This is a genomic window from Sphingomonas sp. (assembly GCF_035555815.1).
Classification (GTDB): Bacteria; Pseudomonadota; Alphaproteobacteria; order Sphingomonadales; family Sphingomonadaceae; genus Sphingomonas.
The window spans coordinates 1-54,204 of record NZ_DATMGG010000141.1 but is presented as its reverse complement, the minus strand read 5'-3'; the positions used below and the strand labels follow the sequence as shown (position 1 = coordinate 54,204).

Sequence of the window (54,204 nt, the reverse complement as noted above, 5' to 3'; positions counted from 1 at the left end):
AGCCAAGCTGCGGCCGGAATTCGCGCCCTATACCGAATATGACCAGCTGATGCGGCGGGACGAGTGGTATGGCCGCGACTAGGGGGCTTCCCCCGCTGAAGGGCAATCAGCGCGCGGCGAGCGATCCCGGTGCGCATGTGTGGCTGTCGGCATCGGCCGGCACCGGCAAGACGCAGGTGCTGGCGGCGCGGGTCTATCGGCTGCTGCTGCGCGACGTCGATCCGGGGGCGATCCTGTGCCTGACCTTTACCAAGGCGGGCGCGGCGGAGATGGCCGGGCGGATCGGCGCGCGTCTGGCCGCGTGGGTGCGGATGCCGTCGACCGAGCTGGCCGCCGACCTGGAAGCGCTGGGCGAGGCCGGGACGCCGGCGATGCAGGAACGCGCGCGCAAGCTGTTCGCGCGGGTGCTCGACGCGCCGGGCGGCGGCATCCGCATCCAGACGATCCACAGTTTCTGCCAGTCGCTGCTCGCCGGCTTTCCGGTCGAGGCCGGGCTGTCGGCCGGGTTCCGCCCGCTGGAGGCGCGCGAGGAGGCGGTGCTGGCGCGCGAGGCGCTGGCCGAGATGCTGGCGGACGAGGCGCGGGAGGGCCGCACGCGACTGGTCGACGCGGTCGGCGCGCTCAGCCTGCGGCTGGGCGAGGGCGACGCCGAGCGGTTCCTGATCGCCTGCGCCCGCGCGCCCGATGCGATGGCGGCGCTGCCGATGGGGGACGGCGTGGCGCCGTTCGTCCGCCGCGCGCTTGATCTGCCGACGGGCGATATCGCCGAGGCGGTGGCGGCGGGGTGCGCCGATCTGGACCTGTCCGCGCTGCGCCGCATCGCCGACGCCAACATCGCCTGGGGCACCGCCACCGGGCAGGGACACGCCGCGGTCGTCGAGCAATGGCTGGCGGCGCCGGTCGAGGCACGCGGCGCCGGGCTGCGCGATCTGGCCGGCGTGTTCCTGACCGCCGCCGGGGAGCCGCGCAAATATTCGGCCAAGCTGATCGCCGCCGACCCCGATTATGCCGAGATGGCGATCGAGCTGGGCGGCGATTGCCTGCGCCTGATCGGGCTGGGCGATCGCGCCGCCTATGCCGATCTGCTCGCCGCCGGTCTCGATGCCGGGCGTGCCTATGCCGAGGTCTATCGCGCGGCGAAGCGGCGGCTGGGCGCGGTCGATTTCGACGATCTGATCCGCGCCACGGTCGCGCTGCTGCGGCGGCCGGGGATGGGCGACTGGGTGCGCTACAAGCTCGACCAGGCGACCGACCATGTGCTGATCGACGAGGCGCAGGACACCAATCCCGAGCAATGGGCGATCGTCCGCGCGCTGGCCGACGAGTTCTTCGCCGGGGAGGGCGCGCGCGCGGGCGTGCGGCGGACGCTGTTCACCGTCGGCGACTACAAGCAGGCGATCTTTGGCTTTCAGGGGACCAGCCCGGCCTATTTCGCCGCCGCGCACGCGCATTTCACCCGCCAGTCGCACGCGGAGCCCGAGTTCGCCACCGACGCGCGCGCGCTCGACACACTGTCGCTGACCCACAGTTTCCGCTCGACCCGCCCGATCCTCGAGTTTGTCGACGCCGCGATCGGCGCGCTGCCCGGCACCGGCATGGGTGACCTGACCGATATCGAGGCCCACGCCAGCGAGGTGAAGGGGCCGGGCCGAGTCACGTTGTGGACGCCGACCGAGGCGGGCGGCGAGGACGACGACGAGGAAGGCTGGATCGACGACGCGATCCGCAAGCACGCCGGCCGGATCGCGCGCGCGGTGAAGCGATGGGTCGGCACGTTGCGGCTGGACAGCAAGGGGCGGGTGCTGCGGCCCGAGGACGTGATGATCCTGGTCAAGAGCCGGGGGCAACTCGCATCGCTGATCGTCGCGCGGCTGTATGCCGAGGGGGTGCCGGTGGCGGGGGTCGACCGGCTGCGGCTGACCGCGCCGCTGGCGGTGCAGGATCTATTGGCGGCGGTGCGCTTCGCGCTCCAGCCCGACGACGACCTGAGCCTCGCCAGCCTGCTGGTGTCGCCGCTGATCGGCTGGTCGCAGGATGACCTGATGGCGGCGGCGGTGCGCGAGCGCGGCAGCCTGTGGCGACATCTGCGCGCGACGCAGGACGAGGCGCGGCTGGCGCCGCTGGCGGCGATCCTTGCCCGCGCCGACTTCACCACGCCGTTCCGGTTCCTGGAGGAGTTGCTGTCCGGGCCGATGGACGCGCGGCGCAAGCTGCTGCGGCGGCTGGGCGAGGAGGCGCGCGATCCGATCGAGGAACTGCTGAACGCCGCGCTGGCGTTCGAGAGCACCGCGACGCCGTCGTTGCAGCGGTTCCTCGACTGGTTCGATCGCGGCGATGTCGAGATCGTCCGCGATCCATCCGCGCCGCACGACGCGGTGCGCGTGATGACCGCGCACGGGGCGAAGGGATTGCAGGCGCCGCTGGTGATCCTGGCCGACGCCACCGCCGATCCGGGCGACGCGCCGCGATCGCTGGTCAAATGGACGCCGGCCGACCTGGACGAGGCGCTGCCGGTGTTCCGGCCGCGCAAGGAGGAGCGCGCCGGCGGGCCGCTCGCCGAGGTGCTCGACGCCGCCGACGCGCGCGATCTGGAGGAGCATTGGCGGCTGTTCTATGTCGCGGCGACGCGCGCCGAGGAGCAGCTGGTGGTGGCGGGCGCGCTCAGCCCGCGCAAGCAGGGCAAGGCGCCGGCCAATAGCTGGTACGGCGCGGCGGCGCGGGCGCTCGATGCGCTGGCGGTCGCGGGCGAGGGCGAACGGACGTTCGCCGGCACGCTGCCGCAGTCGCCCGTCAAGGATGCCGAGCGGCAGCCGGTAGCGGCGCGGGCGGCGGTCACGTTGCCCGATTGGGCGCGGCGGCCGGCGCCGGAGGAAGCGCGCCCGCCGCGTCCGCTCGCGCCGTCGGCGATCGGCGACGACGCGGTGGCCGATCCGCCGCCCACCCCGGCGATGCGCGCCGCCGCCGAGCGCGGGCGGCTGCTCCATGCGCTGTTCGAGCGATTGCCGGCGGTGGCGCCCGAACGCCGCGCGGAGGCGGCCGCGCGGTGGCTGGAACGATCGGGCGGGGTCGAGGCGCCGGCGGCGCGCGCGGAGATCGCGGGCGCGGCGCTGGCGGTGATCGACAATCCGCGCTTTGCCGCGCTGTTCGGTCCTGATTCACTCGCCGAAGCGCCGATCGCCGCCACCGTCGGCGGTCTGGTGGTGGCGGGCACGGTCGATCGGCTGGTGATCACCGACGACGCGGTGCGGGTGATCGATTTCAAGACCGGGCGGCGGGTGCCGACCGGGGATGCCGAGCTGCCCGAGCATCATCTGCGGCAGATGGCGGCCTATGCCGCGGCGCTGGCGGTGATCTTTCCCGGCCGTACAGTGGAGGCGGCGCTGCTCTACACCGCCGGGCCGCGTCTGGTCGCGCTGACGGCGGCCCAGATCGCGGCGCACAAGCCACGATTGCCCGCCACGGAGCAAAGCTTGCGTTCGGACGCTTGAGCATCGCGCCGAGCGTGCATAAATTACCGGCCAATCAAGGAGACATGAGACAATGGCGACCAAGGCGATCACCGACGACAGCTTCCAGAGCGACGTGCTTGGCGCGGAGGGCGCGGTGCTGGTCGATTTCTGGGCGGAATGGTGCGGCCCGTGCAAGATGATCGGCCCGAGCCTGGAGGAGCTGTCCGACGAGCTGGGCGAGCAGGTTACGATCACCAAGCTCAACATCGACGAGAACCCGGAGACGCCGGGCAGCTATGGCGTGCGCGGCATTCCGACGATGATCCTGTTCCGCAACGGCCAGCCGGTCGCGACCAAGGTCGGCGCCGAGCCGAAGGGGCGGATCAAGGCGTGGCTGGAGGGTGAGCTGGCGTGACCCTGTCGCTGGTTCTTGCGCTGGTAGCCATTGCGGCGCCGGCGCAGGGTCAGCCGTGCGCGGATGAGGTGGTCTCGCCCCAACGCGTCTATGCAGGGGTGTTCCTCGACGAGTTCGAGAACCAGCGGTTCTTCGAGGGCGCGCAAACGGCGGCGGACGTCGATCGGCGCGCCCCGGACAGCGTGTGGATGACGATGAACGTGGTCGAATGGGGCAAGCCGTTCGGCATCGAGAGCCGCCCGCAATTCGGCGCCTATCGCATGCGTTTCTCCGGTATCAAGCGCACGCGCGGCAGCGGCATCGTGCCGTGCGGATATGGGCATTTCAACAGCTTCGTATCCGACATGCGCGTCGTCAGCGTGCTGTCGATCGAACCGATCTCGATCGACTAGTGGCGAGCCGAGGGCGCCTCTCCTCCTCGCTCCTCCGTCGCCCTGAGCTTGTCGAAGGGCTGCCCTTTGCTTCGGAACAGTGCAGGGTTTCGACAAGCTCAGCCAGAACGGGGATGGGGTGGTTTTCTCACGGGCCTAGCCTTTGCCCGCTCTCAGCTCCGGTAATCCGCGTTGATGCTGATGTAGCCGTGCGTCAGGTCGCAGGTCCACACCGTGGCCTTGCCTTCGCCCAGCCCGAGGTCGACGCCGATCGTGATCTCCTGGCCCTTCAGGTGCGCCGCCACCGGCGCCTCGTCATAGCCCTCCACCGCCAGCCCGTCCTTCGCCACCTGGGTCGCGCCGAAGCGGATCGCCAGCCTGTCGCGCTCGGCGGGTTCGCCGGCCTTGCCGACCGCCATCACCACGCGGCCCCAGTTGGCGTCCTCGCCGGCGATCGCCGTCTTGACCAGCGGCGAATTGGCGATGCTCATCGCGATGACATGGGCGGAACGGTCGCTTTCGGCGCCATCGACGGTGATCTCGATCAGCTTCGACGCGCCTTCACCGTCGCGCACCACCTGTTGCGCCAGCGCCATGCACAGTTCGGACAGCGCGGCGACGAAGCTGTCGGCGCCGTCGTCGTCGGTACTGGCCAGCGGCGGATTGCCGGCCGCGCCGGTGGCGAAGGCGAGCACGGTGTCGCTGGTCGACGTGTCGCTGTCGACGGTGATGCACGAGAAGGTGCGCCGGTTGGCCGCCGCCAGCGCCGATTGCAGGAACGCCGCATCGACCGCCGCGTCGGTGAAGATGAAGCCGAGCATCGTCGCCATGTCCGGCGCGATCATCCCCGAACCCTTGATGATGCCGACCAGCCGCACCGCGCGCCCGCCGATGGCCGCGTGCGCCTCCGCCACCTTGGCGAAGGTATCGGTGGTCATGATCGTTTCGGCAGCCTCCACCCACGAACAGGGCTGGGCGGCATAGGCGGCGTCGAGCCCGGCCTCCGCCTTGTCGATCGGCAGCGGCACACCGATCACTCCGGTCGAGGCGACGAACACGTCCGACGGCGCGCAGCCGAGGTGCTGGGCGGTGCGCGCGGCGATCGCCTCAACCGCGGCGCGGCCGCGATTGCCGGTGAAGGCGTTGGAATTGCCGGCATTGACCACCAGCGCGCGCGCGCGGCCGAGCACCAGCGCGCTGCGGCACCATTCGACCTCGGGCGAGGGGCAGCGGCTCTGCGTAGTGACCCCGGCCACCGCCGTCCCCTCATCCAATGTGACGAAGGTCAGGTCGCAGCGATCCCACGCCTTGTAGCGCGCCCGCGCGATCCGCGCGGTGACCCCGGCGATCGCCGCCGGTTCGAGGATTGTTGCGGGGGCGAGCGGGGAGCGGGTGGATGACACGCGGCGATTCCATGATAGGCTTGAGGCGGGGTCGAAGCGGGTGTTAGCGTGCTGGTGGGCGATGGCAACTCGGTCAAAACGATCACCATCGTGCTTCTGTGCGTGCTGCTCCTTGTCGAAGGCGTGATCTTCTATCGAATCGCCCGCGACAATTTCGATAGCGGTCTGGCCCGCGAGGTGGCGCCGCGCGCGGCAAGGGCAAAAGGTGAAACCGTGCCAATGGCGCGGCGGATCGATCGCCCGTTGCCGCGACCGTCCGCGTTGCCCGCTGGCGGAAGCCAGGCGACGCCCGCGGAAAGCCCGGGCCTGTGGTTCTCCAACGACGACTATCCCGCGGAGGCACGCCGCCACGGCGAAGAGGGGCGCGTGGTGATCGCGCTCGACATCGGCGTGGACGGGCGCGTGCGGGCGTGTCGGGTCACCGGATCGAGCGGGTCGGCGTCGCTTGACGCGACGACCTGCGCCCTCGCGTCGCGGCGCGGGCGTTACAATCCGGCACGCTCGGCAACCGGTACGCCGATTGCCAGCACGGTCGTACTGCCCGGCGTGCGGTGGCGGCTGGAGGAATAGGGGGAGGCCATGATATCCACCGCACTCATTCTCCTGCTCGTGCAGGCTCAGGCGGCGCATCCACCCGTGCCGGAGGGCAGTCCCGGCGCGTGGTTCAATAACTTCGATTATCCGCCGGAAGCGCGGCGCGCCGGCGTATCGGGCCGCGTCGGGATCGAACTGGATGTCGCTGCGGACGGGAGCGTTAGCGGTTGTCGGATCACGCAGAGCAGCGGTTCGGTCGATCTCGATGAGACGACGTGTCGCGTCGCATCGAAGCGCGCGCGGTTCAAGCCGGCGCGTGACGCGAATGGCGAGCCGGTCGCGGCCAGATTTCCGGTGCCCGGCATCCGCTGGAACATTGCCGAGGGGCAGGAGCCGACCGGGCCGATCGAGATATCTCAATCGACCCTCCTCCCGACTAGCCTGGAGACCGAGGTCGTCGTCGACGGTGCCGGGATCGTCAAAAGCTGCCGGGTAATAGAGGCCAAGCCGTTGGCGGTCGGCGATCCGTGCGCCGGATTCGCGACCGGGACCAAGGTTTCTCGCGGGCAGGTGCGCAAGGGACGGCCGGTCGACGTGGTGATCCGCCGCAAGACCACGGTCATCACGACGGTGCGATGACCGCGAAAACTATGGACCTTGCCCCGCCGTCTACCTATGTCGGCGCACTGATACCGCCATGGAACTGTTCCTTCTCCTCAGCGCGCTGATCTGCAGCATCACCGGCACCGTCCGGACGGCGGTGGTGCGCGCGCCGGAGGCGGTGGTCGCCGCGCAGGTCGCGGGGATCACGTTTGTCGGCAATCGCAGCGCGGCGGTGAAGGCACTGGCGCTGGTCCGCGCCGCGCCGGTCGCGCCGCGCCCTGACGGCTATGTCGCCCCGGCGCCGCTGGCGCTGACCGCGCGCCCGTTGATCCCCGCCGCCCGCATCACGCCGGAGCGTCGGCGCGAATAGCGCGCGCGGGCGTCCATTCGCGCCCCGTTTTTCCCCACCCGATATCCGCGCGCGCCCTTTGCCGGGCGCCGCTCCATGATTTTCAAAGGTTCACGCTCATGCTCGGCGGTATTGCCAAGACCCTGTTCGGGTCGTCCAACGATCGTTACGTCAAGTCGCTGCGCGGCACGGTCGACAAGATCAACGGCTTCGAAGCCGCGATGCAGGCGCTGTCGGACGAGGAACTGGCCGGGCAGACGGCGAAGTTCCGTGAGCGGCTGGCGGCCGGCGAAAAGCTCGACAGCCTGTTGCCCGAAGCCTTCGCCACCGTGCGTGAGGCGGGTGTCCGCGTGCTGGGGATGCGCCATTTCGACGTCCAGATGATCGGCGGCATGGTGCTCCACCGCGGCGAGATCGCCGAGATGCGCACCGGCGAGGGCAAGACGCTGGTCGCGACGCTGGCGACCTACCTCAACGCGCTGCCGGGCGACGGCGTCCACGTCGTCACCGTCAACGACTATCTGGCGCGGCGCGACGCCGAGTGGATGGGGCAGATCTATCGCTTCCTGGGGCTGACGGTCGGCGTGATCGTGCCGAACCTGAGCGAGAGCGAGCGGCGCGAGGCCTATCACTCCGACATCACCTATGGCACCAACAACGAGTTCGGCTTCGACTATCTGCGCGACAACATGAAGTACGACCGCGAGGCGATGGTGCAGCGCGCGTTCAACTTCGGCATCGTCGACGAGGTCGATTCGATCCTGATCGACGAGGCGCGCACCCCGCTGATCATTTCCGGCCCGACCGACGACAAGTCCGACCTGTATCGCAGCGTCGACATCGTCGTGAAGCAGCTCACGCCCGAGGATTACGAGAAGGACGAGAAGCAGAAGTCGATCATCCTGACCGAGGACGGCACCGAAAAGGCCGAGCGGATGCTGGAGGCGGCCGGGCTGCTCCAGGGCGCCAACCTGTATGATTTCGAGAACACGCAGGTGGTGCACCACCTCAACCAGTCGCTGCGCGCCAACATGATGTTCAAGCGCGACACCGACTACATCGTCAAGGACGAGAAGGTCGTCATCATCGACGAGTTCACCGGCCGGATGATGGACGGGCGCCGCTGGTCGGACGGGCTGCACCAGGCGGTGGAGGCCAAGGAAGGGGTCAACATCGAGCCGGAGAACCAGACGCTGGCGTCGATCACCTTCCAGAATTATTTCCGCATGTACCCGAAGCTGTCGGGCATGACCGGCACCGCCGCGACCGAGGCGGCGGAATTCTTCGACATCTACAAGATGAACGTGGTGACCATCCCCACCAACGTCGGCGTCCAGCGCATCGACGAGGAGGACGAGTTCTACAAGGATACGCCCGACAAGTTCCGGGCGATCGCCAAGAAGATCCGCGAGCACGCCGAAAAGGGCCAGCCCGTGCTGGTCGGCACCGTGTCGATCGAGAAATCCGAGCTGCTGTCGGAATTCCTTCAGCAGGAGAAGGTCGAGCACAAGGTGTTGAACGCGCGCTTCCACGAGCTGGAGGCGGGCATCGTCGCGCAGGCGGGGCGGCTGGGCGCCGTCACCATCGCCACCAACATGGCCGGACGCGGCACCGACATCCAGCTGGGCGGCAACGTCGAGTTCCGGATCGAGGCCGAACTGGCGGAACTGCCCGAAGGCCCCGAGCGCGACGCCGCGATCGCCCGGATCAAGGCCGAGGTGGCGGCGGAGAAGGAGCAGGTGCTCGCCGCCGGCGGGCTGTTCGTGCTGGGCACCGAACGCCATGAAAGCCGCCGCATCGACAATCAGCTGCGCGGCCGTTCGGGCCGCCAGGGCGATCCGGGGCTGAGCCGGTTCTACCTGAGCCTCGACGACGACCTGCTGCGCATTTTCGGCCCCGACACGCTGTTTGCGCGGATGATGCGGTCGAACATGGACGACGGCGAGGCGATCGGCTCCAAATGGCTGACCAAGGCGATCGAGACCGCGCAGAAGAAGGTCGAGGCGCGCAACTACGACATCCGCAAGCAGGTGGTCGAATACGACGACGTGATGAACGACCAGCGCAAGGTGATCTATGAACAGCGCGCCGACATCATGGACGCCGACACGATCGACGACGTCGTCACCGACATGCGCGCCGAATCGGTCAACGCGATCGTCGGCGAGGCGTGCCCGCCGACCAGCTATCCCGAGCAATGGGACGTCGCCGGGCTGAAGGAACAGATCTCCGCGACGCTGGGCATCGATGTGCCGATCGACGAGTGGCTGAAGGAGGACGCGGTCGATCCCGAGATCATCGAGGAGCGCGTCCGGCAGGCCGCCGACGCCCATGTCGCCGCCAAGGCGGCCGAGCTGGACGACGAGACGTGGACCGGAGTGGAGAAGTCGATCCTGCTCCAGCATCTCGACCATCACTGGAAGGAGCATCTGGCGATGCTCGACGCGCTGCGCCAGGTGGTCCACCTGCGCGCCTATGCGCAGAAGACGCCGATCAACGAGTACAAGCAGGAAGCGTTCGCGATGTTCGAGCGGATGCTGGGCGCGATCCGCGAGGACGTGACCCGGACGATGGCGTTCGCCCAGTTCCGGCTGCAACCGGCGCCGGATCTGCCCGAGCTGCCCGATTTCATCACCAGCCATATCGATCCGTTCACCGGCGAGGACGACACCAACGACTGGGACGCCAGATCGCTGGGGCTGGTGTCGACCCGGCTGCCGCCGCTGTCGATCCCGCGGCCGCAGGGCGAGGAGATCGGCGAGGACCCGGAAAGCTGGAAGGGCGTGGTCAGCCGCAACGCGCCGTGCCCGTGCGGATCGGGGAACAAGTATAAATATTGCCACGGGGCGCTGTAAGGGCGCCAACCCATTCCCGTTCGTGCTGAGCTTGTCGAAGCACCGTCCTTCTTGGCTCGAAGAAAAAGGACGGCCCTTCGACAAGCTCAGGGCGAACGGGGCGGGAGTTTTCCCAAAAAACAAAGGACCGGAGCGCTTTCGCGCCCCGGCCCCCTTTTTTGGCTTCCTTCCTGGTCCCCTGAGGAAGGCGGCGGTTACTTCTGGTCGGGCAGCCTGACCGTCGGCCCCAGCCGTTCGGTCACCGCGCGCGCGTCAAAGGCGCGGACGTTGTTGGTCGGCTTCGGCCCCTTGCCGACGACGATCTCGGCGGTCGCCTCATAGCGTTCGACGGTGTTGATATCGACCGAACGATCCCAGAACGGGTCGCCCCAGAACGGATCCCACGAACGCCAGCCGAAGCCGCGGCCGCGATAGCGCCACGCCGGGCCCCAATAGCCGAAGCCCGAATAGCCGCCAAAGCTGGGGGTGGCATAGGTGCGGGTCTGCTTGTCGGTGTCGCGGTCGGCCATGATGAAATAGTCGTTGCCGCTTTGCAGCGTCAGCTCCGCCGCGCGGAACAGCAGGTAACGCTCCACCGTCTCACGCGAGGTGTAGCTGTTGCCCGAGAAGGTCACGCGAAAACGGTCCTGCTCGATCTGCTGGTCGCTGAAGCCGGTGCGCGCATAGCCGCTGCCGGTCGCCGGATGATAGGTGGTCGCCGTCGAACAGGCCGACAGCAATGCCGCGCCGGCGAGCGCGAACATCATGCCCTTGCGGGGACGCAGGTGAGGGAAACGGGACATTTTTATCTCCACACGATCGGCCGCCCCGAATCGCGAGGGGGCCGAAATTCCGAACGATTCGAACGCCTTTAAGGTTCAGCGGGCGAAGGCTCTGATATCGTGTAACAAATACCGGCTGACCGTGCGCTGAATATCGTTCCGGTTCATGCGATCCGTTCGGGCACCGCGCCCGCGTCGTCGATCAGCGCCTGGTCCGGCGCCATCGCCTCCCACGGGAACACGAACCAGTCCTTGTCGCGGGTGCGGTCGATCGTGCGGAAACGATAGTCGATCCGCTCGATCGACACCGCATTGTCGATCAGCACGGCGAAGCGGCTGTTGGCCACGACCGCGCCCGCCGCCGCCATCTGCGCCCGGATCGCGGCGATGGTGCGGCCGGAATCGTTGATATCCTCGATGAACACCAGCCGTTCGCCGTCGCGGGTGCGCTGCGCCAGCGCGGCGATCAGCGCGGTGTTGAATTCGGGGATGGGGGTGGAGAAATCGATCGACACCATCGGCAGGCCGGTGGCGTGGCTGAGGAACACCGCCGGCGCCAGTCCGCCGCGCCCGACCCCGACCAGCAGCTGCGGCGCCCAGCCGTCACTCGCGATGTCCGCCGCCAGCGCGCGGACCGCGGCGACGAATTCATCGTGGGGGAATGGAGTGAAGGTGGGCATCAGGCGGTGGCGCAATACGCGTCGAGGCGCTCCAGATGCCGCGCGATGGCATCGTCGGGCAGGAACGATCCCAGGAAACTGTTGCGCGCCAGCGTCGCCAGCTGCGCGCGATCGAGGTTGCGTCCGCGCGCCGCCGCCCGATAGTTTTCCGCGATATAGCCGCCGAAATAGGCCGGATCGTCGGAATTGATCGTCGCGCGCAGCCCCTTGGCCAGCATCGTGTCGATCGGATGATCCTCGATCGCCGCGACGTTGCACAGCTTGACGTTGGACAGCGGGCACACGGTGAGCGTCATCGCCTCCCGTGCCAGCCGGGCGGTCAGGACGTTGTCCTCCAGGCTGCGGTTGCCGTGGTCGAGCCGGTCGATGTGGAGCAGGTCAAGCGCCTCGCGGACATAGTCGGGCGGTCCTTCCTCCCCGGCATGGGCCACCCGCTTCAATCCCTTAGCGGCGGCGGCGGCGAACACGCGCTCGAACTTGGATGGGGGATGGCCGACCTCCGACGAATCGAGCCCGACGCCGGCGAGGCGGTCGAGCCACGGCTCAGCCTCCGCCAGCGTGGCGAAGGCGTCCTCCTCCGGCAGGTGGCGCAGGAAGCACAGGATCAGCTGGGACGTCAGCCCATGCCGCGCCTCCGCTTCCGCCATGCCATCGAACAGCCCCTCGATCACCGTGGCGAACGGGATGCCGCGCGCGGTGTGGGTCTGCGGATCGAAGAAGATCTCGGCATGAACCACCCCGTCGGCGGCGGCGCGATCGAAATAGGCGACGGCCAGGTCGCGGAAATCCTCCTGCGTACGCAGCACGTCGGCGCCGGCGTAATAGATGTCGAGGAAATCCTGAAGGTTGGAGAATTGATAGGCGGCGCGGACCGCATCGACCGAGTCGTAGGGAATGGCGATGCCGTTGCGCCGCGCCAGCGCGAACATCAGCTCCGGCTCCAGGCTGCCCTCGATATGGAGGTGAAGCTCCGCCTTGGGCAGGCCGGTGATGAAGGCGTCGAGATCGGGCATCGGCGAGACATCGCAGCCCGGCCCTGCGGATGCAAGCCGGTGGGGAGCGTTGGCCCGGCCGGCGCGTTCCCCTTCCATGCCGTCAAGCGTGATCCGCCATTTCGCCTATGACGCCGCCGCGCACCGGCTGGACGTCGAGTTCGTCAGCGGACGTCGCTACAGCTATCACGACGTGCCCGCGCCGCTGGTCGAGGCGATGCGGCGGTCGACGTCGAAGGGCGGGTTCTTCAACCGCCGCATCCGCGACCGCTTTCGCTTCACGCGGTAGAAAGGGCGGGGCAAAGCGGGGGATGGCGCCAGTGACGATGATGGAATCCGGCATGATCTTGCGCCCGCGCCCCGCTTCGCCCATATGCCCGCCCGGGAGTCGGGCGGACGTTGCCGTCGCCAACCCGGTCAGATCCGGAAGGAAGCAGCCGTAACGATTTCGCCGCGGGTCGTTCCGGCTCCCACCGCGCCATGCCCGCCGCCTCCGCGACGGTGAAAAAATCCATCTCCCACCGATAAAATTTCACTGTCGTGTCACACCGGCGCGGCCTGTCTCGTCTTGCTTGGGTCAACCAAAGGAGACGTGACATGACCCCGCGCCTGAACCCCTGGGAAATCGCCCCGCAGATGATGCAGTCCTTTGCGGACTTCTCCGCACGACTGGCCGCCGAAGGGCTGGAGCCGTCGTTGCAGGAACTGGTCAAGATCCGCGCCTCGCAGATCAACGGCTGCGCCTATTGCCTGCACATGCACAGCCGGGAGGCGCTCAAGATGGGCGAAAGCGAAGTGCGCCTGACGATGCTGGCCGCGTGGCACGAATCGCCGCTGTTCACCGCGCGTGAGCGCGCCGCGCTGGCGTGGACCGAATCGCTCACCCGGCTTGCGGAAACGCACGCGCCGGATGAGGATTACACCGAGCTCGGTTTCGAATTTTCCCCGGAAGAGCAGGTGAAGCTGACGATGCTGATCGGCATCATCAACGCGTGGAATCGTTTTGGCGCGGGTTTCCGTGCGGTCCATGCCGGGCATGCGCCGAGCGTGGCGAAGGCGGCGTGATGTCGCCCGGATCGGCCGCGGACGCCGCAGCCAGCTTTGATCCGCTGCGTCCGCGGCTGATCCGGGTCGCCTATCGCATGTTGGGATCGGTCGCCGATGCCGAGGATGTGGTGCAGGACGCCTTCCTGCGCTGGCACGGCACCGATCGCGATGCCGTGCGGGAGCCGGAGGCGTTCCTGCGGCGGGTGGTGACCCGGCTGTGCCTCGATCACCTCAAGTCGGCGCGGCACCGGCGGGAGGATTATGTCGGACCGTGGCTGCCCGACCCGGTGGTCGAGCCGGAACCGGTCGAGGACGTGACGCTGCCGCTGCTGCTGGCGCTCGAACGCCTGTCCCCGCTCGAACGCGCCGCGTTCCTGCTGCACGACGTGTTTGGCGCCGCATTCGACGAGGTCGCCGAGGCGATCGGCCGCGATCCGGCCGCCTGCCGCCAGCTCGCCGCACGTGCGCGGGAGCATGTGCGCGCCGAACGCCCGCGCTTTCCCATCGAACGCGAGCGCGGGCTGGAACTGGCCGCCGCGTTCTTCGCCGCATCGCGTGAGGGCGACATGACGCGGCTGAGCGGCCTGCTCGCCAGCGACGTCGCCATCTATTCGGACGGCGGCGGCAAGCGCAGGGCCGGCCTGCGCCCGGTGCGCGGGATCGACGACGCGATGAAGCTGTGGGGCAGCCTCGCACGCTTCTTCACCCGCGACGGGTCCGACCTCGTCCGCTATGGTTTCGTCAACGGGTTGCCGGGTTTCGTCAGCCGCGAGAGCGACGGGATGATCCAGACCACCGCGCTGCTGATAGAGGACGGGCGGATCAAGGCGATCTACGTCACCCGCAACCCCGACAAGCTCGGCCACCTCGACCCGACGCTCCACTGACCGGAACGAAGCGGGAACGCAGCATCGACATCGCCGGTTTTGGACCCTAGATAGACGGCAATGTCCGATTCCTTCGATCTTGGCGAGCCGCCCCAGCCCAAGCGCGACGACGTCTATCGCGTGCTGGCGCGCAAGTACCGGCCGCAGACGTTCAGCGCGCTGATCGGCCAGGATGCGATGGTCACCACGCTGGGTAATGCGATCCGGCGCGACCGGCTCGCGCATGCGTTCCTGCTCACCGGCGTGCGCGGGGTCGGCAAGACATCGACCGCGCGGCTGATCGCCAAGGCGCTCAACTGCATCGGCCCGGATGGGCAGGGCGGACCGACGATCGACCCGTGCGGCGAATGCGATCCGTGCCGCGCGATCGCGGAGGGGCGCCACATCGACGTGATCGAGATGGACGCCGCCAGCCACACCGGCATCGACGACATCCGCGAGATCATCGAGGCGTCGCGCTACGCGGCGGTGTCGGCACGCTACAAGATCTACATCATCGACGAGGTCCACATGCTGTCGAAGGCGGCCTTCAACGGGCTGCTCAAGACGCTGGAGGAACCGCCCGCGCACGTGAAGTTCCTGTTCGCCACCACCGAGGTCAACAAGGTGCCGGTGACGGTGCTGTCGCGTTGCCAGCGGTTTGATCTGAAGCGGATCCCGGCCGAATTGCTCGCGGCGCATTTCGCGCATGTGGTGGAGGCGGAGGGCGTCGAAGCCGAGCCTGACGCGCTGGCGCTGATCGCGCGCGCGGCGGAGGGATCGGCGCGCGACGGGCTGTCGATCCTCGACCAGGCGATCGCCCATGCCGGGCAGGAGGGCGGGGCGGTCGGCGCCGATGCGGTGCGCGACATGCTGGGCCTGTCCGACCGCGGCGCGATCCGCGCATTGTTCGACCACCTGCTGGCGGGCGACGCCGCGGCGGCGCTGGCCGGGCTGCGCCAGCAATATGATCTGGGGGTCGATCCGGCGGCGGTGCTCAAGACGCTGCTGGAGACGGTCCACGGTGTGACACTGGCCAAGCTGGGCGCCGATATGTCCGCGTCGCAGCCGGCCGAGGAGAGCGAAGCGTTCGCCGGCTGGGCGGCGGAGCTGGGTTTTCCGGCGTTGCACCGGCTGTGGCAGCTGCTGCTGAAGGGGCATGACGAGGTCGCCCGCGCCGCGCTGCCGATCGAGACGGCCGAAATGGCGCTGCTGCGGCTGATCCATGCCGCCAGCCTGCCCGATCCTGGCGAGCTGGCCCGGCGGCTGGCGAGCGGGGAGGGGATGCCGGCACCGGCCGCGCCGCCCGCCGCGCCCGCGACGGCGGCGGCGTTGCCAGCGACGGTGGCCGAGCTTGCCGCGCTGCTCGAGGCCAATCAGGAACAGATGCTGGGACGCCGCGTCCGCAACTCGCTACGCCCGGTGGCCTATGACCCGCCCGAGATCGTCGCCAGCTCGACCACGCCGATGCCGGCCGATTTCCCGCGCGAGCTGAGCGACGCGTTGCGGCGGATCACCGGGCGCAAATGGCGGATCACGACGGAGGCGACGCCGGGCGCGGCGACGTTGCAGGAAGAAACACAGGCGGCCAGCGAGGCGGAGCGCCAGACGGTGCTTGCATCGCCGATCGTCGCGGCGGCATTGGCGGCCTTCCCCGACGCACAACTCAAATGGCCAAGAGAGAGCTGAACATGAAGAGCCTCGAAGACATCATGGCGATGGCGCAGAACGTCCAGGACGAGCTGACCAAGGCGCAGGCGAACCTCGATTCGATCGAGGTCGAGGGTGCGTCGGGCGGCGGGCTGGTCAAGGTCCGCGCGTCCGCCAAGGGGCGGATCATCGCGATCGACATCGACGAATCGCTGCTCCAGCCGAGCGAGAAGGCGATGGCGGAGGATCTGGTGGTCGCCGCGTTCAACGACGCGCGGGCCAAGGCGGACGCGGCGTCGCAGTCCGAAATGGGCAAGCTGACCAGCGGCCTGCCGCTGCCGCCGGGCTTCAAGCTGCCGTTCTGAGGGAACGGCGAGACGATCCGGCTCGTTTCAATCCGTCGCCAAAGGAGGAGGACGGATGATGAGTGACGACCCGATCGACAATGGGCGCATCGAGACGCGGACCGCGCAGCCGGCGCCGGCGCCGGTCCAGCCGAGCGTGACGGTGATCGAGCGGCGCGGCGGCGGCGGAGCGATGGTGTTCGCGCTGGTGCTGCTGGTCGGAATCGTCGTCGCCGCGCTGTTCCTGTTCAACCGCGGGCACAATGACCGCGTCCAGACCGAGGCGGTCAGCCAGGCGGCGCGCGACGTCGGCGCGGCGGCCGACAAGGTCGGCGACGCCGCGCAGGATGCGGTCAACAAGATTCGGTAGTTCGCGTTCGCGGCCGTCGTCGCGGGACCGGTTGGGCAGCGGCAGCTAACGGATGCAGCTGTCCAGACCGTCGTTGCGGACCACGTCGATTCGGCGATCGATCGCGTTGCCATAGCGGCGGGTGAATCCCCTGGGCGCGATTCCGGCGCGCTTCTTCGGCAGCGGCAGCACCGCCGCGATCTGCGCTGCCTCACGCGGGGAGAGTTGCGCGGCGTCGTGCTTGAAATAGCGCAGCGCGCCGGCGTTGACGCCATAGGTGCCGATGCCGGTCTCCGCGACGTTCAGATAGATCTCCATGATGCGGTGCTTGCCCCAGATCGTCTCGATGAGGACGGTGAAATAGGCCTCCAGCGCCTTGCGCGCATAGCCGCCGTTCTGGAACAGGAACACGTTCTTCGCGGTCTGCTGGCTGATCGTCGACCCGCCGCGAATGCGCCCGCCCTTGGCGTTGCGCACCGCCGCGCCGGCGATCGCCTTGAAATCGAAGCCATGGTGCTCACAGAAACGCGAATCCTCGGCGGCGATCGCCGCGCGCGCCATGTCGGGGTCGATCCGGCTGAGCGGCATCCATTTCCGGGTGACGCCGTGCCCGGCGAACACGTCGCCGATCATTGTCCAGGTGATCGGCGGGGCGACGAAGCGGTACAATATGGTCATCGCCACCGACAGCAGCACGAAGGCGAGGATCAGCCTAAGCAGCCAGCCGAGGATACGGCGCACGAAAGAGCGCGGCCGTTTCGCGCGGCCGGGCGCGGCGGTGGTTCTGGTGATGGCGTCCCCCATGCGAGCGACGTTAGAACAGATCGGGCGACAGGGGGGACGGGTTTTTTTCGATCGCCGTGCGCCCGCGCAGGCAGGAGTCCGGGGTCACAACGTGGCCTTGATCCCTCGGCTCCCGCCGGCGCGGGAGCAGGGGGATGCCGGACTACGCCGTCGCCAGCAGCCGCCGGTCGCCGGCGAGGCGCATCATCGCCTTTTGCAGCTTTTCGAACGCGCGCACCTCGATCTGGCGGACCCGCTCGCGGCTGACGCCATAGACCTGCGACAGTTCCTCCAACGTCTTGGGATCGTCGGTCAGGCGGCGTTCGGTCAGGATGTGCTTTTCGCGATCGTTGAGGTCATCCATCGCCTCGACCAGCATGTCGTGGCGCACCTCCGCCTCCTGCGTTTCGGCGGCGACGGTATCCTGGAGCGGCGAATCGTCGGCCAGCCAATCCTGCCACTGACCCTCACCGTCCTCACGCATCGGCACGTTGAGCGAGGTATCCCCGCCCATCGCCATGCGGCGGTTCATCGAGGTGACTTCATCCTCCGTCACGCCCAGATCCTTGGCGATCTTGGCGAGATGCTCGGGCGACAGGTCGCCTTCCTCGAACGCGTCGAGCTTCGACTTCATCCGGCGCAGGTTGAAGAACAGCTTCTTCTGCGCGGCGGTGGTGCCCATCTTGACCAGGCTCCACGACCGCAGGATGAATTCCTGGATCGAGGCGCGGATCCACCACATCGCATAGGTGGCGAGGCGAAAGCCCCGGTCGGGCTCGAATTTCTTGACGCCCTGCATCAGGCCGATGTTGCCCTCGGAGATCAGCTCCGACACTGGCAGGCCATAGCCGCGATAGCCCATCGCGATCTTGGCGACGAGCCGCAGGTGCGAGGTGACCAGCTGTGCCGCAGCTTCGGGATCGCCATGTTCCTGAAAACGCTTGGCGAGCATATATTCCTGCTCGGGCGCCAGGATCGGGAACTTCTTGATCTCGGACAGATAGCGGTTGAGGCTCGCCTCTCCGCCGAGCGCGGGGATCGTCGCGGGGACGTTTGTGCCACTTGCCATGTCGAAGTCTCCCTTCTGCGGGCGCGCCCACGGGCGTCGCGCCGCTTTCCAAACTTTATACGATAAGCTGGCTGAACAGTTCCTGCATGTCGGCAGGGATTTCGCTATCCAGCACGATAGACTTGCTATTGATCGGGTGGATGAACCCGAGCCGGGCGGCGTGCAACGCCTGCCGCCGGAAATTCAGCGTTTCCAGTAACGCACGATGCGCCGCTTTGGTGCGTCCATAGACCGGATCACCGACCAGCGGGTGCCCCAGAGAGGCCATGTGGACGCGCACCTGGTGGGTGCGGCCGGTTTCCAGCCGGCATTCCACCAGCGCGGCGTCGCGCAGCAGTTGCAGCCGGGTGTAGTGGGTGACCGCGCGCCGGCCGCCGGCGACGATCGCGATCTTCTTGCGATTCTGCGGACTGCGCGCCAGCGGGGCGTCGACGGTGCCCGCCAGCAGTTTCGGTTGGCCCGACACGATCGCCCGGTAGCGCCGGTCGATGCTGTGCGCCTTGAACTGGAGGGCCAGCCCTTCGTGCGCGCGATCCGATTTGGCAGCGACGATCAGCCCGCTGGTATCCTTGTCGATGCGGTGGACGATCCCCGGCCGCGCCACCCCGCCGATCCCCGACAACTGCCCGGCGCAATGGTGGAGCAGGGCATTGACCAGCGTGCCGTCTGGGTTGCCCGCCGCCGGGTGGACGACCAGCCCCGCCGGCTTGTCGACCACGATCAGGTGCTCGTCCTCATAGGCGACGACGAGGTCGATCGCCTGCGCTTCATTATGCGCCGGTTCGGGCTCCGGCACCGCGATGCGGAAGGCGGTGTTGGCGGGCGCCTTGCGCGCCGGGTCGCGGACCAGCCCGTCGGGGCCGGTCACCTGCCCGGACGAGATCAGCGCCTTCAGCCGTTCCCGCGACAGGGCGGGCACCGCATCGGCCAGCGCACGATCGAGACGCCAGCCGTCGGCCGTGTCCGCAATCCGCGCTTCGATGATGGAAACCCCCCGGCTCATTCAGCTAGGAAGATGGTGATGAGGGTCGAAATTTCAAGATCGGTGATCGATGCGATTTGCGCCGCCGCCGCCGCCGACCGCGCGGAGATCTGCGGGTTGTTGTTCGGCACCGACGCCGCGATCACCGGGTGGCGACAGGCCGCCAACGTCCACCCCGACCCGGCGCGCCATTTCGAGATCGCCCCGGCCGCGCTGATCGCTGCGCTGCGTGCGGAGCGGGCGGGAGGCGAGCGGCTGATCGGATACGTCCATTCGCACCCCGGCGGCCGCGCCGATCCCTCGCCGACCGATGCTGCCAACGCCGCGCCGGACGGGCGGCTCTGGCTGATCGTGGGTGGTGGTGGGCAGGCACGGTTGTGGCGCGCGACGACCCGTGGTTTCGTGCCGGTGGAACTCGCGACATCCCCGGTTGCAGCGACGTGACGCTTCCGTCAAAAGGCCGGCTTGTCGAGCGGAGCCAGTCATTTGAACCTTTCCCCCACCGATTTCGCGAGTCTGCTCTGCTCGCGGCTGTGCCATGATCTGCTGTCGCCGGTCGGCGCGCTCAACAACGGGCTGGAGCTGCTCGCCGACGAAACCGATCCGGCGATGCGCGAACGGTGCCTGGAGCTGCTGTCCGAAAGCGCCAAGGCGTCGGCCAACAAGCTGAAGTTCTTTCGCCTGGCGTTCGGCGCGGCGGGCGGTTTCGGCGAGAGCATCGATTCGCGCGAAGCGCAGGCGGCGATCGCCGGGCTGTTCGGCGACAACCACCGCGTCGCGATCGGCTGGCTGGTCGACGAGGAGTCGCTGCCCAAGGGGGCGGTGAAGGTGTTGCTCAACCTGGCGCTGATCGCCGGCGACGCGCTGGTGCGTGGCGGCAACCTGGATATCGGCGCGGAGACCGTCGACGGCCATGTCGAGATCGTGGTGCGCGCGCAGGGGCCGCGCATCATCCTCGACGACGAACTGCGCGTCGCGCTGTCGGGCGACGGTGGTGTGCCGGTCACCCCGCGTTCGGCCGCCGCACATCTCGCCCGTGCCCTGGTCGCGGAAAACGGCGGATCGTTGCAGGTGTCGGAGCCAGACGCGCCCGCGCTGATGTTTGGCGCCGCGTTCGCCGCGCCGGCCGCCGCCGCCTAAGCATCCCCCCTGGTTGTGGCGGGCTTCCAGCGTTGGAGCCGCTGGCCAGGACCGGCCCTCATCACTGTTCGGGCTCGGCCTGGACGCTCGCCCGCCGCGCCCCCGCGATCGCGGAAGCGCGGTGGGGCATCGATCAGCAGCGGGTATAGTTGACGGGGGCAAATCCCGCGCGCGTCAGCGTCATGTTGCGGCGGCCGTTCGACTGCACGTCGAAATCGACAGTCCCGCCATTGGTCAGCGTCAGCCGCAGCGTTTGCCCGAACAGCGCCCAGGTGCCGCCGCCGCCGTTGCCGGACCGCATTTGCCCGCCGGTCAGGAAGACATCGGGTGCGGTGCAATTGCCGTTCTCACCCCAGCTCCCGACGAAATAGGCGTTGGTGAGCCCCTGGCCCGAATTGTTCGGCGGCGGCGGAGCAAAGTTCGTCGAACAGCGATACATGACCGCCGCCTGATTCTGCAGCGTGACGACGATCTGGTTCTGATTGACATATTGAACGCCGATCAGCGAGGTCCCGCCGGGACCGTGCAGCGTGATCTGCTGGGGGCCGGTCACCGCGTAATTGGCCGGTATCGAACCGGCCGACGACATCGTCTGGTTCACGAAGAATATCATCGATTCGCGGCTCTGGCATTGTTGGTCTTCTTTCCACGTTCCCGTCAGATACTGCGTGGAAATAGACCTGCTCTGGGCGAAGGCCGTGGTCGAAGGGGTTGAAATCGCTACCATAGCCACGGCGATAGTGGCTGCCCCGAATTTATTCCGCATGATTGATAATACCCCCCAAAGTATAAGCGTTCTTCGCGCCTCGCATCTTTGTGTGAGAAGGGCAAGAAGCGTTGCCCTCGTCCATCGAAATTTGCCAGACGGCGAGGCGGAACCGGTTTGGAAACGCGCGCCGATCAGGCAAGTCCTGGCCCTTCGGCATCGCCATAGGCGGGCAGGACGAATGCGGCGATGCGCCTGCCGACCATTGCCGCCGTCCTCGTGGCGCCGCCCTCGTGTGCCGCCGCCCGTGTGCTAACGTCGCCTTAACCCTGTCGGGGGCAGGGTCGCCGCGCGATTGCGTGGGGCCCGATGGACGATCTTCTCCAGGAATTCATTGCCGAGACGCGCGAGACGCTGGAGGCGCTCTCGGGCGAGATCGTCGCATGGGAGGCGAATCCGTCCGACGGTGCCCGGCTCGATGCGATCTTTCGTTTCGTCCATACGGTGAAGGGGAGCTGCGGCTTCCTCGACCTGCCGCGCCTGGCCCGGCTGAGCCACGCCGCCGAGGATGTGCTGGCGGCGGTGCGCGCGGGGGACCGCGTGCCCGATCGCGCGCTGGTCAACGCGGTGCTGGCGATCGTCGACCGCATCGGCGAACTGGTCGAGGCGATCGATGCCGGCAGCGCCATCGCGGACACTGGTGAAGAACTGCTGATCGCCGCGCTGGCCGAGGGATCGGCGGAGGTCGCGCAGACCGCGCAACCCGCGCAGCGCGCGCCGTCGCGCAGCGTCCGGCTCAACGTCGAACTGCTCGACCGGATGATGAGCGGCATGTCGGACATGGTGCTGGCGCGCAACGAACTCGCTCGCCGCCTGCGCGAGGACAATGCCGACCCGGCCATCGAGGCGGCGCTCGAACGCCTGTCCGCCACCGTTTCCGACATGCGCGACACCGTCACCCGCACGCGGATGCAAAAGATCGACCAGCTGTTCTCTCCGCTGCCGCGCCTGGTGCGCGATACGGCGGCGGCGCTGGGCAAGTCGGTGTCGCTCAACATCGAGGGCGCCGACGTCGAGTTGGACCGCGAGATGATCGAGGTGCTGCGCGATCCGCTGGTCCACATCATCCGCAACGCGATCGACCACGGGATCGAAACGCCGGCGCTCCGCCGCGCGGCGGGCAAGCGCGAGAACGGGCGGCTGACCGTGTCGGCGCGCCAGTCCGGCAACCAGATCATCGTCGAGATCGCCGACGACGGCGCCGGCATCGACATCGACCGCGTCATCGCCAAGCTGGTTGCCGGGGGCCGCGACGAACGCGAATTGCGCGCGCTGTCGGACAAGGCGCGGCTGGACCTGGTGTTCGCCCCCGGCCTGACCACCAAGGACGAGGTCAGCGACGTGTCCGGCCGCGGCGTCGGCATGGACGTGGTCCGCACCGGCATCGAGCAGATCGGCGGCCGGGTGGAGCTGGACAGCGTCGCGGGGCGCGGGCTGCGCATCGCGGTGCATGTGCCGCTGACGCTGTCGATCATCCCGACCATCGTCGTCGGGGTCGGCGAACAGCTTTTCGCCATCCCGCGCCAGGCGATCGAGGAAATCGTCACCGAATATGGCGAGGCGATCCGCGTCGACCAGGTCGGCAACAGCTGCGTCGTGACGGTGCGCGAGCGGCGGCTGCCGCTGATCGATCTGGGCGAGCGGCTGGGGCTGGCCGGGGGTAAACCGCTGCCGAGCGGTCGGATGCTGGCGATCGTCGGGCTGGGCGTCGGCAGTTTCGCGCTGGCGGTCGATTCGGTGCTCGACGCCGAGGAACTGGTGATCAAGCCGGCGGCGCCGGCGGTGATGGCGTCGGGGCTCTACGCCGGGCAGACATTGCCCGACAGCGGCCGGCCGATGCTGATGATCGATTGCGCCGGCATCGCGGCCGACGCCGGGCTGCGCTTCGACCGCGCGATCGGCGCCGACGAGGACGCTGGCGACGCGGTGGCGGAGACGCCGGGTATTCCCGCGCTGCTGTTCCGCGATCTGGACGACATGGTGCGGGCGGTACCGCTGGCGGTGGTCGACCGGGTCGAGCAGGTCGATGCCGACGCGGCATCGTTCACCGCCGGTACGCTGCGCTTGACCATCGACGGCCAGGTGCTGCCGCTGGCGGCGCTGGGCGACATCGGCGGCCGCGAACGGCTGGGCGTGCTGCGCCTGCGCGACGACAGCAGCGAGATCGGCTATGCCATCGCCGATGCGCTCGATATCGTCGCGTTGCCGGAACGCATATCCCCGCCGCGCGCGCCGGGGCCGATCGCCGGGGTGGTGCTGGTCGATGACGAGCCGGTCGAGCTGCTCGACGCGCACTGGCTGTTCGCGACCCATGCCGAACGCCGCGATGCCGCGCCGGGGGCGGTGCGGATCGTCGACAGCGGCGACGGCTGGATGAGCATCTTCCTGCGCCCGATCCTCGAACAGGCCGGATACCGGGTGGTGACCACGCTCGATCACGAAGAGGGTACGCTGGCGACGCTGGCGTTCGACGATGCCGAGATCGCGCCGGGCGACGCCGCGCCGGTGCTGCGCCTGCGCCGCCAGCGCATCGCCGCCGCCGGCGCGGACGGCAGCATCTATCGCTATGACCGGCCGGGGATCCTCGCCGCGGTCCAGCGCCAGCATGCGGGAGGCGGCCGATGAGCGGACTCTATCTGGTCGCCCAACTTGCCGGGCGCACCGTCGCGATCGATTCGGGGCAGGTCGAATCGGTGGTCGATATCGGGGAGGTGACGGCGGTGCCGCGAACCAGCGCGGTGGTGCGTGGGCTGGCGGCGCTGCGGAGCCGGGTAGTCACCGTCATTGACACCCGCGTCGCATTGGGGGTGCCCGCGCAGGACGCCGCACACCGCGCGGTGATCGTCCATGTCGACGGTCACCACTATGCCCTGCTGGTCGACGCGCTGGAGGATGTCGCGCCGTTCGCGTTGCAGCCGCTGGCCAACGGCATCGCGCTCGATCCCGCCTGGGCCTCGATCGCGCGTGGGCTGGTAGAGCGCGACGGCGAGCCGATGCTTGCGATCGACCTGGCCGCGCTGGTCCCGGCGGCGGCGGCGGCGGCCGCGGTGGCTGCGTGAGATGCATCCGATCCGGTACGCAAATGTTGCCGGGTCGCGGGTCGATTAACGTGACGCTTACGCTTGTCGGGCAAGAAGCGTGGGGAATGGCGCAGCGAAAGAATGGCTAAGATGAAATCCTGTCTCGTCGTCGACGACTCCAAGGTGATCCGCAAGGTCGCGCGCCACATCCTCGAGACGCTCAATTTCGAGGTGCGCGAGGCCGGCGACGGGCGCGAGGCGCTCGACAGCTGCATCGCCGTGCCGCCCGACGTGATCCTGCTCGACTGGAACATGCCGGTGATGAGCGGCATGGATTTCCTGCGCGCGCTGCGCGAAAGCGAGATCCCGCACCGGCCGAAGGTGGTGTTCTGCACCACGGAGAACGGCATGGCCTATATCCGCGCCGCGATCGAGGCGGGCGCCGACGAATATGTTATGAAGCCGTTCGACCGCGAGACGCTCGAAAGCAAGCTCCAGATCGTCGGCGTCGCCTGAGCGCCGCGTCATGGGGTTTTCCTCACTCCTCGCCGACGTCGCCGAGGCGGGGGAGGTCACTCCCGCCCAGGTTCTGATCGTCGACGATTCGGTCGTCGCGCGGACCTCTCTCGCGCGGATGATCGATGCCACCACGCGCTTCGTCGTGGCCGGCACCGTCGGCAACGCGCGCCAAGCGCTGGAGTTTCTGGAGGCGCACCCCGTCGAGATCATCGTGCTCGACCTGGAGATGCCCGGCATCGACGGGCTGACCGCGCTGCCCGATCTGATCGCGGCGGGGCGCGGGGCGCGGGTGCTGGTGGTATCGTCCAACGCCGCCGACGGCGCCGCCGCGACGGTCCACGCACTGGCGCTGGGCGCGGCCGACACGCTGGAGAAGCCCGGCACCGGCTTCGTCCGGCGCTTTGCCGAGGTCCTGGAGGAACGATTGGGCCGGCTGGTCGAATCGGCGCCCGAGCCGGTGATCGCGACCGGTGGACCGCCGCGCCGGACGCTGCCGGTGCTGCCGCCGTTCGACATCATCGCGATCGGGGCATCGACCGGGGGCATCCACGCGCTGTCCAAGCTGCTGCGCGCGATTCCGCCCGATTTCGACGTGCCGATGCTGGTCACCCAGCACCTGCCGGCATCGTTCATGCCCTATTTCGCCGCCCAGCTCGCCCTGCTCGCGGGGAAGCCCTGCGAAGTCGCGACGGAGCGGATGGCGATCCGCCCCGGCCGCATCCTGGTCGCGCCCGGCGACGCCCATCTGCGGTGCGTCCGCGCACCCGGCGGCGACGTGCTCGTCCGCCTGACCCATGAGGCGAGCGCGAGCGGCTGTATGCCCTCCGTCGATCCGATGTTCCGCGCGGTGGCGGAGGTCTATGGCGCGCGCGGACTGGGCGTGGTGTTGAGCGGCATGGGCCGCGACGGCAGCATCGGCGCGCAGGATCTGGTCGCCACCGGTGGATCGATGCTGGTGCAGGATCGCGCCAGTTCGGTGGTGTGGGGGATGCCCGGCGCGGTCGCTGGTGGAGCCGGCGCGACGGCGGTGCTGCCCCCCGACGAGATCGGGCAGGCGATCGCGGCGAGCAGGAGCCGGCGTTGATCCACAACGGCATGCAGACCCCCGCGTCGTCGCGGGCGATCGATACCATCGCCGCGCTGCTGGAACAGCGCACCGGCCAGCAGATCGCCGCCAGCCGCCTGTGGCGGATCGATGCGGCGGTGAAACCGATCCTGCGCGAACTGGGGATGACGAGCTTGGACGAACTGGTGAACGGCCTCGTCGCGTCGCGCGACGGCGCGCTGTCCGATCGGGTGGTGGATGCTCTTCTCAATCAGGAAACGTCGTTCTTTCGCGACGCGCCCGTGCTCGACATGATCGGCGACGCGCTGATCGCGATGCAGCGCGCCGCGCCGGGGCGGCGGCTGCGGATCTGGTCGTCGGGCTGCTCGAATGGGCAGGAGCCGCTGAGCTTGGCGATGCTGGCGCACGAACGCGGGCTGACCGCCGCCGCCGCGCCCGAGATCGTCGCGACCGACGTGTCCCGCGGCGCGATCGCGCGGGCGCGGGCCGCGCGCTATTCGCAGTTCGAGGTCCAGCGCGGTCTGTCGATCCACCGCATGATCGCGTGGTTCGAGGGGGAGGGCGCCGAATGGACCGCCCGGCGCGAGCTGGTCCGCCGCATCCAGTTTCGCCAGCACAATCTGGTCACCGATCCGGTGCCGGTCGGCGGTTTCGATCTGGTGCTGTGCCGCAACGTCATGCTCTACTTCGCGCCCGAGGTCCGCGCCCGCGCGTTCGAGCAACTGGCGAAGGCGATGCGGCCGGGCAGCCTGCTGGTGCTGGGCGCCAGCGAAACGGTGATCGGCCAGACCAATCGCTTTGTCCCCAGCCGGGAATGGCGCGGACTCTACCAGATCGCCTGATCCCGCTGTCCCGATCGTAATCCCCATCAGGACAGTTGCCTTTGCGCGGCGCGCGCCCCATCGGTGTCGTCCATGGACGCCATCGACACGCCGTCGCCCAATTTCAACGAGCGCACCCTGTCGGTGTCGATGCTCGTGCTCCACTATACGGGCATGGAAAGCGCCGAGGCGGCGATCGCGCGGCTGTGCGATCCCGAGGCCAAGGTGTCGGCACATTATCTGGTCACGGAGGACGGCACGGTGCTGCGCCTGGTGGCGGAGGACAAGCGCGCCTGGCACGCCGGCCAGTCGCACTGGCGCGGGATCAGCGATGTCAATTCGGCGTCGATCGGCATCGAGATTGTCAATCCGGGGCATGACCATGGCTATGTCATGTATCCCGACGCGCAGATCGACGCGGTGGTGCGGCTGGTCGCCGACATCAAGGAGCGCCACAAGCTGACGCGGGGCAACATCGTCGGCCATTCGGACATCGCCCCGGCGCGCAAGCGCGATCCGGGCGAGCTGTTTCCGTGGGGCACGCTGGCCCGGCTACGGCTGGCGCTCCCGCGCCCGACCCGCAACCTGATCGACCCACAGTGGACCGAAGCCGGCTTCCTGCTCGCGCTCGAGCGGTTCGGCTATGACGTGACCGAGCCGATGGCGGCGATCATGGCGTTCCAGCGCCGCTTCCGCCCCGAATTGATCGACGGTGAGATCGACGCCGAATGCCGCATGATCCTGCTCGCGCTGCTGCTTCCCAAACCGCAGGGGGATGACTAGAGAGGCTCCCGCCAGAGGGTCGGGCGGCCGCGGCCCCGTTTTCTTAACGGGGGCGAGGAAAGTCCGGGCTCCACGGAACGACGGTGGCGGGTAACGCCCGCCGGGGGTGACCCCAGGGACAGTGCCACAGAGAGCAGACCGCCCCGCTTCGGCAGGGTAAGGGTGAAAGGGTGCGGTAAGAGCGCACCGCGCGCCTGGTAACAGGGGCGGCAAGGCAAACCCCACCGGGAGCAAGACCGAATAGGGACGGCACATGCGCCTCGTTCCGGCGCGTCGTCCGGGTTGGTTGCTGGAGGGGCGGAGCGATCCGTCCCCTAGAGGAATGGTCGCCCATCTCCCCCTCGGGGGAGTGGACAGAACCCGGCTTACAGACCCTCTGGCATTTCGGCCGGTGCTTGCACTCGCGAGGATCGGGGCTATCTGCCGGTCATGGCGCGGTCATCCCGAAACAACGACTGGGGCTTTCCCCGGTGGCGCAGCTATGGCGCATCACGCGAAGCCACCACCGTGCGGCTGTGCGATCGCCACGGATGCGAGGAGCGCGGCGATTGCCCGGCACCCAAATCGCCCAACAGCCCGGAACGCTGGTATTTCTGCCAGGAACACGCCGGCGAGTATAATCGCGGCTGGAACTATTTCGAGGGATTGAGCGCCGAGGACGCCGCCGCGCGCGAGGCCGACGAGCGGCGCGATACGTCGGGTTACACCGAATCGCGGCACAATGCCTGGGCCGGCCCGGGCGACGGCAGCCGATCGCGCGACGAGATGCGCGCGCTGGAAGTGCTCGAACTGGAGGCGGACGCCGATTTCGAGGCGATCCGCGGCGCGTGGCGGCGGATGGCCAAGGAAAGCCACCCGGACGTCAAGCCCGGCGATGCCGATGCGGCGAAACGGTTCCAGGCGGTGCAGGCCGCCTATGACGTGCTGCGAACCGCCGAGGAACGGCGCGAGTGGCGGCCGGATTGAAGGATCACGTCCGTTCGAACTGGTCGGGCGCGGTGCTGGTCTGCGCCAAATGCTCGAAGAAGCTCGACGGCGGGTTCGGCGACAAGGGCCGGACGCGGCTGGCCAAGGCGCTGCGCCGGCATCTGAAGATCGGCAAGGGGCGCAAGGGCGCGGCGGGAATCGTCGAGGTGAAGTGCCTGGGCGTATGCCCGCGCGGCGCGGTGACGGTGGTCAACGGCGCGGCGCCCGACCGCTGGCTGCTGGTGCGGCCCGGCGCCGAGCTTGATGAATTGGCGCGAGAATTGGGGCTGTTGGAGGCTTGATCGCCGCTGTTTCCAGGCAACCTGTCCCGTCATTGCGAGCGTAGCGAAGCCAACCTGAGTCGCGCGCCCGGCGCTGGATTGCTTCGTCGCCGCACTCTTCGCAATGACGACGGGTTTCAGGCGTAACGCTCCGCCGTCTGCCGGATCAGCGCGATCATGTTGGGGATGCCCTGGGTCCGGTTCGAGCTGAGTTGGTTGCGCAGGTCGAACGGGGCGAGCTCGGCGGTGATGTCGGTGGCGCGGATCGCCGCCGGGGAACGATCCTGCACGGCGCTCAGCACCAGCGCGATGATCCCCTTGGTGATCGCGGCGTTCGAATCGGCCAGGAAGTGCAGCCGGCCGTCATCGCGCACCGTCGGATAGACCCAGACCGACGCCGAACAGCCGCGCACCAGCGTGGCGTCGGTCTTGAGCGGTTCCGGCATCGGCTCCAGCGCGCGACCAAGGTCGATCAGCATCCGGTAGCGGTCGTCGGGATCGAGGAATGCATATTCGTCGTACAGATCGGTCAGGCTTGACATTGCCGGCCTATAGCCGGCTCGCCCACGCTTCGGCCACTTTATGTATGTCAAAAAGTCCAACGGTCATCCCGGCATATGACCGGCACCGCTTCGGGGCGATGCGGATAGTAATCCCTGACCGTTGATGTCCCTGGCTCTCCATCCCCCGAAACAGAGCACAGCGGAGGATATTGCGAAGGGGTGGGCGGCGCGTCCAGCCAATCGCGGTTGGCTGCCGATCCGCCCTACAGTTCCACCCCGGCGGCGATCGCCTCCAGCTTGCGGATGCGTTCCTTGAGGTCGGCGATCTCGATGCGGGCGCTGGCGTTGGGGGCGACGGGGTGGCCGGTGTCGTGGTGCCCGGCCAGTTCCTGAGTCTTGAGCGCCAGCCAGCCGCGCCAGCCCGACAGCGTGGCGGCGGTGACCATCCCCAGCCCGGCGAGGCCGGCGCTGGCGGCGGTGATGTAGAAATTGGGATCGGTCATCATGATTGCGTCTCCCATCACTTGTTCTTCAGGCCGTCGCGCAGTTGTTCGATCTCCCGATCGAGCCGCAGGCTGCCCTCGTTGTCGGTGACGACGCGCTCCAGCACCTGGATACGCTCGCGCAGATCGGTGATCTCGCTCTTCAGGCGATGATTCTCGGCGGTGACGGCGGCGTCGTCGCGGACGCTGTAGGATTCGTCCCGGCGGCCGCGGCGGACGCCGTAGCGGGCCTGGATCACGCGGCCGATCGTCACGACGATAATGATGCCCAGGACCATTTCGAACGGGTTCATCGGTATTGCTCCTGATCGCTTCGTTGAGGGGGATTTACTCTGCGGGCGTCCCGGCCGCCAGCCGCATCGCGCGGCGGCGTGGGCGGTCGACCCGCTCGGTCAGATAGACGCCGCCGGCGGTGAGCGCGGTCAGCACGGCAAGCATGATCAACATGGCATTACTCCTCCGTTCGGTGCCGCACCCGGCACCGGGGATTTCGCTGGTGACCGCCCAGGGCGGCCGATGTCTTGGTCGGATCGGGCGGCGCGCTCAGTTCGGCGCTTCGGGCATCTTTCCGTCAGGTGACGTCCGGGCCCTGAACATCTCGCCTGCGATGGCGAAGCCGTTCTTCAGCGCAGTTCTTCGATGGCGCGGGCGGTGCGCTCGGCCGGGTCGGTGGCGATCCGCTCGAGGACGGCGATCCGTTCCTCGAGCCGGCTGACCTGACCCACCAGCCGCTCGTTCTCTCCGGTCAGCAGCGCGAACTTGCGCTCGCCGTCCGGATCGCCCTTGTGGCTGACGCCCTTCCACTCATTTTCGACCGGGTAGCCGTGGCGCGCCCTGATCCAGTTGTTGATCAGCCAGCCCCCGGTGCTGATCGCGATGATGGCAAGGACGAAACCGGGGCCACTCCAGAAGTTCATCATACTACTCCCTGTTGGACGGCGCGATCGGGCGTCAGCCTCAGCGCAGCGCGTCGATTTCCTCGGCCAGGCGCGTGTTGCGGCTGGTGTAATAGGTCTCGATGTCGGCGAGCCGGCGGTCGATGTCGCGGAACTTCGAGCGGACCTCGCTGGTCGAGCGCGTCGGGTTCGAGCGGACGCCCTGCCAGAACTTCGCGTCCTCCGGGCCTTCGTACAGGCCGACCGGCTTGTTCGGGGCCAGCCAGGCGATCAGCAGGTAGGCGATGAACGCCCAGCCGCTGGTGGCGATGGTGAGGAGGGCGACGCCGACGCGGACCAGGGTGAGGTCGATGCCGGTGTAGTCCGCGATCCCCGAACACACGCCCAGCCACTTGGCATTGACCTTGTCGAGGTAGAATTTGGTGCGGCTGGCGGACATGTCAGTTCCTCCGTGAAAAATCGTAGTTGGTATCCGAAGCGGAGCTGACCGGAGCGCCGGGCCGGAAATCGGGGTTGTCGGCGGCGACGATGCGCTCGACGGTCTGCAGCCGCTCTTCGAGCCGGCGCGCCATCAAGTACATGTCGTCGAGCAGCTTCTCGTCCTCCTCGGTGATCCGGGGGGCGGTCTTCCACTTGGTGATGTAGTGGAAGATCAGCCACGGGAGCCCGATGAAGAGCATCCCGACGACGAGGACGACGGTCAGGAAATCATCCATCGGATCAGCCCTCCTTCTTGTTCAGCCGCGCCTTGAGCTCTTCCAGCTCGGCATCGACCTTTTCGTTGGACTTCAGCTCGGCGATCTCCTCGTCGAGCGTCTTGATGGCCATCAGGCCGGCCGCTTCCGCGCGCCCCTCGGCCAGATCGACACGGCGCTCCAGAACGTCGAAGCGCGAGAACGCCTCGTTGGTCTTGCTGCCTGCGTACATCTCGCGCAGCTTGAAGCGGTTGTTCGCCGTCTCCAGCCGGGTCTCGACCGAATTCTGCCGGCTCCGCGCCTCGCGCAGCTTGTTCTGCAGCTTGGCGATGTCGGTCTCGGACGCCTTCAGCGCATCCTCCAGCACCGCCATCTCGCCCTTGAGCTGCTCGCACATGTCGGTCGCCTTCTGGCGCTCGACCAGCGCGGCCTTGGCCAGATCCTCACGATCCTTGGACAGCGCCAGCTCGGCCTTTTCGGTCCAGCTCGCCTGAAGCCCTTCGAGCTTGGCGATGTGACGGCGCATTTCCTTTTGATCGGCGATGGTGCGGGCGGCGCTCGCGCGGACCTCGACCAGCGTCTCCTCCATCTCGAGGATGATCATGCGGACCATCTTCGCGGGATCCTCCGCCTTGTCGAGCAGGTCGGTGACGTTGGCGGCGATGATGTCCCGGGTTCGCGAGAAGATACCCATGAAATTGAACTCCTTCGTGCGTACGCTTGACTGGGTGGGTGGCCGGGGCAGGACGAGGGAGTCCGCCCCGGCCGATCGTCAGGCCAGAGGGGACTGGCTGACGGGGGTGGGGGTGGTGTGCGCCGGGGCGACCGCGCCGGCCACGCAGACGGTGCTGAGCAGCACGGTGCCGACGATCGTGGAGACGATGCGGGCGAAGCGGGTGGCGGGGGTCGACATGGACAGCTCCTTGAACCTTTCGAACCGCCGTGCGTGGCGGATGCTCATTGCTTTGCATGGCGCGTGCCAATTTCAAAAGTGTCGGAAATCCGCGATTTTTCTGAACCCCGGTTGAAGCGTTACAGCTTTCTCTTGCCAAATGTTGGGATTTTACGCCAATGGTTCGGCGATGGTGGAACGGACAACCCAGGTCATCGGCCAGTCGGGCGCGTTTCTCGACGCGCTGGAACGCGCCAGCCGCGCGGCGGCGCTCGATCGCCCGGTGCTGGTGATCGGCGAGCGCGGTACCGGCAAGGAACTGGTCGCCGAGCGGCTCCACCGCCTGTCGCCGCGCTGGGACCAGCCGCTGGTGATCATGAATTGCGCCGCGCTGCCCGAGACGCTGATCGAGGCGGAACTGTTCGGTCATGAGGCGGGGGCGTTCACCGGTGCCACCCGCGCCCGCGCTGGGCGGTTCGAGGAGGCGGACGGGGGAACATTGTTCCTCGACGAGCTGGGCACGCTGTCGATGGCGGCGCAGGAACGGCTGCTGCGTGCGGTCGAATATGGCGAGGTCACGCGGATCGGGGCATCGCGGCCGATGCAGGTCGACGTGCGGATCGTCGGCGCGACCAACGAGCATCTGCCGGCGCGCGTGGAGGCGGGGACGTTTCGCGCCGACCTGCTCGACCGGCTCAGTTTCGAGGTGGTGACCCTGCCGCCGCTGCGCGCGCGGCCGGGCGACATCATGGAGCTCGCCGATTTCTTTGGCCGGCGCATGGCGTCGGAGATCGGGCGTGATCGCTGGGAGGGGTTTGGCGCCAACGCGATCGATGCGCTGGTCGACTATCAATGGCCCGGCAACGTCCGCGAGCTGCGCAACGTCGTCGAGCGCGCGGTGTATCGCTGGGAGCGGGCGGGGCCGATCGACGCGATCGAGATCGATCCCTTCGCGTCGCCGCATCGCCCGGTGCCCGCGGCCGCGAGCGCTCCCCGGCCGGCGGCGGCACCGGCGGGCGAGCCGATGGCGCCGCCACCCGCGCCGCGCGACGATGGTGCGGCCAGCTTCAAGGACCGCGTCGCGCGGTTCGAGCGCGAAGTGCTGACGCGCGCGCTGGCCGAGCATCGCTTCAACCAGCGCACCACCGCCGACGCGCTGGGCCTGACCTATGATCAATTGCGTCATGCGCTGCGCCGCCATGGGTTGCTGAACGCCGGCTAGCCGCCCATATCGCCGCCATGGAGTCTGCCCCCAAGAGGAGAGAAAAGATGGCCTTCGAACTGCCGCCGCTTCCCTACGCCTATGACGCGCTGGAACCGACCATCGACAAGGAGACGATGACTCTCCACCACGACAAGCACCACAAGGCCTATACCGACAAGCTGAACGAGGCGGTCGCCGCCGATCCGAGCCTGGCGGGCAAGACCATCGAGGAGATCCTCGCCAATATGACCGGCAAGCCGCCGATCCTGCGCAACAACGGCGGCGGTTACTGGAACCATGATTTCTTCTGGAACACGATGGCGGGCAACGCCGGCGGCGCGCCGACCGGCGATCTGGCCGCCGCGATCGACGCCGAATTCGGTTCGTTCGACGCGTTCAAGGAAAAGTTCAACGCGGGCGGCGTCGGCCAGTTCGGCTCCGGCTGGGTGTGGCTGATCGTTGGCGCCGATGGCAAGTTGGCGATCGTGTCGACCCCCAACCAGGACAATCCGCTGATGGACGTCGCCCCGGTCAAGGGCACGCCGATCCTGGGCAACGACGTGTGGGAACACGCCTATTACATCACCTATCGCAACGATCGCGGCGCCTATCTGAAGGCGTGGTGGAACGTGGTAAACTGGGACGTCGTCGCCGAGCGTTACGCCGCCGCGAAGTAACCGAAAACGCCCTCTCCCGCCGGGAGAGGGAGGGAGCCGCCGAAGGCGGCGGAAGGGTGAGGGCGGTCCGGTATCGCCCTCATCCAACTTCGGCTAGGTCGCTGCGCTCCCAAGCCTTCGTATCCTTCTCCCGGTGGGAGAAGGCTTCATCCCTCCGGCGGCACCGGCACGTCGTCGCTGTCGGCCAGCGTCAGCCCGTGCCTCATCAGCATGGGCACATTGGCGAAGGCGAAGATCAGGGTCAGGGGGATCGCGCCCCACAGCTTGAAGCCGACCCAGAAATCGGTGCTGGTCGTGCGCCACACCGCTTCGTTGAGCGCGGCCATGCCGATGAAGAAGCCGGTCCAGTTGATCGTCAGCTTGCGCCAGCCCAGTTCGCTCAGGCCCGGATAGGCGCTGCCCAGCACCGCCTGCAACAGCGGCCGCCCGGTGGCCAGCCCGAAGCCGAGCACCGCGGCGAAGGTGGCGTAGACGAAGGTCGGCTTCATCTTGATGAAGCGTTCGTCGTGGAAATAGATCGTCAGCCCGCCGAACACGAGCACCAGCACCGCCGTGACCAGCAGCATCGGCGAGACGTGACGCGTTTTGAACCACGACAGCGCGACCGCGATCACCATCGCCACCATGAACACGATCGTCGCCAGCATGATGCGCGCCAGCGCCGGGCCGGGGGCGAGGAAGTTGACCGCGAAGAAGGCGAGCAGCGGGCCATAGTCGAGCGCGAGGCGGAAGCCGGGCGACGCGGCGGGCTTGGCGGGGGTGTCGTTCACGTCGTCGTTAGTCCTCTGTCGTCCCATCGGCCCCTTCGGCGTAGCTCAGGGCAGGCCTGTGCCGGTCACCCGGCGTAAGGCCTCGGCTCTTGAGCCTCTGGGGCTTTCGTTTGCCTCTCGGTGGACCCCGGCACAAGGCCGGGGTGACGGAATGGCGGTTATAGCAATTCCTCGACCCCCGCGATGATCCGGGCGACTTCGCCGGCATCGAACGGGCGCAAATCGTCGACCTTCTCGCCGACGCCGATCGCGTGGATCGGCAGGCCGTATTGCTCCGCCGCCGCGACCAGCACGCCGCCGCGCGCGGTGCCGTCGAGCTTGGTCATCACCAGTCCCGTCACGCCGGCGACTTCCTTGAACACCTCGATCTGGTTGAGCGCGTTCTGGCCGGTGGTGGCGTCGAGCACCAGCACCACATCGTGCGGCGAGGCGGGGTTGATCCGGCCGAGCACGCGGCGGATCTTGGCCAGTTCGTCCATCAGCTCGCGCTTGTTCTGGAGCCGGCCGGCGGTGTCGACGATCAGCACGTCGATGCCGGTCTCGGTCGCCTGTTTGACCGCCTCGAACACGATGCCGGCGGCGTCGCCGCCCTCCGCGCCCGACACGATCGGGATGCCGATCCGCTCCGCCCAGGTCCGTAGCTGACCGATCGCGGCGGCGCGGAAGGTGTCGCCGGCGGCGACCATCACCGAATAATCCTGTTCCATGAACAGATGCGCCAGCTTGGCGATGGTGGTGGTCTTGCCCGATCCGTTGACCCCGATCACCAGGATCACCTGCGGCCGGGGAAAGGCGTCGATCGCCAGCGGGCGGGCGACGGGGGCGAGCGCCTTCGCCACCTCGTCGGCGACGACCAGGCGGATGCCCAGTTCCTCGAGGTTGCGCTCATACTGCCCCTCGGCGAGCCGTGCGCGCACCCGCGCCGCCGTGGCGGGGCCAAGGTCGGACGCGATCAGCGCCTCCTCGATCTCGTCCAGCGTCGCCTCGTCGAGCCGGGCGCTGCCCAGCCCGGCGAGATTGCCGACCAGCCGGTCGGAGGTGCGCTTGAACCCGCCGAGCAGGCGCTGGTGCCAGGTGGGGGGAGTGCTCATAGGAATGTACCGATCAGGGTAGAGTCAGTGGTTGCGGAGATACGGACCGCCGCGACGTCGCCGGGGGCGAGCCGGGCGGGCGGAGCGGGCAGGTGAACCTCCGCGAAATTGGCGGCATGTCCGCGATCGCCGGGACGCTCGACCAAAACCGACTGCTCGGTTCCGACCAGCGTCGCCAGCCAGCGCCGCCGCCGCGCCTCGCCCGCCGCGCGGAGCCGGGCGGCGCGGTGCTTGACCACGTCGCGCGCGACCTGCGGCATCCGCGCCGCCGGGGTGCCGGTGCGCGGAGAAAAGGGAAAGATGTGGGGATGGACCACGTCGCAGTCGTCGACGATCGCCAGCGTGTTGGCGAACATGGCGTCATCCTCGGTCGGGAAGCCGGCGATCAGGTCGGCGCCGATCGCGATGTCGCGCCGCGCCTTCAGCCGAGCGACGATCCGCACCGCGTCGGCGCGTGCATGGCGGCGCTTCATCCGCTTGAGGATCATGTCGTCGCCGGCCTGGAGCGACAGGTGAACGTGCGGCATCACCCGCGCTTCGCCGGTCAGCAGGTCGAACAGCCGGTCGTCGATCTCGATCGAATCGAGCGACGACAGCCGCAGCCGTTCGACGCGGGTGTGGATCAGGAGCCGCTCGACAAGCGCGCCGAATGACGGGGTGCCCGGCAGATCGGTGCCATAGCTGGTCACGTCGACGCCGGTCAGCACAACCTCCCGGTGGCCGGCGTCGACCAGCGCCGCGATCCGATCGACCACCGCGCCGGCCGGCACCGAGCGGCTGGGGCCACGGCCGAACGGGATCGCGCAGAAGGTACAGCTATGGTCGCATCCGTTCTGCACCTCGACAAAGGCGCGGGCGTGGCCGGAGAAACGGGCGGGAGGCATGGCGAGCGCGCCCCACGCCGCCGGATCGAGCTTCGCCATGTTGCCGACCACGCGGTCGACCTCCGCCATCGCGCCGAAACCCGCCGGATCGATCGCCGCGGCGCAGCCGGTGACCACCAGTTCGGCGTCCGGTCGCGTCCGGCGCGCGCGGCGGATCGCGGCGCGGGTTGCCTTGACCGCATCGTTGGTGACGGCGCAACTGTTCACCACGACGATGTCGCGGGAACCGAGCAGCCCGCGGATCGCTTCGCTTTCGGCAATGTTGAGGCGGCAGCCGAGCGTGACGATCTCGGGCCGCGGCGAAGGAGCAGGCATGATGGGGCATCTAGGGCCGGGATGGGGCGAAGTCGAGGAGGCGGCGGACCGGGTGTTGGCCTATTGGTTCGACGAGTTGGGGCCGGAACGCTGGTTCGTGAAGGACGATGCCGTCGATCGCGACTGTGCCGATCGGTTCGGGGCGATGCGCGACGACGTGCTGGCCAGCGACGCGCTGGGCTGGCGCGGCGAGGCGAAGACGATGCTGGCGGCGATCATCCTGCTCGACCAGATATCGCGCAACATCCATCGCGGCAGCGCCCGCGCGTTCGAGGCCGATCCGCTGGCCGAGAGCCTATCGCACGAGGCGATCGAGCGCGGCTGGGTGGCGACGCTGCCGCCCGAACGCGCCAAATTCCTGCTGATGCCGCTGATGCACGCCGAACATGCCGACGCGCAGCGGCTCAGCCTGATCGAGTTCGCGGCGCTGGGCGACGAATATACGCTGGATTTCGCGCGCGACCATGCCGACGTGTTCGCGCGGTTCGGGCGTTTTCCGGGGCGCAACGCCGCGCTGGGCCGGGAATCGACCCCGGCGGAACAGGCGTATCTCAGCCAGCCAGGCGCTGGCTGGTAGCGTCGGCGACCGTAGCGGCGGGGGTGACGGCGGCGACGACGGGACCGTCCGTCTGCGGCGAAGCGCCACGGATCAGCCGCCGCTCGGCCAGCAGGCGGCGAACGCCGGCCATCGACAGCGGCTTGCCATAGTGCCAGCCCTGCCCCTTGGCGACGCCGCCGGCGATCAGGCGCTCCTCTATCTCACGATCCTCTACCCCTTCGGCGGTGACCGGCAGGTTGAGGCTTTCGCCCAGCCGGGTGATCGCGTTGACGATCGCCGCCGAATCGGGGCTTTCGACCATCGAGGTGACGAAGCTCTTGTCGATCTTGATCCGGTCGAACGGCAGCGCGCGCAGGTGAGCGAGCGAGGAATAGCCGGTGCCGAAATCGTCGAGCGCCAGCCGCACGCCCTGATTCTTCAGGCTGCCGACGATCGATTGCGCCAGCGCCAGATTGTCGAACAGCGCGCTTTCGGTGATCTCGATCTCGCAGCGGCTGGCGGGGAAGCCGGTTTCGGTCAGCACCTTGATGATCTTTTGCGCCAGCCAGGGATCGCGTAGCTGCCATGGCGACACGTTGATCGAAATGGTCAGCGACGGATCCCAGTCGCGCGCCGCGGCAAAGGATTGACGCATGATCGACAGCGACAGTTCGGCGATCATCCCGGTTTCCTCGGCGATCGGAATGAACTGGTCGGGGGCGATCAGTCCGCGGCTGGGGTGTTCCCAGCGCGCCAGCACCTCGAATCCGTCGATCTGGCCGGTGCGCAGGTCGATCTGCTGCTCGAAATAGGGGACGATCTCCTGCCGGGGAATCGCCAGGCGCAGCCCGCTTTCCAGTTCGTTGCGCGCCTGAAGCTCGCGCTCCATCGAATTGTCGAACCAGGCGTGGCGATTGCGGCCCGATTTCTTGGCGGCGTACATGGCGATATCGGCCGAGCGCATCAGCGCGTCGATGCCGGCGCAGTCGAAGTCCGATCGCGCCAGCCCGATCGACGCGGAGATGTGGCAATGCAGCCCGTCGGCGTCGAACGGCTGCGCCATGCGGCTGACCAGCCGTTCGGCGATGCGCTCGACCAGATCGGGGTTGGCGGAATCGAACAGCAGCGCGCAGGCGAATTCGTCGCCGCCCAGCCGGGCCATCAGCGCGGCGGTGGGCAGCACCTTCTCGATCTCGGTCGCGACGGCCCGCAGCAGCGTGTCGCCGATGGCGTGGCCGTGCATGTCGTTGACCGTCTTGAAATGATCGAGGTCGAGCATCAGCAGCGCCATCGCCTTGTGGCGTTTCTGTGCGCGGGCGAACATCGCGGCGCCTTCCTCGGCCAGGCTGCGGCGGTTGAGGAAGCCGGTGAGCGGATCGCGCGCGGCGAGGATCTGGGCGCGCTCCTCGGCGGCGGCGCGTTCGGATACCTCGCGCGCCAGCGCCTGATTGCGGCGCCATCCGATGAGGATCAGCGCGACGTTGAGCAGCAGCGCCACCACCAGCGGCTGATCGACCGGGGCGCCGCCGTCGAAATAATAGCGCAGCGTCGCCGCCAGCACCTGGCTGCCGATCCCGACGAACATCAGGATCGCGGCGATGCTGACCGCGCCGGTAACAAGATCCTGCGACCGGCCGGGGCGTCGCAGATCGCCTTCGTCGAAATCCAGCGCCATCCGAGCCAATGCCTTATCCAGCCGAACCGGCGGCTTGCCACGCGGCAGGTGTAGATCGGGTTAAGGCGCGCGGGGTTGCGATTGCCGGGCGATGCGGGTAATGGCCCGCCGACCGTTCCTTCGGGTACGCGACGCATCAGCGCCCACGGGCAACGCTGGCTGACGAGGTTTCGTCCGCCGGCGTTTTATGCGTTTCGTGGCCGTAGGTCATTGGAGACGTGCATGTTCGAGAGCTTGAGCGACCGGCTGGGAGGGGTGTTCGACCGCCTGCGCGGTCGCGGCGCCCTCACTGAAGCCGATGTCCGCGCCGCGATGCGCGAAGTGCGCGTCGCGCTGCTCGAAGCCGACGTCGCGCTGCCGGTCGCGCGTGCCTTTGTCGACAAGGTGACCGAACAGGCGGTCGGCCAGCAGGTGCTGCGGTCGGTCACGCCGGGGCAGCAGGTCGTCAAGATCGTCAACGACGCGCTGGTCGAGATGCTGGGCGCCGACAACGTCGGGCTGGATATCGACGTGACGCCGCCCGCCGTGGTGATGCTGGTCGGCCTGCAGGGATCGGGCAAGACCACCACTACCGCCAAGCTGGCCAGGCTGCTGAAGGCGCAGAACGGCAAGAAGGTGATGATGGCGTCGCTCGACGTCAATCGCCCGGCCGCGCAGGAACAGCTCGCGGTGCTCGGCACCCAGACCGAGGTGGCGACGCTGCCGATCGTCGCCGGCCAGCAGCCGGTCGACATCGCTCGCCGGGCGTTGCAGGCGGCGAAGCTGCAGGGCTTCGACGTGCTGATGCTGGACACCGCCGGGCGGCTGCACGTCGACCAGGCGCTGATGGACGAGATGAAGGCGGTGGCGGATATAGCCACGCCGAGCGAGATCCTGCTGGTGGTCGACAGCCTGACCGGGCAGGACGCGGTCAACGTCGCCAAGTCGTTCGGCGATCAGGTGCCGTTGACCGGCGTGATCCTGACCCGGCTGGACGGCGATGCGCGCGGCGGCGCGGCGCTGTCGATGCGCGCGGTCACCGGCAAGCCGATCAAGTTCGCCGGCGTCGGCGAAAAGCTCGACGCGATCGAGCCGTTCCACCCGCAGCGCGTCGCCGGCCGCATCCTGGGCATGGGCGACGTGGTGTCGCTGGTCGAGAAGGCCGCCCAGTCGATCGAGGCCGAGGACGCCGAGCGGATGGCGGCCAAGCTGGCCAAGGGCCAGTTCGACATGAACGACCTGCGCGCGCAGCTGGCGCAGATGCGCCGGATGGGCGGGCTGGGCGCGCTGGCCGGGATGATTCCCGGAATGAAGAAGGCGCAGGCGGCGATGGCGTCGGGCGCGGTCGACGAACGCATCCTGCTGCGGATGGACGCGATGATCGGATCGATGACGCCCAAGGAGCGCGCGAAGCCCGAACTGATCAACGCCAAGCGCAAGATCCGCGTCGCCAAGGGTTCGGGGACGACCGTTCAGGACGTCAACAAGCTGCTCAAGATGCATCAGGAAATGTCCACCGCGATGAAGAAGATCCGCAAGATGGGCGGATTGAAGGGCATGGCGGCGATGCTGGGGCGCGGTGGTCCGGGCGGCGGCATGGGCGGCATCGGCAACGCGCTGGGTGGCGCGCAGCTGGGCGACATGATGGGCAAGATGGACGCGCCGGCCGGCGGCCTGCCCGGCCTTGGCGGGCCGGGGGGGATGCCGAAGCTGCCGCCCGGCTTCGAGAATTTTTTGAAGAAGAAGTGAAACCTGCCGGGATGATCCGGCGCTAAGATATTGAAGAAAGAAGGATTGTAATGGCACTTAGCATTCGTCTGTCGCGTGGCGGCTCCAAGAAGCGTCCCTATTACCGCATCGTCGTCGCCGATGCGCGCAGCCCGCGCGACGGCCGCTTCATCGAGAAGATCGGCACCTACAACCCGCTGCTGGCCAAGGACGACGCCAAGCGCATCGTGCTCGACGGCGACCGCGCCAAGCATTGGCTGGGCGTCGGCGCGCAGCCGACCGACCGCGTCGCCCGCTTCCTGGATGCCGCCGGCGTGCGCGAGCGCGCCGCGCGCAACAACCCGAACAAGGGCAAGCCGGGCGAGAAGGCGACCGAGCGCGCCGAGGAGCGTGCCGAGAAGCTGAAGGCCGCCGAGGAAGCCGCCGCCGAGGCCGCCGCCGCTCCGGCGCCGGCGGTCGAGGAGGCTCCGGCCGCCGAGGAGGCTCCGGCCGAGGGCTCGAACGCGGAAACCGAAGCGGTCGTCGCCGCCGAGGTCGAGGCTGCCACCGAAGCCCCGACTCCGGAAGCCGAGCAGGTCGCCGAGGCCGTCGCCGAGCAGACCCCGCCGGTCGAGGCCGTCGCGCCGGCCGAGGAGGCTCCGGCCGCCGAGGAAGAGGCCAAGGCGTAAGCGCGCATGGCCAAGGATACGCCCGTCACGCTGGCCGTCGTCATCGGCGCGCACGGCGTGGCGGGCGAGGTCCGGCTCAAGGTGTTCGCCGACGATCTGTCGGCGCACGCCAGCTTCAACGGCGGCACGCTGACGTTGAAGTCGCTGCGGGCGGGCTCGAACGGCGCCATCGCCCGCTTCGCCGAGGTGCCGGACCGCACCGCCGCCGAGCGGTTGCGGGGCACCGAACTGACCGTCCCGCGCGCGGCGCTGCCGCCGCTGGGCGAGGGCGAATATTACCACGCCGACCTGATCGGCCTGCCGGTGGTGTCGGATGACGGCGCCGCGATCGGCAGCATCGCCGCGATCGACAATTACGGCGCGGGGGATGTGATCGAGATCGTCCGGCCCGACGGCAAGCGGTTCATGGCGCCGATGACACCCGCCGCCGTGCCCGAATGGAATGACGAACGGCTGGTGCTCAACGCGGCGTTCGCCGAATAGGCGCTGCTGCCTGTCAGCGGCGGATCGGCCGCGCTTCGTTCAAGGTGTTGCGGATCGTGGTCGCGGCGACCCCGGCCTCACCCATCGCGTGGCTGATCTGGTCGAGCCCCTTCACCACGTCACCCGCCGCGAACAGGCCAGGCACCGACGTGCGCTGGTGCGCATCGACTTCCAGGCAACCGTCCTCGCTGGCGCGCGCGCCAGCGGCGACCGCCAGCTTTGACCGGATCACCGATCCCAGCGCGGGGTAGACGGTATCGAAGCGGTGCGTGCCGCTGGCGGTGCCGATCACGATCGAATCGCCCTCGATGCTGATCGGAGTGTACGGACCATCGAGCCGGACGATCCCAGCCTCGTCGAGTGCGCGTTGACACCCGGCATCCAGCTCGTGCGCGCCGCCGGGGGCGATCAGGTTGATGTCGCGGGTATAACCGCGCAGGAACAGCGCCTCGCGCATCCCGTGGTCGCCGGTGCCGATCACCGCAACCTTGCGATCGGTGACCTCGAACCCGTCGCAGATCGGGCAGTAGCGGATCAGCCCGCTGGCGAGGGCGGCATCGTGCGTGTCCGAGTCCATCTCCGGCCGGTTGTTGACCACACCCGTCGCCAGCAACACCGCCCGCGCGCGATATTCCCGCTTGCCGGCGGCGACACGGAAAGCGTCGCCAACGCGCTCGATCGCCGTCGCCTCGACCAGTTCGCGCACCGCGCCGTAACGCTCGGCCTGGCGCAGCATCAGCGTCAGCAGGTCGGCGCCGGCGATGCCGTCGGGAAAGCCGGCGTGGTTCATCGTGCGCGGGATCAGCCGCGCGCGGCTGGTGCCACAATCGAGCAGGCGGATCGAAAGGTGGAACCGCGCGAGATAGATCGCGGCGGTCAGCCCGGCCGGCCCCGCGCCGATGATGATGCAATCGTCCATCGCGCCATAATCCCGCTGGCAAGCTCCGGGTTCCGCCGGAGCGACTTCGCCGCTATCCCTGCGCGTGTTCGACAGGGGAGAAACGGGGATGACCGCTTACAAAATGATTGGCGTGATCGGGGCATCTCTCGCGCTCCATTGCGCGACCGCCTCTGCCCAGCCGACCCCGGTGCCCCCCGCCGCCGCGGCGCAGGGCATCGACAGCGTCACGCCCGCGATCGCCGCCTTGTTCGAGGATTATGTCCGCGAGCAGCATATCCCCGGACTGGTCTATGGCATCGTCAAGGACGGGCGGCTGGTGACGGTGAAGGGCCTCGGCGTGCAGGACGTCGCTACGCGGCGGCCGATCACCGCCGATTCGCGTTTCCGCATCGCATCGATGTCGAAGGCGTTCACCGCGCTGGCGATCCTGGACCTTCGCGACCAGGGCAAGCTGCGGCTGGACGACCTGGCCGAAACCCATGTGCCGGAGATGCGCGGCTGGACCTATCCCACCGCCGACAGCCCGCGTATCCGGGTGCGCGACCTGCTGACCCACACCGCCGGCTTCGTCGACGACAATCCGTGGGGCGACCGGCAACAGCCGCTCCCCGAGGCGGAATTCACCCGGATGATCGCCGCCGGCGTGCCGTTCAGCCGGCCGCCGCAGAGCGCGATGGAATATTCCAACTTCGGCTATGCGCTGCTCGGGCGGATCATCACCAACGTGTCTGGCAAGGCGTTCGAGGACTATGTCGCCGAACGCATCCTGCACCCGCTGGGCATGACGCATACTGGCTATGACATCGCGCAATCGCCGATCGGCGAGCGCGCGATCGGCTATCGCTGGGAAAAGGAGGCGTGGCTGCGCGAGCCGGACATGGCGCGCGGCGCGTTCGGCGCGATGGGCGGGCTGGAGACCAGCGCGAACGACTATGCGCGTTATGTCGGCTGGCTGCTGTCGGCATGGCCGGCGCGCGACGGCGCCGATGCCGGGCCGCTCAAGCGCGCGAGCGTGCGCGAGATCGTGCAGGGCGACGGCTTCGCCACGCTCGGCCAGCGCCGCGCCGGGCTGGGGCAGGGCGAATGCCCGCAGGCGGGCGCCTATGGCTTCGCATGGCGGGTGATCAGCGACTGCGACTTCGACTATGTCACCCATACCGGGGGCTATCCCGGCTATGGATCGGTGGTGATCCTGCTGCCCGAACAGGGCGTCGGCATCTTCGCCTTCGCCAGCCGCACTTATGGCGCACCGGTGCCGCCGGCGTATCAGGCGCTGAAGCTGATGAAGGACGCGGGGCTGCTCCCCGCGCGCCCGATCGCGGTCAGCCCGGCGCTGGCCGCCGGCTATGCCGCCGCGCAGAAAATCTGGCAGGCGGGCGACGTCCTGGTGGCCAAGGATCGGCTGGCGATGAACTTCCTGATGGATCGCAATGCGGCGCTGTGGAAGGGCGATTTGGCCGCGCTGCGCCAGCGGGCCGGGACCGCGTGCCGTACCGACGCGCCGATCCAGCCGGGCACGGCGATGGCCGGCAGCTTCACCTGGGATTGCGGCGCGGTGAAGCTGCGCGGCAGCATCCTGCTGGCGCCGACCGCGACGCCGACGTTGCAGGAACTGCGGCTCGCCTTGGCGCCATAGGCCCTGATCCCGGAGCTTGTGATCGGCGCGTCATGTATATACATTGCGTATATACGGAGTGACGGTGATGAAGGAATATCGCGCCAAGGTGTTCAAATCGGGCAATTCGCTCGCGCTGCGGCTGCCCAAGGCGCTGGGGCTGGAGGAAGGCGTCGAGATGATCGTGCGCGAGGAGCGCGGCAAGTTCGCGTTCGAGCCCGTGCCTGTAGAGGCGAAGAAGATCGACCTGACCGGGATCTGGGGGGCGATTCCGGGCCTGAAACGCCAGCCTTTCGACGAAGTCGAACGCGATTGGGGTGGCGCCGATGACGAGGGAAAGTGAGCCAGCATATCTGCTGGACACCAATATCTGCATCTATCTGCTCGAGGCCAGCGACGAACGTCTGCGCCGTCGCATCGAGGCTTGCGGCGAGGGCGAATTGGTCACCTCCGCGGTCGTGTACGCTGAAGTGATGGTCGGTGCGCGCCATCTGGAGGGCGAAGCCGCCGCGCGGGCGCTATTCGAACGAATTCCGCCGCAACCCTTTGAAACCGCGGCGGGAGACGCTTATGCCGGCCTTCCGTTCAGCCGGGGCAATCTCGACCGGCTGATCGCCGCGCACGCGCTCGCGCTCGATCTGACGCTGGTCACCAACAACCCGCGCGATTTCGCCGATATCGCCGGCCTTCGGGTCGAGAACTGGACCGAATGACCTTCGCCGCCACTGTACTGACGCTTTATCCGGAGATGTTCCCCGGCCCGCTCGGCGTGTCGCTCGCGGGGCGGGCGCTGAGCGAGGCGCGGTGGCGGCTCGATACCGTGCAGATCCGCGACTTCGCCGCCGACAGGCATCGCACCGTCGACGACACGCCGGCAGGCGGTGGCGCGGGGATGGTGCTGCGGGCGGATGTGGTGGCCCGCGCGCTCGACAGCGTCGCGGACGGGCGGCCGATACTGGCGATGACCCCGCGCGGCCGACCGCTCGCCCAGGCGCGGGTACGCGAACTGGCGGCGGGGCCGGGCGCGATCGTGCTGTGCGGCCGGTTCGAAGGGTTCGACGAGCGATTGTTCGAGGCGCGGGCGATCGAGCCGGTGTCGATCGGCGACTATGTGCTGTCGGGCGGCGAGATGGGGGCGCTGGTGCTGCTCGACGCTTGCATTCGGCTGCTTCCCGGCGTAATGGGCGCGCCTTCCAGCGGGGACGAGGAAAGCTTCGAAAGCGGCCTCCTCGAATATCCGCACTATACCCGACCTGCTGAATGGGAAGGGCGCACGATCCCCGAAGTGCTGCGATCGGGGGATCATGCGAGGATCGCGGCCTGGCGAAAGTCGATGGCCGAGACCGATACACGGCTACGGAGGCCGGACCTTTGGGAGCGCCATGAGGGCGCTCGGGTCCAGTCTCCCTCTGGCGCGCGGCACACGTCAGAGGACGAACCGAAATGAACCTGATCCAGACGATCGAGGCCGAAAACATCGCCAAGTTCAACGAGGCGAAGAAGATTCCGGAATTCCGCGCCGGCGACACGCTGCGCGTCGGCGTGCGCGTGGTCGAAGGCGAGCGCACCCGCGTCCAGAACTATGAAGGCGTGTGCATCGCCCGCTCGAACAAGGGCATGGGCAGCAACTTCACCGTGCGCAAGATTTCGTTCGGCGAGGGCGTCGAGCGCGTGTTCCCGCTCTATTCGCCGAACATCGATTCGATCGAGGTCGTGCGCCGCGGCGTCGTGCGTCGCGCCAAGCTCTATTATCTGCGCGGCCGCACCGGCAAGTCGGCACGTATCGCCGAGCGTCGTGACCCGCGTCCGGGCGACAACGCCGCCGCCGCCGAGTAATCGCAGCGCGCAGCATCGGCTGACAGATCAGCGGCCGCCTGTTCGACGGGCGGCCGCTTTTTTGTGCGCGCGCGCCGGCTTGGCTAGCGGCGGACGGGCGGCTACACCATCCGCCATGCACCGCCTCCTCTCCGCGGCCGCCGCTGCCGCCACCGCCCTGGTCATGACCGCACCCGCCCACGCCGATGACCTGACGCTCCAGCGCGTCTTCGCCAGCCCCGACCTGGCCGGCGAGCAGCCGCGCATGTTGCGGATGTCGCCCGACGGCAAGATGGTGACCTCGCTGCGCCCGCGCGCGGAGGAAAAGGATCGCTATGACCTGTGGGCGATGGACACCGCCACCGGACAGTGGCGGATGCTGGTCGACAGCAAGAAGGTCGGCAGCGGCGCCGAACTGACCGAGGCGGAGAAGATGCAGCGCGAGCGCGCCCGCATCGGCAACCAGCGCGGCATCGTCGCCTATCAATGGTCGTCCGACGGCCAGTCGATCCTGGTGCCGCTTGACGGCGATCTCTACCTCGCCTCGCTCGACGGCGAGGTGAAGCAGCTGACCAACACCCCCGACGGCGAACTGAACTCGGTGGTGAGCCCGCGCGGGAAGTTTGCCAGCTTCGTGCGCGACCAGAACCTCCACGTGCTCGATCTCGCCAGCGGTGCCGACGCGAAGATCACCACGGACGGCGCCGGCACGGTGCACTGGGGTGAGGCTGAATTCGTCGCGCAGGAGGAAATGGGGCGCTCGACCGGCTATTGGTGGTCGCCGGACGAGAATTACATCGCGGTCGAGCGGTTCGACGAAGCGCCGGTCGGCGTGGTCACCCGCGCGGCGATCGGCGCGGACGGCACCCGCGTGTTCGAGCAACGCTATCCCGCCGCCGGCACGCCCAACGTGCTGGTCGAGCTGTACGTGATGCGCCCCGATGGATCGGGCAAGGTCAAGGTCGACCTGGGTACCGATCCCGACATCTATCTGACGCGGGTGCGCTGGATGCCTGATGGATCGGCGCTGCTGGTCCAGCGGATGAACCGCGCGCAGACGCAGCTCGACGTGCTGCGCGTCGATCCGGCCACCGGCGCCGCCAAGCTGCTGTTCAGCGAGAAGGCCGGACCGAAAAGCTGGGTCAATTTGTCCGACGTGCTCCAGCCGATGCGCGACGGCAGCCTGATCTGGTGGTCCGAGCGCGACGGCCACGGCCACCTCTATCGCTTCGCCGCGGGCAAATGGACCCAGCTCACCAAGGGGCCGTGGGAAGTCGACAGTGTCGTTGCGGTCGATGAGGACAAGGCCAAGCTCTATTTCCTGGGCAACAAGGACGATGTGCTCGAACGGCACCTCTACAGCCTGGACCTTGCCACGCCGGGCGCGAGCAAGGCGGCGCTGGCCAAGGTCGGGACGATCACCAGGCTGACCGGCGTGGGCTGGTGGAACACCGCCGTCGCCGACAGCAGCGCGAGCCACTTCATCGTCAGCCGGTCCAACCCCGACCAGCCGACCCAGGTCTATCTGGCCGACACCACCGGCCAGCGCACCGCGTGGCTCAACGAGAATGAGGTGGCGCAGGGCCACCCCTATTTCCCCTATGTCGCCAGCCATCAGCCGACCAAGTTCGGCGAGCTGAAGACGCCCGACGGCGAGACGCTGCACTGGAAGATGATCACCCCGGTGCTGGAGCCGGGCAAGAAATACCCGGTGTTCTTCGAACATTACGGCGGCCCGAGCAGCCAGACGGTCAGCCGCAACTGGGGCGGGGCGCTGCACCAGCTGCTCGTCGATCGCGGCTATGTCGTGTTCGAGATCGACAATCGCGGATCGCCCAATCGCGGCAAGGCGTTCGAGGACGCGATCTGGCACGCGATGGGATCGATCGAGGTGCAGGATCAGCTCGCCGGCGCCAATTACCTCAAGTCGCTCGACTTCATCGATCCGAAGCGGATCGCGACCTATGGCTGGTCCTATGGCGGCTATATGACGCTGAAGATGCTGGAGGCGAACCCCGGCGTCTATGCCGCGGGCATCGCCGGCGCGCCGGTGACGAAGTGGGAGTTGTACGACACCCATTATACCGAACGCTACATGGGCGATCCGCGCAAGGTGCCCGCCGCCTATGCCGCATCGAACGCGATCGACAACGCGGCAAAGATCAGCGATCCGCTGATGCTGATCCACGGCATGGCCGACGACAATGTCGTTCTCGACAATTCGACCGCCTTCGCCGCGAAGATGCAGGCGACCAACACGCCGTTCGAGATGATGATGTATCCGGGCAAGACCCACTCGGCGGGACGCGACATCCACGTGTGGACGACGATCCTCAACTTCCTCGATCGCACGGTTGGCGGGAAGTGACCGACGCGGCGACGGCGGACGAGGATTATGTCTATGACGAGGCGACCGGCGAATGGGTGCCGGCGTCTCAGCTTGCCGCGGACGGTGGCGGCGACGCGGTCGAGGTGCGCGACGCGGTCGGCAATGTGCTGGCCGACGGCGATTCGGTGACGCTGATCAAGGATCTGACCGTCAAGGGCGCCAACCAGACGCTGAAGCGCGGGACGGTGATCAAGGCGATCCGCCTGACCGGCGACGCCCAGGAGATCGATTGTCGGTACGAGGGGATCAAGGGGCTGGTGCTGCGCGCGGAGTTCGTGCGCAAGCGGTGAGGGTAGTCCCGCTCAACCCGGATCGTCATTGCGAGTGTAGCGAAGCAATCCAGCGTCTATCCGCTCGGCGCTGGATTGCTTCGCTCGCAATGACGGCGGGCTCAGTTCAGCAATTCCACCGCCACCGCCGTCGCTTCGCCGCCGCCGATGCACAGCGAGGCGAGGCCGCGCTTCTGGCCATTGGTCTCCAGCGCCGAGAGCAGCGTGGCGATGATCCGCGCGCCGCTGGCGCCGATCGGGTGGCCCAGCGCACACGCGCCGCCGTGGATGTTGAGCACGTCGTGCGGGATGCCCAGATCGCGCATCGCGATCATCGCGACGGTGGCGAACGCCTCGTTGACCTCGAACAGATCGACGTCCTTCAGATCCCAGCCGGCCTTGGCCAGCGCCTTTTGCATCGCGAACACCGGCGCGGTGGTGAAGCGCGACGGGGCATGGGCGTGGGCGGCGTGGGCGACGATGCGGGCGACCGGTGTCAGGCCATATTTGTCCGCGATCGAGGCGCGGGTCAGCACCAGCGCGGCGGCGCCGTCCGAGATCGATGAGGCGTTGGCGGCGGTGATCGTGCCGTCCTTCGAGAAAGCGGGCTTGAGCGTCGGGATCTTGGCGGGATCGCCCTTGGCCGGCTGTTCGTCGAGCGCGACGGTGACAACGCCCTTGCGCGTCTTCAGCTCGACCGGAGTGATCTCCCGATCGAACGCGCCGGAGCGCTGCGCCTTTTGCGCGCGGGTCAGCGATTCGATCGCGAAGGCATCCTGTGCCTCACGCGTGAACTGGTATTCGACCGCCACTTCCTCGGCGAAATTGCCCATCAGCTTGCCCGGCTCATAGGCATCCTCGAGTCCGTCGAGGTACATATGATCCTTCAGCACATCGTGGCCGATGCGCGCCCCGGCGCGGTGGCGCAGCGACAGGTACGGCGCGTTGGTCATGCTCTCCATGCCGCCCGCGATCAGCAGGTCGACGGAGCCGGCGGCCAGCGCGTCGGCGGCGAGGATGGTCGCCTGCATCGCCGATCCGCACATTTTGTTGATCGTGGTCGCCTCAATATGGTCGGGCAGCCCGGCCTTGAGTGCCGCCTGCCGCGCCGGCGCCTGGCCAAGGCCGGCGGGGAGGACGCAGCCCATGTAGATGCGCTCGATCGCCTCGCCGGTCAGCCCCGCGCGCTCGACCGCCGCGCCGACCGCCGCCGCGCCCAGCTCGGTGGCGGAGGCATCGGTCAGGCTGCCCTGGAAACTGCCCATCGGCGTGCGGGCATAGGAGGCGATGACGATGGGATCGGCGGACATAGGGGCTCCTTTGCGAGATTGGCCGCGATCTAGGCGAACGCGCGCGTTTAGTGAAGATCGACCGGCGCTGCCTTTTCACCCGGCACAGGGCGCGGCGGACGCTTGAGGAACAGCACCAGCGGGATCGACAGCGCGGTGACGATCATCATCACCCGGAAATCGTCGAGATAGGCGATCATCGCCGCCTGGCGCGTCACCTCCGCGTTGATCATCGCCATCACCGAATCGCCAGTGGCACCGGCCATCTGGATGATCGACGGATCGAGCGTGTCGAGCGCGGCCGAGGTGACGTGCTGGCCGACGTCGCTGTGGCTGATCTGGGTGTTGCGCGCCAGCAGCGCGGTCACCGCCGAGATGCCCACGGATGCGCCGATGTTGCGCGACAGGTTCATCAGGCTGGACCCTTCGGTGCGATACTGCGGCGGCAGCGTGGCGAACGCCATCGTCTGGAGCGGCATGAAGATCAGGCCCATCCCCAGCCCCTGGATCACGCCCGAAACGATGAACGGCCGCGCGTTCATCATCAGCGTCCATTCGGTCATCTGCCACAGCGAAAAGGCGGTGATGGTGAAACCGACGCCGACCAGGATGCGCGGATCGAACCCGCGCTGGGTGAGCCGCGCGGCGATCGCCATGCTGAACACGACGCCCAGCCCGCGCGGCATCAGCAGCAGGCCGGTATCGAGCACCGGGTAACCGAACAGGCCCTGCAGCATCGGTGGCAACAGCGCCATTGTCGCCATCATCACCACGCCGATCACCAGCATGAACAGGATCGCGGTGACCAGCGTGCGGTTCTTCCACAATTCGCGGTCGAACATCGGCTTTTTGGCGGTGGCCATGTGGATCATCGCCATCCACAGCGCGATGCCGGCGACCAGCGCCTCGATGATGACCTCGTGCGACGAGAACCAGTCCTCGTTCTGTCCGCGATCGAGCATCAATTGCAGCGAGGCGATGCCGAGCGCGAGCAGCGAGAAGCCGGTCAAATCGAACTCGCGCTTTCGCACCGGACGCGACGGCAGCAGGAACCACAGCACGACGAAGCAGAACACGCCCAGCGGCAGGTTGACGTAGAACACCCAGCGCCAGTTGTAGTTGTCGGTCAGCCAGCCGCCGATCACCGGCCCCAGGATCGGGCCGACCATGATGCCCATGCCCCAGATCGACATCGCCCCGGCCTGTTTGTGCGGCGGGTTGATGTCGAGCATCACCGTCTGGCTGAGCGGGTTCATGAACGCGGCGCTGATCCCCTGGAGGATGCGAAACGCGACCATCTCGGTCAGGCCGTTGGCCATGCCGCACAGCGCCGAGGAGATGACGAAGCCCGCCACCGACCACAGGAACAGGTTGCGCGAACCGACCCGGTCGGACAGCCAGCCGGTGATCGGGATCGCGATCGCCGACGCGACGATATAGCTGGTCAGAATCCAGGTGACGGTATCGGCGGTCGCGCTGAGCGTCGCCTGCATATGCGGAAGCGCGACGTTGGCGATCGTCGAATCGAGGATCTGCATGATCGTCGCCAGCATCACCCCGAGGGTGAGCAGCGGCCGGTTGCGCGTGTAGAGCGCCGCGCCGTCCGCGCCGGGGCCGGGATGCGAGAGCGACGGCTTCACGCCGGATGATGCTGCGGTGGCCATGGATCGAGAACCTGAAGCCGTTCGCGCTGCGCTGGTCGAAGCACCGATCTTTTTCGTCGCGGGGGCGGACGACGACATGGGCGGTGCTTCGACCAGTTCAGCGCGAACGGGAAGGAGGAGTTATTTTTCGCTCCGGGCGCCCCGCACGTCGACGCGGACGTCGGCGGACAGGCCGGCGATCAGCTGGCGCGGGCTCTTGTCGTCGATCGCGATGCGGACAGGCACGCGCTGGGTGACCTTCACCCAGTTGCCGGTGGCGTTCTGCGCCGGCAGCACCGAGAATTCGCTGCCCGTTCCCGCGCCGATCGACTGGACGTGCCCCTTGAGCTTGAGACCGGGATAAGCGTCGAAGCTCACCTCCGCCGGCTGGCCGACGCGCATGTGGTTGAGATCGGTTTCCTTGAAATTGGCGTCGACCCACGATGACTGGTCGGCGACGACGGTCACGGCGGGCAGCCCCGACATCATATACTGGCCGAGCACCAGCCGGCTGGTCTGGCTGACCTGCCCGCTGACCGGCGCGCGCACCACCGACCGCTGGAGATCGAGCATCGCCTTGTTGCGCTGGGCGATGGCGGCGGCGATCGCCGGATTCTCCCCCGGCACCGCGGCGCCGGTGGCCAGCTTCGACTTGGCCTCCGCCGCGGTGGCGACCGCGTTCTGATAGGTCGCGCGCGCCTGTTCCAGCGCGTGTTCGGCCGCCTGGAGATTGGCGCGGGTGGTGAAGCCGGACTTCATCAGCGCGGCCTGGCGTCCGTAATCCTCCTGCGACTGCTTGATCCGGTCCTGCGCGGCGTGGATGTCGGCGCCGGTGACGGCATAGCTGGCGTGGAGCGTCTGCAACTCGACCTGCGCGTTGGCGATCGCCGCGTTCGCCTGGGCGATGGCGATGCGATAGGGCTCGGGATCGATGCGGAACAGGACGTCGCCCGCCTTCACCTGCTGGTTCTCGCGCACGTCGACCGACACGATCTTGCCGGCGACATCGGCGGATACCGACGTCTTGTCCTGCCGGACATAGGCGTTGTCGGTCGACACGAACCGGCCCGAGGTCGCCCAGAAATAGCCGGCGACCGCGATCGCGATCAGCGGAATGCCGAACATCAGCAGCGGGCGGAGCAGCCTGCGGCGTGCCTTTGCCGGCGACTCGGCGCCGTCCGATCCCGTCAGCGCGGGTTCGGTCGTCACCGCGGTTGCACCGGCGCGTTCGATCTTGGGGTCGGCATCAGCCATGGGCGGTCTCTTCACTGGGATCTGTATTGGTCAGGTTGCCGTGGATCATTTCAAGCGACGCGATCAGCGCGTCGCGCGCTTTCGCGTCGAAGCCGAGCAGGGTCGTTTCCATCAGCTCGTCGGCGACGTCGCGAAGCTGGGTGAGCACCGGATCGGCCGCGTCGGTCAGGTAGATGTTCCAGGCGCGGCGATCACCGGGATCGCGGCGCCGTTCGACCAGCCCCGATTCCTCCAGTCGGTCGATCATGCGGCACAGCGAGATCGGTTCGATCTCCAGCAGTTCCGCCAGCCGGCCCTGGGTAATGCCCTCATGCCGCGAGAGGGTGAACAGGGTCTTCCACTGCGCGCGGCTAGACCCCAGCCGGCGCGCGCGATCGTCGAACCTCTTGCGCATCAGGCGCGAGACGTCGCCGAGCAGGAATCCCAAGCTGTCGCTCATAGCGACCACATAATAAGTATGCTTATGTAAAGCTAGCACATGCAGCATGCGGAATCTGCAATCGTCATTGCGGCGGCCGCGCGGCGCGGTGACACCGGCGCTCGACAGCGGGGGCGGGGCGGCATATCGCGGCACGATACCATTCCCCCGACCGATCGCTGGATAACGCCCGTGGCTAGCTCTCCCACCCAGTTCTTCGACAGTTTCGACGGTACGCGGCTGGCG

The 54,204-nt window shown here is 68.0% G+C and carries 61 protein-coding genes, 2 other RNA genes and 1 pseudogene (1 of these 64 only partly in view); 39 read left to right on the top strand and 25 right to left on the bottom strand.

The features are described 5' to 3' along the window. The 4 genes from VNR91_RS08070 to VNR91_RS08055 all read left to right on the top strand — a co-directional run. Positions 1–82, top strand: part of the annotated coding region (locus VNR91_RS08070; protein WP_325490254.1) for a PD-(D/E)XK nuclease family protein (this coding region is incomplete at its 5' end). The annotated region extends 1,148 nt beyond the left edge of the window; 82 of its 1,230 annotated nt are in view. Beyond that, positions 69–3,488: a double-strand break repair helicase AddA gene (gene addA, locus VNR91_RS08065; protein ID WP_325490253.1), complete on the top strand. Its 3,420-nt coding sequence runs from the start codon at positions 69–71 to the stop codon at positions 3,486–3,488. The genes VNR91_RS08070 and addA, both read left to right, overlap by 14 nt. A 52-nt stretch (positions 3,489–3,540) precedes the next feature. After that, complete coding sequence (gene trxA / locus VNR91_RS08060; RefSeq protein WP_325490252.1) at positions 3,541–3,864, top strand: thioredoxin TrxA; 324 nt, start codon at positions 3,541–3,543, stop codon at positions 3,862–3,864. After that, on the top strand, positions 3,861–4,256 hold the full coding sequence (locus VNR91_RS08055) for a hypothetical protein (RefSeq protein WP_325490251.1): 396 nt from the start codon (positions 3,861–3,863) through the stop codon (positions 4,254–4,256). The genes trxA and VNR91_RS08055 overlap by 4 nt, the downstream gene beginning before the upstream one ends. A gap of 152 nt (positions 4,257–4,408) precedes the next feature. Here VNR91_RS08055 and argJ read toward each other — a convergent pair whose 3' ends face one another. Further along, on the bottom strand, positions 4,409–5,638 hold the full coding sequence (gene argJ / locus VNR91_RS08050) for a bifunctional glutamate N-acetyltransferase/amino-acid acetyltransferase ArgJ (protein ID WP_325490250.1): 1,230 nt from the start codon (positions 5,636–5,638) through the stop codon (positions 4,409–4,411). A 48-nt stretch (positions 5,639–5,686) separates the two neighbouring features. Between argJ and VNR91_RS08045 the strand changes: the two genes are divergently transcribed. From VNR91_RS08045 to secA, 4 genes are all read left to right on the top strand, one after another. Beyond that, positions 5,687–6,208, top strand: a complete 522-nt coding sequence (locus tag VNR91_RS08045) for an energy transducer TonB (protein WP_325490249.1) — start codon at positions 5,687–5,689, stop codon at positions 6,206–6,208. 9 nt (positions 6,209–6,217) lie between these two features. Beyond that, positions 6,218–6,811: an energy transducer TonB gene (locus tag VNR91_RS08040; RefSeq protein WP_325490248.1), complete on the top strand. Its 594-nt coding sequence runs from the start codon at positions 6,218–6,220 to the stop codon at positions 6,809–6,811. A 58-nt stretch (positions 6,812–6,869) separates the two neighbouring features. Beyond that, on the top strand, positions 6,870–7,145 hold the full coding sequence (locus tag VNR91_RS08035) for a hypothetical protein (protein WP_325490247.1): 276 nt from the start codon (positions 6,870–6,872) through the stop codon (positions 7,143–7,145). A 98-nt stretch (positions 7,146–7,243) separates the two neighbouring features. Then, a complete protein-coding gene (gene secA / locus VNR91_RS08030) occupies positions 7,244–9,979 on the top strand; it encodes a preprotein translocase subunit SecA (RefSeq protein WP_325490246.1) in 2,736 nt (911 codons plus the stop codon). Positions 9,980–10,173: 194 nt separating this feature from the next. On the opposite strand, the gene VNR91_RS08025 is transcribed toward secA, so the two are convergent. The 3 genes from VNR91_RS08025 to VNR91_RS08015 all read right to left on the bottom strand — a co-directional run bounded on the left by VNR91_RS08025 (position 10,174) and on the right by VNR91_RS08015 (position 12,433). After that, positions 10,174–10,761 (bottom strand): CC0125/CC1285 family lipoprotein, encoded by a 588-nt coding sequence (locus VNR91_RS08025; RefSeq protein ID WP_325490245.1) that lies wholly within the window; start codon positions 10,759–10,761, stop codon positions 10,174–10,176. Between the two features lie 143 nt (positions 10,762–10,904). After that, positions 10,905–11,420 (bottom strand): phosphoribosyltransferase, encoded by a 516-nt coding sequence (locus tag VNR91_RS08020; protein WP_325490244.1) that lies wholly within the window; start codon positions 11,418–11,420, stop codon positions 10,905–10,907. After that, positions 11,420–12,433, bottom strand: coding sequence for an adenosine deaminase (locus tag VNR91_RS08015; protein WP_325490243.1), 1,014 nt, complete (start codon positions 12,431–12,433; stop codon positions 11,420–11,422). Before VNR91_RS08015 ends, VNR91_RS08020 begins: the two co-directional genes overlap by 1 nt. An 88-nt stretch (positions 12,434–12,521) precedes the next feature. Between VNR91_RS08015 and VNR91_RS08010 the strand changes: the two genes are divergently transcribed. The 7 genes from VNR91_RS08010 (at position 12,522) to VNR91_RS07980 (ending at position 16,689) form a co-directional block, all read left to right on the top strand. After that, a complete protein-coding gene (locus tag VNR91_RS08010; protein WP_325490242.1) occupies positions 12,522–12,701 on the top strand; it encodes a KTSC domain-containing protein in 180 nt (59 codons plus the stop codon). A gap of 91 nt (positions 12,702–12,792) precedes the next feature. Continuing rightward, positions 12,793–12,890: signal recognition particle sRNA small type (gene ffs, locus VNR91_RS08005), an RNA gene on the top strand. Between the two features lie 119 nt (positions 12,891–13,009). Continuing rightward, positions 13,010–13,477, top strand: coding sequence for a carboxymuconolactone decarboxylase family protein (locus tag VNR91_RS08000; RefSeq protein ID WP_325490241.1), 468 nt, complete (start codon positions 13,010–13,012; stop codon positions 13,475–13,477). Then, positions 13,477–14,346 (top strand): sigma-70 family RNA polymerase sigma factor, encoded by an 870-nt coding sequence (locus VNR91_RS07995; RefSeq protein WP_325490240.1) that lies wholly within the window; start codon positions 13,477–13,479, stop codon positions 14,344–14,346. The genes VNR91_RS08000 and VNR91_RS07995 overlap by 1 nt, the downstream gene beginning before the upstream one ends. A gap of 60 nt (positions 14,347–14,406) precedes the next feature. After that, positions 14,407–16,014, top strand: coding sequence for a DNA polymerase III subunit gamma/tau (locus tag VNR91_RS07990; protein WP_325490239.1), 1,608 nt, complete (start codon positions 14,407–14,409; stop codon positions 16,012–16,014). A gap of 2 nt (positions 16,015–16,016) precedes the next feature. Next, entirely contained in the window at positions 16,017–16,340 is a 324-nt protein-coding gene (locus VNR91_RS07985) for a YbaB/EbfC family nucleoid-associated protein (RefSeq protein WP_325490238.1), read from the top strand. A 55-nt stretch (positions 16,341–16,395) separates the two neighbouring features. Then, positions 16,396–16,689, top strand: coding sequence for a hypothetical protein (locus tag VNR91_RS07980; protein WP_325490237.1), 294 nt, complete (start codon positions 16,396–16,398; stop codon positions 16,687–16,689). 45 nt (positions 16,690–16,734) lie between these two features. Here the strand turns inward: VNR91_RS07980 and mtgA are convergent, their stop codons facing one another. The 3 genes from mtgA to VNR91_RS07965 form a co-directional block, all read right to left on the bottom strand. Next, positions 16,735–17,409: a monofunctional biosynthetic peptidoglycan transglycosylase gene (mtgA, locus tag VNR91_RS07975; RefSeq protein WP_325490236.1), complete on the bottom strand. Its 675-nt coding sequence runs from the start codon at positions 17,407–17,409 to the stop codon at positions 16,735–16,737. A 205-nt stretch (positions 17,410–17,614) separates the two neighbouring features. Further along, the gene (gene rpoH, locus VNR91_RS07970) at positions 17,615–18,520 is read right to left on the bottom strand and encodes an RNA polymerase sigma factor RpoH (RefSeq protein WP_325490235.1); all 906 of its coding nucleotides are present in this window, start codon (positions 18,518–18,520) and stop codon (positions 17,615–17,617) included. Between the two features lie 55 nt (positions 18,521–18,575). Next, entirely contained in the window at positions 18,576–19,523 is a 948-nt protein-coding gene (locus tag VNR91_RS07965; RefSeq protein WP_325490234.1) for an RluA family pseudouridine synthase, read from the bottom strand. 18 nt (positions 19,524–19,541) lie between these two features. On the opposite strand from VNR91_RS07965, the gene VNR91_RS07960 reads away from it, so the two are divergent. Continuing rightward, a complete protein-coding gene (locus VNR91_RS07960; RefSeq protein WP_325490233.1) occupies positions 19,542–19,946 on the top strand; it encodes a Mov34/MPN/PAD-1 family protein in 405 nt (134 codons plus the stop codon). Positions 19,947–19,988: 42 nt separating this feature from the next. After that, positions 19,989–20,642 (top strand): histidine phosphotransferase family protein, encoded by a 654-nt coding sequence (locus VNR91_RS07955; protein ID WP_325490232.1) that lies wholly within the window; start codon positions 19,989–19,991, stop codon positions 20,640–20,642. A gap of 133 nt (positions 20,643–20,775) precedes the next feature. Here the strand turns inward: VNR91_RS07955 and VNR91_RS07950 are convergent, their stop codons facing one another. After that, entirely contained in the window at positions 20,776–21,408 is a 633-nt protein-coding gene (locus tag VNR91_RS07950) for a hypothetical protein (RefSeq protein ID WP_325490231.1), read from the bottom strand. A 309-nt stretch (positions 21,409–21,717) separates the two neighbouring features. On the opposite strand from VNR91_RS07950, the gene VNR91_RS07945 reads away from it, so the two are divergent. From VNR91_RS07945 to VNR91_RS07905, 9 genes are all read left to right on the top strand, one after another. After that, positions 21,718–24,033: a chemotaxis protein CheA gene (locus VNR91_RS07945; RefSeq protein WP_325490230.1), complete on the top strand. Its 2,316-nt coding sequence runs from the start codon at positions 21,718–21,720 to the stop codon at positions 24,031–24,033. Then, positions 24,030–24,467 (top strand): chemotaxis protein CheW, encoded by a 438-nt coding sequence (locus VNR91_RS07940; protein ID WP_325490229.1) that lies wholly within the window; start codon positions 24,030–24,032, stop codon positions 24,465–24,467. Before VNR91_RS07945 ends, VNR91_RS07940 begins: the two co-directional genes overlap by 4 nt. 111 nt (positions 24,468–24,578) lie before the next feature. Next, complete coding sequence (locus VNR91_RS07935; RefSeq protein WP_325490228.1) at positions 24,579–24,944, top strand: response regulator; 366 nt, start codon at positions 24,579–24,581, stop codon at positions 24,942–24,944. A gap of 10 nt (positions 24,945–24,954) precedes the next feature. Next, a complete protein-coding gene (locus VNR91_RS07930) occupies positions 24,955–26,031 on the top strand; it encodes a chemotaxis protein CheB (protein WP_325490227.1) in 1,077 nt (358 codons plus the stop codon). Between the two features lie 11 nt (positions 26,032–26,042). Then, a complete protein-coding gene (locus tag VNR91_RS07925) occupies positions 26,043–26,855 on the top strand; it encodes a protein-glutamate O-methyltransferase CheR (RefSeq protein WP_325490226.1) in 813 nt (270 codons plus the stop codon). Between the two features lie 72 nt (positions 26,856–26,927). Further along, complete coding sequence (locus tag VNR91_RS07920; RefSeq protein WP_325490225.1) at positions 26,928–27,617, top strand: N-acetylmuramoyl-L-alanine amidase; 690 nt, start codon at positions 26,928–26,930, stop codon at positions 27,615–27,617. An 11-nt stretch (positions 27,618–27,628) separates the two neighbouring features. Then, positions 27,629–28,001, top strand: an RNA gene (gene rnpB, locus VNR91_RS07915) — RNase P RNA component class A. A gap of 45 nt (positions 28,002–28,046) precedes the next feature. Beyond that, complete coding sequence (locus VNR91_RS07910; RefSeq protein WP_325490224.1) at positions 28,047–28,583, top strand: J domain-containing protein; 537 nt, start codon at positions 28,047–28,049, stop codon at positions 28,581–28,583. Continuing rightward, entirely contained in the window at positions 28,580–28,885 is a 306-nt protein-coding gene (locus tag VNR91_RS07905; RefSeq protein ID WP_325490259.1) for a (2Fe-2S) ferredoxin domain-containing protein, read from the top strand. Before VNR91_RS07910 ends, VNR91_RS07905 begins: the two co-directional genes overlap by 4 nt. Before the next feature lie 116 nt (positions 28,886–29,001). Here VNR91_RS07905 and VNR91_RS07900 read toward each other — a convergent pair whose 3' ends face one another. The 8 genes from VNR91_RS07900 to VNR91_RS07865 form a co-directional block, all read right to left on the bottom strand. Next, positions 29,002–29,406 carry a SufE family protein gene (locus VNR91_RS07900; protein ID WP_325490223.1) on the bottom strand — a complete coding sequence of 135 codons (405 nt, stop codon included), beginning with the start codon at positions 29,404–29,406 and terminating at the stop codon, positions 29,002–29,004. A 224-nt stretch (positions 29,407–29,630) separates the two neighbouring features. Continuing rightward, positions 29,631–29,870, bottom strand: coding sequence for a hypothetical protein (locus VNR91_RS07895; RefSeq protein WP_325490258.1), 240 nt, complete (start codon positions 29,868–29,870; stop codon positions 29,631–29,633). Between the two features lie 17 nt (positions 29,871–29,887). After that, a complete protein-coding gene (locus tag VNR91_RS07890; protein ID WP_325490222.1) occupies positions 29,888–30,163 on the bottom strand; it encodes a hypothetical protein in 276 nt (91 codons plus the stop codon). Between the two features lie 330 nt (positions 30,164–30,493). Then, a complete protein-coding gene (locus VNR91_RS07885) occupies positions 30,494–30,787 on the bottom strand; it encodes a hypothetical protein (RefSeq protein ID WP_325490221.1) in 294 nt (97 codons plus the stop codon). 40 nt (positions 30,788–30,827) lie between these two features. After that, on the bottom strand, positions 30,828–31,205 hold the full coding sequence (gene pspC / locus VNR91_RS07880) for an envelope stress response membrane protein PspC (RefSeq protein WP_325490220.1): 378 nt from the start codon (positions 31,203–31,205) through the stop codon (positions 30,828–30,830). A 1-nt stretch (position 31,206) separates the two neighbouring features. After that, the gene (gene pspB, locus VNR91_RS07875; RefSeq protein WP_325490219.1) at positions 31,207–31,482 is read right to left on the bottom strand and encodes an envelope stress response membrane protein PspB; all 276 of its coding nucleotides are present in this window, start codon (positions 31,480–31,482) and stop codon (positions 31,207–31,209) included. 4 nt (positions 31,483–31,486) lie between these two features. Next, positions 31,487–32,155 (bottom strand): phage shock protein PspA, encoded by a 669-nt coding sequence (pspA, locus tag VNR91_RS07870; protein WP_325490218.1) that lies wholly within the window; start codon positions 32,153–32,155, stop codon positions 31,487–31,489. Between the two features lie 78 nt (positions 32,156–32,233). Next, the gene (locus VNR91_RS07865; RefSeq protein ID WP_325490217.1) at positions 32,234–32,374 is read right to left on the bottom strand and encodes a hypothetical protein; all 141 of its coding nucleotides are present in this window, start codon (positions 32,372–32,374) and stop codon (positions 32,234–32,236) included. Between the two features lie 172 nt (positions 32,375–32,546). Here VNR91_RS07865 and pspF point away from each other — a divergent pair, with 172 nt between their 5' ends. Continuing rightward, positions 32,547–33,575, top strand: coding sequence for a phage shock protein operon transcriptional activator (gene pspF / locus VNR91_RS07860; RefSeq protein ID WP_325490257.1), 1,029 nt, complete (start codon positions 32,547–32,549; stop codon positions 33,573–33,575). A gap of 47 nt (positions 33,576–33,622) precedes the next feature. Further along, on the top strand, positions 33,623–34,234 hold the full coding sequence (locus tag VNR91_RS07855) for a superoxide dismutase (protein ID WP_325490216.1): 612 nt from the start codon (positions 33,623–33,625) through the stop codon (positions 34,232–34,234). A 146-nt stretch (positions 34,235–34,380) separates the two neighbouring features. On the opposite strand, the gene VNR91_RS07850 is transcribed toward VNR91_RS07855, so the two are convergent. The 3 genes from VNR91_RS07850 to mtaB all read right to left on the bottom strand — a co-directional run bounded on the left by VNR91_RS07850 (position 34,381) and on the right by mtaB (position 37,294). Then, on the bottom strand, positions 34,381–35,004 hold the full coding sequence (locus VNR91_RS07850) for a septation protein A (RefSeq protein ID WP_325490215.1): 624 nt from the start codon (positions 35,002–35,004) through the stop codon (positions 34,381–34,383). A 158-nt stretch (positions 35,005–35,162) separates the two neighbouring features. Continuing rightward, positions 35,163–36,095, bottom strand: coding sequence for a signal recognition particle-docking protein FtsY (gene ftsY, locus VNR91_RS07845; RefSeq protein ID WP_325490214.1), 933 nt, complete (start codon positions 36,093–36,095; stop codon positions 35,163–35,165). Next, a complete protein-coding gene (gene mtaB, locus VNR91_RS07840) occupies positions 36,092–37,294 on the bottom strand; it encodes a tRNA (N(6)-L-threonylcarbamoyladenosine(37)-C(2))-methylthiotransferase MtaB (RefSeq protein ID WP_325490213.1) in 1,203 nt (400 codons plus the stop codon). Before mtaB ends, ftsY begins: the two co-directional genes overlap by 4 nt. Between mtaB and VNR91_RS07835 the strand changes: the two genes are divergently transcribed. Continuing rightward, positions 37,293–37,871 carry a DUF924 family protein gene (locus VNR91_RS07835; RefSeq protein WP_325490212.1) on the top strand — a complete coding sequence of 193 codons (579 nt, stop codon included), beginning with the start codon at positions 37,293–37,295 and terminating at the stop codon, positions 37,869–37,871. The two genes, mtaB and VNR91_RS07835, sit on opposite strands and share 2 nt — an antisense overlap. On the opposite strand, the gene VNR91_RS07830 is transcribed toward VNR91_RS07835, so the two are convergent. Next, positions 37,846–39,507, bottom strand: coding sequence for a putative bifunctional diguanylate cyclase/phosphodiesterase (locus VNR91_RS07830; protein WP_325490211.1), 1,662 nt, complete (start codon positions 39,505–39,507; stop codon positions 37,846–37,848). The two genes, VNR91_RS07835 and VNR91_RS07830, sit on opposite strands and share 26 nt — an antisense overlap. A 222-nt stretch (positions 39,508–39,729) precedes the next feature. Here VNR91_RS07830 and ffh point away from each other — a divergent pair, with 222 nt between their 5' ends. The 3 genes and pseudogenes from ffh (at position 39,730) to rimM (ending at position 42,365) form a co-directional block, all read left to right on the top strand. After that, on the top strand, positions 39,730–41,235 hold the full coding sequence (ffh, locus tag VNR91_RS07825; protein ID WP_325490210.1) for a signal recognition particle protein: 1,506 nt from the start codon (positions 39,730–39,732) through the stop codon (positions 41,233–41,235). Between the two features lie 50 nt (positions 41,236–41,285). Continuing rightward, positions 41,286–41,732: pseudogene (rpsP, locus tag VNR91_RS07820) on the top strand (30S ribosomal protein S16); the annotation flags it as partial. Positions 41,733–41,888: 156 nt separating this feature from the next. Then, on the top strand, positions 41,889–42,365 hold the full coding sequence (gene rimM / locus VNR91_RS07815) for a ribosome maturation factor RimM (protein WP_325490209.1): 477 nt from the start codon (positions 41,889–41,891) through the stop codon (positions 42,363–42,365). Between the two features lie 13 nt (positions 42,366–42,378). On the opposite strand, the gene VNR91_RS07810 is transcribed toward rimM, so the two are convergent. Beyond that, a complete protein-coding gene (locus VNR91_RS07810) occupies positions 42,379–43,284 on the bottom strand; it encodes an NAD(P)/FAD-dependent oxidoreductase (RefSeq protein WP_325490208.1) in 906 nt (301 codons plus the stop codon). 88 nt (positions 43,285–43,372) lie between these two features. Between VNR91_RS07810 and VNR91_RS07805 the strand changes: the two genes are divergently transcribed. The 7 genes from VNR91_RS07805 to VNR91_RS07775 all read left to right on the top strand — a co-directional run bounded on the left by VNR91_RS07805 (position 43,373) and on the right by VNR91_RS07775 (position 49,375). After that, a complete protein-coding gene (locus VNR91_RS07805; RefSeq protein WP_325490207.1) occupies positions 43,373–44,902 on the top strand; it encodes a serine hydrolase domain-containing protein in 1,530 nt (509 codons plus the stop codon). 64 nt (positions 44,903–44,966) lie between these two features. After that, entirely contained in the window at positions 44,967–45,224 is a 258-nt protein-coding gene (locus tag VNR91_RS07800) for an AbrB/MazE/SpoVT family DNA-binding domain-containing protein (protein ID WP_325490256.1), read from the top strand. Continuing rightward, positions 45,208–45,594 carry a type II toxin-antitoxin system VapC family toxin gene (locus VNR91_RS07795; RefSeq protein WP_325490255.1) on the top strand — a complete coding sequence of 129 codons (387 nt, stop codon included), beginning with the start codon at positions 45,208–45,210 and terminating at the stop codon, positions 45,592–45,594. The genes VNR91_RS07800 and VNR91_RS07795 overlap by 17 nt, the downstream gene beginning before the upstream one ends. Continuing rightward, complete coding sequence (gene trmD, locus VNR91_RS07790; RefSeq protein WP_325490206.1) at positions 45,591–46,328, top strand: tRNA (guanosine(37)-N1)-methyltransferase TrmD; 738 nt, start codon at positions 45,591–45,593, stop codon at positions 46,326–46,328. Before VNR91_RS07795 ends, trmD begins: the two co-directional genes overlap by 4 nt. Further along, the gene (gene rplS, locus VNR91_RS07785; RefSeq protein WP_325490205.1) at positions 46,325–46,717 is read left to right on the top strand and encodes a 50S ribosomal protein L19; all 393 of its coding nucleotides are present in this window, start codon (positions 46,325–46,327) and stop codon (positions 46,715–46,717) included. The genes trmD and rplS overlap by 4 nt, the downstream gene beginning before the upstream one ends. Before the next feature lie 115 nt (positions 46,718–46,832). Then, complete coding sequence (locus tag VNR91_RS07780) at positions 46,833–49,064, top strand: S9 family peptidase (RefSeq protein WP_414712393.1); 2,232 nt, start codon at positions 46,833–46,835, stop codon at positions 49,062–49,064. After that, positions 49,061–49,375: an alkylphosphonate utilization protein gene (locus tag VNR91_RS07775; RefSeq protein WP_325490203.1), complete on the top strand. Its 315-nt coding sequence runs from the start codon at positions 49,061–49,063 to the stop codon at positions 49,373–49,375. The genes VNR91_RS07780 and VNR91_RS07775 overlap by 4 nt, the downstream gene beginning before the upstream one ends. Positions 49,376–49,476: 101 nt before the next feature. On the opposite strand, the gene VNR91_RS07770 is transcribed toward VNR91_RS07775, so the two are convergent. The 4 genes from VNR91_RS07770 to VNR91_RS07755 form a co-directional block, all read right to left on the bottom strand. Next, positions 49,477–50,664, bottom strand: a complete 1,188-nt coding sequence (locus VNR91_RS07770) for an acetyl-CoA C-acyltransferase (RefSeq protein ID WP_325490202.1) — start codon at positions 50,662–50,664, stop codon at positions 49,477–49,479. A gap of 47 nt (positions 50,665–50,711) precedes the next feature. Next, complete coding sequence (locus tag VNR91_RS07765) at positions 50,712–52,283, bottom strand: DHA2 family efflux MFS transporter permease subunit (RefSeq protein ID WP_325490201.1); 1,572 nt, start codon at positions 52,281–52,283, stop codon at positions 50,712–50,714. 144 nt (positions 52,284–52,427) lie between these two features. Beyond that, positions 52,428–53,540 (bottom strand): HlyD family secretion protein, encoded by a 1,113-nt coding sequence (locus tag VNR91_RS07760; protein ID WP_325490200.1) that lies wholly within the window; start codon positions 53,538–53,540, stop codon positions 52,428–52,430. Further along, positions 53,533–54,204 (bottom strand): MarR family transcriptional regulator (locus VNR91_RS07755; RefSeq protein ID WP_325490199.1); only part of this gene is annotated, 672 nt, incomplete at its 5' end. The genes VNR91_RS07760 and VNR91_RS07755, both read right to left, overlap by 8 nt.

What these genes read in the sequence shown, in the direction of transcription:
- addA (WP_325490253.1), top strand. Translation starts at nt 69, where the DNA reads ATGGCCGCGACTAGGGGGCTTCCCCCGCTGAAGGGCAATCAGCGCGCG.
- trxA (WP_325490252.1), top strand. Translation starts at nt 3,541, where the DNA reads ATGGCGACCAAGGCGATCACCGACGACAGCTTCCAGAGCGACGTGCTT.
- VNR91_RS08040 (WP_325490248.1), top strand. Translation starts at nt 6,218, where the DNA reads ATGATATCCACCGCACTCATTCTCCTGCTCGTGCAGGCTCAGGCGGCG.
- VNR91_RS08035 (WP_325490247.1), top strand. Translation starts at nt 6,870, where the DNA reads ATGGAACTGTTCCTTCTCCTCAGCGCGCTGATCTGCAGCATCACCGGC.
- secA (WP_325490246.1), top strand. Translation starts at nt 7,244, where the DNA reads ATGCTCGGCGGTATTGCCAAGACCCTGTTCGGGTCGTCCAACGATCGT.
- VNR91_RS08025 (WP_325490245.1), bottom strand. Translation starts at nt 10,761, where the DNA reads ATGTCCCGTTTCCCTCACCTGCGTCCCCGCAAGGGCATGATGTTCGCG.
- VNR91_RS08020 (WP_325490244.1), bottom strand. Translation starts at nt 11,420, where the DNA reads ATGCCCACCTTCACTCCATTCCCCCACGATGAATTCGTCGCCGCGGTC.
- VNR91_RS08015 (WP_325490243.1), bottom strand. Translation starts at nt 12,433, where the DNA reads ATGCCCGATCTCGACGCCTTCATCACCGGCCTGCCCAAGGCGGAGCTT.
- VNR91_RS08000 (WP_325490241.1), top strand. Translation starts at nt 13,010, where the DNA reads ATGACCCCGCGCCTGAACCCCTGGGAAATCGCCCCGCAGATGATGCAG.
- VNR91_RS07995 (WP_325490240.1), top strand. Translation starts at nt 13,477, where the DNA reads ATGTCGCCCGGATCGGCCGCGGACGCCGCAGCCAGCTTTGATCCGCTG.
- VNR91_RS07990 (WP_325490239.1), top strand. Translation starts at nt 14,407, where the DNA reads ATGTCCGATTCCTTCGATCTTGGCGAGCCGCCCCAGCCCAAGCGCGAC.
- VNR91_RS07985 (WP_325490238.1), top strand. Translation starts at nt 16,017, where the DNA reads ATGAAGAGCCTCGAAGACATCATGGCGATGGCGCAGAACGTCCAGGAC.
- VNR91_RS07980 (WP_325490237.1), top strand. Translation starts at nt 16,396, where the DNA reads ATGATGAGTGACGACCCGATCGACAATGGGCGCATCGAGACGCGGACC.
- rpoH (WP_325490235.1), bottom strand. Translation starts at nt 18,520, where the DNA reads ATGGCAAGTGGCACAAACGTCCCCGCGACGATCCCCGCGCTCGGCGGA.
- VNR91_RS07965 (WP_325490234.1), bottom strand. Translation starts at nt 19,523, where the DNA reads ATGAGCCGGGGGGTTTCCATCATCGAAGCGCGGATTGCGGACACGGCC.
- VNR91_RS07960 (WP_325490233.1), top strand. Translation starts at nt 19,542, where the DNA reads ATGAGGGTCGAAATTTCAAGATCGGTGATCGATGCGATTTGCGCCGCC.
- VNR91_RS07950 (WP_325490231.1), bottom strand. Translation starts at nt 21,408, where the DNA reads ATGCGGAATAAATTCGGGGCAGCCACTATCGCCGTGGCTATGGTAGCG.
- VNR91_RS07945 (WP_325490230.1), top strand. Translation starts at nt 21,718, where the DNA reads ATGGACGATCTTCTCCAGGAATTCATTGCCGAGACGCGCGAGACGCTG.
- VNR91_RS07940 (WP_325490229.1), top strand. Translation starts at nt 24,030, where the DNA reads ATGAGCGGACTCTATCTGGTCGCCCAACTTGCCGGGCGCACCGTCGCG.
- VNR91_RS07935 (WP_325490228.1), top strand. Translation starts at nt 24,579, where the DNA reads ATGAAATCCTGTCTCGTCGTCGACGACTCCAAGGTGATCCGCAAGGTC.
- VNR91_RS07930 (WP_325490227.1), top strand. Translation starts at nt 24,955, where the DNA reads ATGGGGTTTTCCTCACTCCTCGCCGACGTCGCCGAGGCGGGGGAGGTC.
- VNR91_RS07925 (WP_325490226.1), top strand. Translation starts at nt 26,043, where the DNA reads ATGCAGACCCCCGCGTCGTCGCGGGCGATCGATACCATCGCCGCGCTG.
- VNR91_RS07920 (WP_325490225.1), top strand. Translation starts at nt 26,928, where the DNA reads ATGGACGCCATCGACACGCCGTCGCCCAATTTCAACGAGCGCACCCTG.
- VNR91_RS07910 (WP_325490224.1), top strand. Translation starts at nt 28,047, where the DNA reads ATGGCGCGGTCATCCCGAAACAACGACTGGGGCTTTCCCCGGTGGCGC.
- VNR91_RS07900 (WP_325490223.1), bottom strand. Translation starts at nt 29,406, where the DNA reads ATGTCAAGCCTGACCGATCTGTACGACGAATATGCATTCCTCGATCCC.
- VNR91_RS07895 (WP_325490258.1), bottom strand. Translation starts at nt 29,870, where the DNA reads ATGACCGATCCCAATTTCTACATCACCGCCGCCAGCGCCGGCCTCGCC.
- VNR91_RS07890 (WP_325490222.1), bottom strand. Translation starts at nt 30,163, where the DNA reads ATGAACCCGTTCGAAATGGTCCTGGGCATCATTATCGTCGTGACGATC.
- VNR91_RS07885 (WP_325490221.1), bottom strand. Translation starts at nt 30,787, where the DNA reads ATGAACTTCTGGAGTGGCCCCGGTTTCGTCCTTGCCATCATCGCGATC.
- pspC (WP_325490220.1), bottom strand. Translation starts at nt 31,205, where the DNA reads ATGTCCGCCAGCCGCACCAAATTCTACCTCGACAAGGTCAATGCCAAG.
- pspB (WP_325490219.1), bottom strand. Translation starts at nt 31,482, where the DNA reads ATGGATGATTTCCTGACCGTCGTCCTCGTCGTCGGGATGCTCTTCATC.
- pspA (WP_325490218.1), bottom strand. Translation starts at nt 32,155, where the DNA reads ATGGGTATCTTCTCGCGAACCCGGGACATCATCGCCGCCAACGTCACC.
- VNR91_RS07865 (WP_325490217.1), bottom strand. Translation starts at nt 32,374, where the DNA reads ATGTCGACCCCCGCCACCCGCTTCGCCCGCATCGTCTCCACGATCGTC.
- VNR91_RS07855 (WP_325490216.1), top strand. Translation starts at nt 33,623, where the DNA reads ATGGCCTTCGAACTGCCGCCGCTTCCCTACGCCTATGACGCGCTGGAA.
- ftsY (WP_325490214.1), bottom strand. Translation starts at nt 36,095, where the DNA reads ATGAGCACTCCCCCCACCTGGCACCAGCGCCTGCTCGGCGGGTTCAAG.
- VNR91_RS07835 (WP_325490212.1), top strand. Translation starts at nt 37,293, where the DNA reads ATGATGGGGCATCTAGGGCCGGGATGGGGCGAAGTCGAGGAGGCGGCG.
- mtaB (WP_325490213.1), bottom strand. Translation starts at nt 37,294, where the DNA reads ATGCCTGCTCCTTCGCCGCGGCCCGAGATCGTCACGCTCGGCTGCCGC.
- VNR91_RS07830 (WP_325490211.1), bottom strand. Translation starts at nt 39,507, where the DNA reads ATGGCGCTGGATTTCGACGAAGGCGATCTGCGACGCCCCGGCCGGTCG.
- ffh (WP_325490210.1), top strand. Translation starts at nt 39,730, where the DNA reads ATGTTCGAGAGCTTGAGCGACCGGCTGGGAGGGGTGTTCGACCGCCTG.
- rimM (WP_325490209.1), top strand. Translation starts at nt 41,889, where the DNA reads ATGGCCAAGGATACGCCCGTCACGCTGGCCGTCGTCATCGGCGCGCAC.
- VNR91_RS07810 (WP_325490208.1), bottom strand. Translation starts at nt 43,284, where the DNA reads ATGGACGATTGCATCATCATCGGCGCGGGGCCGGCCGGGCTGACCGCC.
- VNR91_RS07805 (WP_325490207.1), top strand. Translation starts at nt 43,373, where the DNA reads ATGACCGCTTACAAAATGATTGGCGTGATCGGGGCATCTCTCGCGCTC.
- VNR91_RS07795 (WP_325490255.1), top strand. Translation starts at nt 45,208, where the DNA reads ATGACGAGGGAAAGTGAGCCAGCATATCTGCTGGACACCAATATCTGC.
- trmD (WP_325490206.1), top strand. Translation starts at nt 45,591, where the DNA reads ATGACCTTCGCCGCCACTGTACTGACGCTTTATCCGGAGATGTTCCCC.
- rplS (WP_325490205.1), top strand. Translation starts at nt 46,325, where the DNA reads ATGAACCTGATCCAGACGATCGAGGCCGAAAACATCGCCAAGTTCAAC.
- VNR91_RS07780 (WP_414712393.1), top strand. Translation starts at nt 46,833, where the DNA reads ATGCACCGCCTCCTCTCCGCGGCCGCCGCTGCCGCCACCGCCCTGGTC.
- VNR91_RS07770 (WP_325490202.1), bottom strand. Translation starts at nt 50,664, where the DNA reads ATGTCCGCCGATCCCATCGTCATCGCCTCCTATGCCCGCACGCCGATG.
- VNR91_RS07760 (WP_325490200.1), bottom strand. Translation starts at nt 53,540, where the DNA reads ATGGCTGATGCCGACCCCAAGATCGAACGCGCCGGTGCAACCGCGGTG.